General features: G+C 29.5%; 47 protein-coding genes, 5 tRNA genes and 3 other annotated features (1 of these 55 running past the window's edge). Of the genes, 8 read left to right on the top strand and 44 right to left on the bottom strand.

The window, feature by feature from the left end; translation table 11 throughout:
* The 20 genes from B3086_RS16870 to ytxC form a co-directional block, all read right to left on the bottom strand.
* Positions 1 to 1,199, bottom strand: partial view of an endonuclease MutS2 gene (locus B3086_RS16870; protein WP_346848605.1) — the 5' portion only. Its footprint begins 1,168 nt before the window's first position; only the first 1,199 of its 2,367 coding nucleotides appear in the window; the start codon lies at positions 1,197 to 1,199; its stop codon lies off the left edge, out of view.
* Positions 1,200 to 1,216: 17 nt separating this feature from the next.
* Complete coding sequence (locus B3086_RS16865; RefSeq protein WP_346848604.1) at positions 1,217 to 3,583, bottom strand: U32 family peptidase; 2,367 nt, start codon at positions 3,581 to 3,583, stop codon at positions 1,217 to 1,219.
* A 176-nt stretch (positions 3,584 to 3,759) separates the two neighbouring features.
* Complete coding sequence (locus B3086_RS16860) at positions 3,760 to 4,752, bottom strand: glycosyltransferase (RefSeq protein WP_346848603.1); 993 nt, start codon at positions 4,750 to 4,752, stop codon at positions 3,760 to 3,762.
* A 166-nt stretch (positions 4,753 to 4,918) separates the two neighbouring features.
* Positions 4,919 to 5,521: a cell division protein ZapA gene (locus B3086_RS16855; RefSeq protein WP_346848602.1), complete on the bottom strand. Its 603-nt coding sequence runs from the start codon at positions 5,519 to 5,521 to the stop codon at positions 4,919 to 4,921.
* 305 nt (positions 5,522 to 5,826) lie between these two features.
* On the bottom strand, positions 5,827 to 6,498 hold the full coding sequence (locus B3086_RS16850) for an ABC transporter ATP-binding protein (RefSeq protein WP_346848601.1): 672 nt from the start codon (positions 6,496 to 6,498) through the stop codon (positions 5,827 to 5,829).
* 21 nt (positions 6,499 to 6,519) lie between these two features.
* The gene (locus tag B3086_RS16845) at positions 6,520 to 9,051 is read right to left on the bottom strand and encodes an ABC transporter permease (RefSeq protein ID WP_346893968.1); all 2,532 of its coding nucleotides are present in this window, start codon (positions 9,049 to 9,051) and stop codon (positions 6,520 to 6,522) included.
* 91 nt (positions 9,052 to 9,142) lie between these two features.
* Positions 9,143 to 9,277, bottom strand: coding sequence for a hypothetical protein (locus B3086_RS16840; protein ID WP_346893966.1), 135 nt, complete (start codon positions 9,275 to 9,277; stop codon positions 9,143 to 9,145).
* A 54-nt stretch (positions 9,278 to 9,331) separates the two neighbouring features.
* On the bottom strand, positions 9,332 to 9,616 hold the full coding sequence (locus tag B3086_RS16835) for a hypothetical protein (protein WP_346848598.1): 285 nt from the start codon (positions 9,614 to 9,616) through the stop codon (positions 9,332 to 9,334).
* An 11-nt stretch (positions 9,617 to 9,627) separates the two neighbouring features.
* Complete coding sequence (locus B3086_RS16830; protein WP_346848597.1) at positions 9,628 to 11,763, bottom strand: radical SAM peptide maturase, CXXX-repeat target family; 2,136 nt, start codon at positions 11,761 to 11,763, stop codon at positions 9,628 to 9,630.
* A gap of 19 nt (positions 11,764 to 11,782) precedes the next feature.
* Positions 11,783 to 13,438 carry an ABC transporter ATP-binding protein gene (locus B3086_RS16825; protein WP_346848700.1) on the bottom strand — a complete coding sequence of 552 codons (1,656 nt, stop codon included), beginning with the start codon at positions 13,436 to 13,438 and terminating at the stop codon, positions 11,783 to 11,785.
* Between the two features lie 303 nt (positions 13,439 to 13,741).
* Positions 13,742 to 15,016, bottom strand: coding sequence for a helix-turn-helix transcriptional regulator (locus B3086_RS16820; RefSeq protein ID WP_346848596.1), 1,275 nt, complete (start codon positions 15,014 to 15,016; stop codon positions 13,742 to 13,744).
* 220 nt (positions 15,017 to 15,236) lie between these two features.
* The gene (gene pheT / locus B3086_RS16815) at positions 15,237 to 17,615 is read right to left on the bottom strand and encodes a phenylalanine--tRNA ligase subunit beta (RefSeq protein WP_346893964.1); all 2,379 of its coding nucleotides are present in this window, start codon (positions 17,613 to 17,615) and stop codon (positions 15,237 to 15,239) included.
* A gap of 18 nt (positions 17,616 to 17,633) precedes the next feature.
* Positions 17,634 to 18,653 (bottom strand): phenylalanine--tRNA ligase subunit alpha, encoded by a 1,020-nt coding sequence (gene pheS, locus B3086_RS16810; RefSeq protein ID WP_035134359.1) that lies wholly within the window; start codon positions 18,651 to 18,653, stop codon positions 17,634 to 17,636.
* A gap of 169 nt (positions 18,654 to 18,822) precedes the next feature.
* Positions 18,823 to 19,037: a binding site (T-box leader), on the bottom strand.
* A gap of 103 nt (positions 19,038 to 19,140) precedes the next feature.
* A complete protein-coding gene (locus tag B3086_RS16805) occupies positions 19,141 to 19,932 on the bottom strand; it encodes an RNA methyltransferase (protein ID WP_346877765.1) in 792 nt (263 codons plus the stop codon).
* A gap of 12 nt (positions 19,933 to 19,944) precedes the next feature.
* Complete coding sequence (locus B3086_RS16800) at positions 19,945 to 20,604, bottom strand: TrkA family potassium uptake protein (RefSeq protein WP_346848593.1); 660 nt, start codon at positions 20,602 to 20,604, stop codon at positions 19,945 to 19,947.
* Positions 20,605 to 20,618: 14 nt separating this feature from the next.
* Positions 20,619 to 21,986 (bottom strand): TrkH family potassium uptake protein, encoded by a 1,368-nt coding sequence (locus B3086_RS16795; protein WP_346848592.1) that lies wholly within the window; start codon positions 21,984 to 21,986, stop codon positions 20,619 to 20,621.
* A 258-nt stretch (positions 21,987 to 22,244) separates the two neighbouring features.
* On the bottom strand, positions 22,245 to 22,598 hold the full coding sequence (gene rplT / locus B3086_RS16790) for a 50S ribosomal protein L20 (RefSeq protein ID WP_035135825.1): 354 nt from the start codon (positions 22,596 to 22,598) through the stop codon (positions 22,245 to 22,247).
* Positions 22,599 to 22,625: 27 nt separating this feature from the next.
* Entirely contained in the window at positions 22,626 to 22,823 is a 198-nt protein-coding gene (gene rpmI / locus B3086_RS16785; RefSeq protein ID WP_035135823.1) for a 50S ribosomal protein L35, read from the bottom strand.
* Between the two features lie 19 nt (positions 22,824 to 22,842).
* Positions 22,843 to 23,370, bottom strand: coding sequence for a translation initiation factor IF-3 (infC, locus tag B3086_RS16780; RefSeq protein WP_035135821.1), 528 nt, complete (start codon positions 23,368 to 23,370; stop codon positions 22,843 to 22,845).
* A 33-nt stretch (positions 23,371 to 23,403) separates the two neighbouring features.
* Positions 23,404 to 23,515 (bottom strand) — a sequence feature (ribosomal protein L20 leader region).
* A 36-nt stretch (positions 23,516 to 23,551) separates the two neighbouring features.
* Positions 23,552 to 24,478 (bottom strand): putative sporulation protein YtxC, encoded by a 927-nt coding sequence (gene ytxC / locus B3086_RS16775; RefSeq protein WP_346893962.1) that lies wholly within the window; start codon positions 24,476 to 24,478, stop codon positions 23,552 to 23,554.
* 188 nt (positions 24,479 to 24,666) lie between these two features.
* On the opposite strand from ytxC, the gene B3086_RS16770 reads away from it, so the two are divergent.
* The gene (locus tag B3086_RS16770) at positions 24,667 to 25,374 is read left to right on the top strand and encodes a DUF6873 family GME fold protein (RefSeq protein ID WP_346848590.1); all 708 of its coding nucleotides are present in this window, start codon (positions 24,667 to 24,669) and stop codon (positions 25,372 to 25,374) included.
* A 125-nt stretch (positions 25,375 to 25,499) separates the two neighbouring features.
* Here B3086_RS16770 and B3086_RS16765 read toward each other — a convergent pair.
* The 8 genes from B3086_RS16765 to B3086_RS16730 form a co-directional block, all read right to left on the bottom strand.
* Positions 25,500 to 25,573 (bottom strand) — tRNA-Cys (locus B3086_RS16765).
* 4 nt (positions 25,574 to 25,577) lie between these two features.
* A tRNA-Gly gene (locus tag B3086_RS16760) sits at positions 25,578 to 25,652 on the bottom strand.
* A gap of 7 nt (positions 25,653 to 25,659) precedes the next feature.
* Positions 25,660 to 25,735: transfer RNA gene (locus B3086_RS16755), tRNA-Phe, on the bottom strand.
* Positions 25,736 to 25,757: 22 nt separating this feature from the next.
* A tRNA-Asp gene (locus tag B3086_RS16750) sits at positions 25,758 to 25,834 on the bottom strand.
* Between the two features lie 3 nt (positions 25,835 to 25,837).
* Positions 25,838 to 25,913 (bottom strand) — tRNA-Val (locus B3086_RS16745).
* Between the two features lie 141 nt (positions 25,914 to 26,054).
* Positions 26,055 to 26,936, bottom strand: coding sequence for an Hsp33 family molecular chaperone HslO (gene hslO, locus B3086_RS16740; protein WP_346848589.1), 882 nt, complete (start codon positions 26,934 to 26,936; stop codon positions 26,055 to 26,057).
* A gap of 4 nt (positions 26,937 to 26,940) precedes the next feature.
* The gene (locus B3086_RS16735) at positions 26,941 to 27,687 is read right to left on the bottom strand and encodes a class I SAM-dependent methyltransferase (RefSeq protein ID WP_346848588.1); all 747 of its coding nucleotides are present in this window, start codon (positions 27,685 to 27,687) and stop codon (positions 26,941 to 26,943) included.
* Positions 27,688 to 27,906: 219 nt separating this feature from the next.
* A complete protein-coding gene (locus tag B3086_RS16730; protein WP_346848587.1) occupies positions 27,907 to 28,149 on the bottom strand; it encodes a small, acid-soluble spore protein, alpha/beta type in 243 nt (80 codons plus the stop codon).
* Between the two features lie 565 nt (positions 28,150 to 28,714).
* Here B3086_RS16730 and B3086_RS16725 point away from each other — a divergent pair.
* Positions 28,715 to 30,400, top strand: a complete 1,686-nt coding sequence (locus B3086_RS16725; RefSeq protein ID WP_346893960.1) for a peptide ABC transporter substrate-binding protein — start codon at positions 28,715 to 28,717, stop codon at positions 30,398 to 30,400.
* Between the two features lie 144 nt (positions 30,401 to 30,544).
* Here B3086_RS16725 and B3086_RS16720 read toward each other — a convergent pair whose 3' ends face one another.
* The 6 genes from B3086_RS16720 to B3086_RS16695 form a co-directional block, all read right to left on the bottom strand.
* Positions 30,545 to 32,242, bottom strand: a complete 1,698-nt coding sequence (locus B3086_RS16720) for a peptide ABC transporter substrate-binding protein (protein WP_346848585.1) — start codon at positions 32,240 to 32,242, stop codon at positions 30,545 to 30,547.
* A gap of 532 nt (positions 32,243 to 32,774) precedes the next feature.
* A complete protein-coding gene (locus tag B3086_RS16715; protein WP_346893958.1) occupies positions 32,775 to 34,460 on the bottom strand; it encodes a peptide ABC transporter substrate-binding protein in 1,686 nt (561 codons plus the stop codon).
* A 671-nt stretch (positions 34,461 to 35,131) separates the two neighbouring features.
* Positions 35,132 to 36,100 carry an oligopeptide/dipeptide ABC transporter ATP-binding protein gene (locus tag B3086_RS16710; RefSeq protein WP_150846023.1) on the bottom strand — a complete coding sequence of 323 codons (969 nt, stop codon included), beginning with the start codon at positions 36,098 to 36,100 and terminating at the stop codon, positions 35,132 to 35,134.
* A gap of 1 nt (position 36,101) precedes the next feature.
* Entirely contained in the window at positions 36,102 to 37,124 is a 1,023-nt protein-coding gene (locus tag B3086_RS16705) for an ABC transporter ATP-binding protein (RefSeq protein ID WP_346848583.1), read from the bottom strand.
* Positions 37,125 to 37,138: 14 nt separating this feature from the next.
* Positions 37,139 to 38,059: an ABC transporter permease gene (locus B3086_RS16700; RefSeq protein ID WP_346848582.1), complete on the bottom strand. Its 921-nt coding sequence runs from the start codon at positions 38,057 to 38,059 to the stop codon at positions 37,139 to 37,141.
* Positions 38,060 to 38,070: 11 nt separating this feature from the next.
* Positions 38,071 to 39,003, bottom strand: coding sequence for an ABC transporter permease (locus B3086_RS16695; RefSeq protein ID WP_346848581.1), 933 nt, complete (start codon positions 39,001 to 39,003; stop codon positions 38,071 to 38,073).
* Between the two features lie 1,060 nt (positions 39,004 to 40,063).
* On the opposite strand from B3086_RS16695, the gene B3086_RS16690 reads away from it, so the two are divergent.
* Genes B3086_RS16690 through dapB form a run of 3 tightly spaced genes read left to right on the top strand, consistent with a single transcriptional unit; the run spans position 40,064 to position 42,731 of the window.
* On the top strand, positions 40,064 to 41,065 hold the full coding sequence (locus B3086_RS16690; RefSeq protein WP_346848580.1) for an aspartate-semialdehyde dehydrogenase: 1,002 nt from the start codon (positions 40,064 to 40,066) through the stop codon (positions 41,063 to 41,065).
* Positions 41,066 to 41,090: 25 nt separating this feature from the next.
* On the top strand, positions 41,091 to 41,969 hold the full coding sequence (dapA, locus tag B3086_RS16685) for a 4-hydroxy-tetrahydrodipicolinate synthase (RefSeq protein WP_346848579.1): 879 nt from the start codon (positions 41,091 to 41,093) through the stop codon (positions 41,967 to 41,969).
* 12 nt (positions 41,970 to 41,981) lie between these two features.
* Positions 41,982 to 42,731, top strand: a complete 750-nt coding sequence (gene dapB / locus B3086_RS16680; RefSeq protein ID WP_346848578.1) for a 4-hydroxy-tetrahydrodipicolinate reductase — start codon at positions 41,982 to 41,984, stop codon at positions 42,729 to 42,731.
* Between the two features lie 92 nt (positions 42,732 to 42,823).
* Here the strand turns inward: dapB and B3086_RS16675 are convergent, their stop codons facing one another.
* Together B3086_RS16675 and B3086_RS16670 are read right to left on the bottom strand one after the other, a co-directional pair.
* On the bottom strand, positions 42,824 to 43,972 hold the full coding sequence (locus B3086_RS16675; RefSeq protein ID WP_346848577.1) for a pyridoxal phosphate-dependent aminotransferase: 1,149 nt from the start codon (positions 43,970 to 43,972) through the stop codon (positions 42,824 to 42,826).
* Between the two features lie 19 nt (positions 43,973 to 43,991).
* Entirely contained in the window at positions 43,992 to 44,531 is a 540-nt protein-coding gene (locus tag B3086_RS16670; RefSeq protein ID WP_035133066.1) for a cob(I)yrinic acid a,c-diamide adenosyltransferase, read from the bottom strand.
* A 223-nt stretch (positions 44,532 to 44,754) separates the two neighbouring features.
* Here B3086_RS16670 and dapD point away from each other — a divergent pair, with 223 nt between their 5' ends.
* Positions 44,755 to 45,465: a 2,3,4,5-tetrahydropyridine-2,6-dicarboxylate N-acetyltransferase gene (gene dapD / locus B3086_RS16665; RefSeq protein ID WP_150846032.1), complete on the top strand. Its 711-nt coding sequence runs from the start codon at positions 44,755 to 44,757 to the stop codon at positions 45,463 to 45,465.
* A 69-nt stretch (positions 45,466 to 45,534) separates the two neighbouring features.
* On the opposite strand, the gene B3086_RS16660 is transcribed toward dapD, so the two are convergent.
* Positions 45,535 to 46,269, bottom strand: coding sequence for a single-stranded DNA-binding protein (locus tag B3086_RS16660; protein ID WP_150846033.1), 735 nt, complete (start codon positions 46,267 to 46,269; stop codon positions 45,535 to 45,537).
* 223 nt (positions 46,270 to 46,492) lie between these two features.
* Entirely contained in the window at positions 46,493 to 47,257 is a 765-nt protein-coding gene (gene pdaB / locus B3086_RS16655) for a polysaccharide deacetylase family sporulation protein PdaB (protein ID WP_346848576.1), read from the bottom strand.
* Positions 47,258 to 47,421: 164 nt separating this feature from the next.
* On the opposite strand from pdaB, the gene B3086_RS16650 reads away from it, so the two are divergent.
* Positions 47,422 to 47,946 (top strand): DUF4364 family protein, encoded by a 525-nt coding sequence (locus B3086_RS16650; protein ID WP_035133078.1) that lies wholly within the window; start codon positions 47,422 to 47,424, stop codon positions 47,944 to 47,946.
* Between the two features lie 49 nt (positions 47,947 to 47,995).
* Here B3086_RS16650 and B3086_RS16645 read toward each other — a convergent pair whose 3' ends face one another.
* The 3 genes from B3086_RS16645 to B3086_RS16635 all read right to left on the bottom strand — a co-directional run bounded on the left by B3086_RS16645 (position 47,996) and on the right by B3086_RS16635 (position 53,123).
* A complete protein-coding gene (locus B3086_RS16645; protein ID WP_346848575.1) occupies positions 47,996 to 48,880 on the bottom strand; it encodes a YncE family protein in 885 nt (294 codons plus the stop codon).
* An 87-nt stretch (positions 48,881 to 48,967) separates the two neighbouring features.
* Positions 48,968 to 50,272: a folylpolyglutamate synthase/dihydrofolate synthase family protein gene (locus B3086_RS16640; RefSeq protein ID WP_346848574.1), complete on the bottom strand. Its 1,305-nt coding sequence runs from the start codon at positions 50,270 to 50,272 to the stop codon at positions 48,968 to 48,970.
* Between the two features lie 208 nt (positions 50,273 to 50,480).
* A complete protein-coding gene (locus B3086_RS16635) occupies positions 50,481 to 53,123 on the bottom strand; it encodes a valine--tRNA ligase (RefSeq protein ID WP_346893956.1) in 2,643 nt (880 codons plus the stop codon).
* Positions 53,124 to 53,322: 199 nt separating this feature from the next.
* Positions 53,323 to 53,540 (bottom strand) — a binding site (T-box leader).
* A 164-nt stretch (positions 53,541 to 53,704) separates the two neighbouring features.
* Here B3086_RS16635 and B3086_RS16630 point away from each other — a divergent pair.
* Positions 53,705 to 54,064: a tetratricopeptide repeat protein gene (locus B3086_RS16630; protein WP_035133086.1), complete on the top strand. Its 360-nt coding sequence runs from the start codon at positions 53,705 to 53,707 to the stop codon at positions 54,062 to 54,064.
* 115 nt (positions 54,065 to 54,179) lie between these two features.
* Here the strand turns inward: B3086_RS16630 and B3086_RS16625 are convergent, their stop codons facing one another.
* The 3 genes from B3086_RS16625 to B3086_RS16615 are packed head-to-tail and all read right to left on the bottom strand — an operon-like array spanning position 54,180 to position 57,557.
* Positions 54,180 to 55,367 carry a transglutaminase-like domain-containing protein gene (locus B3086_RS16625; protein WP_346848572.1) on the bottom strand — a complete coding sequence of 396 codons (1,188 nt, stop codon included), beginning with the start codon at positions 55,365 to 55,367 and terminating at the stop codon, positions 54,180 to 54,182.
* Positions 55,368 to 55,408: 41 nt separating this feature from the next.
* The gene (gene recX, locus B3086_RS16620) at positions 55,409 to 56,272 is read right to left on the bottom strand and encodes a recombination regulator RecX (RefSeq protein WP_346893954.1); all 864 of its coding nucleotides are present in this window, start codon (positions 56,270 to 56,272) and stop codon (positions 55,409 to 55,411) included.
* 37 nt (positions 56,273 to 56,309) lie between these two features.
* Positions 56,310 to 57,557, bottom strand: a complete 1,248-nt coding sequence (locus tag B3086_RS16615) for a pitrilysin family protein (RefSeq protein WP_346893952.1) — start codon at positions 57,555 to 57,557, stop codon at positions 56,310 to 56,312.
* Between the last annotated feature and the right edge of the window lie 114 nt (positions 57,558 to 57,671).

Raw genomic sequence — 57,671 nt, 5'->3', positions numbered from 1 at the left:
ATAATATTTACTATATTAGTCATATGAGATGAGAAAGTAGATAAACTTTGTTCTATACTTTGTTCATCACCAATATCAGCAAATATATTTGAGAATACACTAACAGCTGAACCTGCTCTTGCAGGAATCATCATTCCACTCATAGCCATAAGCTCTATTAAACCTACAGTTTTTAGTGTTACAGTTTTACCTCCTGTATTAGGACCTGTAATAACTAAAGAAGTAAACTCTCTACCAAGATAAATAGTGCTTGGTACTACTACCTTTTGGTCTATTAAAGGATGCCTAGCCTCTATTAAATCTATAATTCCTTTATCATTTACCTCTGGACATATACAATTTAATTCATTGGCATATTTAGCTTTTGCAAATATAAAATCTAATTCCCATATAATACTTCCATTATTCTCTATAACATCAATGTTACCTGCAATTTTTAAAGTAAGTTCCTTAAGAATTCTATTTATTTCTGCCTTTTCTTTATTTCTAAGTTCTCTTATTTCATTATTAAGATCTACTAGTCCCATAGGCTCTATAAATAATGTAGCACCTGTACCACTCTGGTCATGGATCAAACCCTTAACCTGTTCTTTATACTCAGATCTTACAGGAAGTACATATCTATCTCCTCTTACAGTATAAAGACTTTCTTGAAGATATTTAGAGTAGGTCCTAACCATGCTATTAACTCTGTCTTTAATGGAAGAACTTTTATCTTTTAGTTTCTTTCTAATTATAAATAAAGTTTCACTAGCTCTATCTGCAATTTCATCCTCTCCAATAATAGCTCTAAAGATTTCATCTTCAATATTCTTAAAGGGAACTATACCTGCTATTATATCTTCCAAAACTCTATAAGTTGTTTCATCGTCCTTACTCTGTACATATTCCTTAAAATTTCTAGAACTTTTAAGCATATTACCAATTCTAAGTAATTCTACTGGCATAAGTGTGGAATTTTTCTTAGCTCTTAAAAGCGCTTCCCTAACATCATATATTCCTTCAAAGGGTGGTGCACTTTTTGTAGTTAATAAAATTAATGCTTCCTTAGTCTCCTCTAAATGCTCTTTGATTTCATAGAGATTGTTATATGGTTTCAGATTATCAATTAAATCTTTCCCCGCTTTTGTAACTGTATACTTTTTTAATATTTCCTTGATTTTATAATACTCAAGTACTTTAAAGGTCTTTTCATTCATTTCTTATCCCCTACTTTCTATTCAATTCCCCTCTTATAATGTCCTTTTGTAGTTTTCCCTAAATCTACATCTTCATCTTTAAATATATATTTCATCACCTTTAAAACCTGATTATAATCTTCATCTATAAAGTCAACTCTATAATTGTTAATATTATTTTTCCTTAATTCCTTAATGAATGGAACTATATTTACAGGTAATGTATTATATATATGGCTTCTACAATATTTATCCGTAGTAACCAGAAACTCTTCATTCATCCTATCTCTTAATACAAACTTATCCTTGTCACATCTGAAATTACAGTTTGAAGTAGAGCTCTTATCACCAAAGGTACTGCCAATTACACAGTATTCACTTACCATAAGTTCATACTTACCATAAACTACTACTTGCACTGGAGTTTTAATATTTTTAGCTATAGAAAACATTTCTTTATTGTTAAGTTCTACACTTAAAGCTGATATATCTGTATACCTATTATAAAAATCATAGCTTTCACTATTTAAAATATTTAACTTATAATCTCCAATTATGTTAAGTCTGTTTTTAAACACATTTATTATACCTAAATTAGCTGTAATTAACCCCTTAATTTTAGAAATATTCTTTTCTATAGCTTCAGTAACTAAATTAAATTCACTTTTTATTATATTAGGAACAATCATATATAAATTTTCATAATCTACTTCTTCTAAATTAAAACCTCCACCCTTTTTAAATAAATCTACTCCTATAGCTGGATCTATATCTGGATTTTCATCTATAAAACTTAATACACTTTTTAATTGTTCTAGAGTTTTAACGCATATTAGATACTCATCATTAAATATATCTTTAGCTTCTTTAGAATTCCTATTAAATTCTTTATAAGCCTTTTCTTCCACATGCCGTTTATCACGAATTTTAATATACTTCATTATATCTTCAATAAGCTCACGTCTTACACTATTTATAGATGATACCCTTAAAAATCCTTCTTCAAAGGTTTCAAATTCAATGTTTTCTAGTTTAAAAGGAGTATCCCCTAACTTATTGAGATTTTTAATTATGGCTTCCTTATCCATAGGCTTATTAGCTGCAACCTCTACATTTTCTCCATAGACTTCAAATTCTTTTTCCTGATAAACCGTAGATAAATAAAATCTTTCTCCTGGAGCAAATCTAACCTTTATAGTTAAGGGTAACTTTACACCATAAATATCTTCATAATTTTTTTGAAGTTTAGTTAAAAGTTCAGTATCTGAAGTTACATATACTTTATCTCCAACCTTATATTTAGTAGGCATAAGCTTCACTTTTTCGCCTTTAGAGGCTTCTTTAACCTTTTCTTTCCCCTTTAAAATATTTGTGATTGTAAATCCACTATTATCAGTTCTAACTCCATCCTGGGCTTTTATATCCTTTTGAAGCTGTATGGTTAAATCTTTTTCAACGGTGCCTAAAAATACACCTGTATTTTTGGGGCAATTATATGCCATCATGTCTCTTCCAATGTTTCCTCTAAGATATGCCTTTGAAAACCCTTCTCTATTAAATAATTGATTTAATATGGCCTTTTTAGGTGCTATCTCAAAACATTTGTTGTGATACACACTATCTATAGCTTCTCTATAGGTAGTTACAACACCACTTACATATTCAGGCTTTTTCATTCTACCTTCTATCTTTAATGATGAAGTCCCACTTTCAATTAAACTTTTAATTTCATCTATAGTACAAGTATCCTTTGGACTTAATAAATACCCTTCTCTATTTTCTCCACTAAATTTTTTTATTATAGTATAAGGTAATCTACAGGGCTGTGCACATCTTCCTCTATTTCCGCTTCTTCCTCCTATGATACTACTCATAAGGCATTGTCCAGAATAACTTATACATAATGCTCCATGGACAAATATTTCTGTTTCTATATCTAAGTCCTTTGAAATATATCTTATTTCATCTAGACTTAACTCCCTTGATAAAACTATTCTTTGAAAGCCCTCATTCTTTAAAAATATAGCCCCTTCTCCATTATGTATAGTCATTTGTGTGGATGCATGAATTTCAAAATCTGGTATAGCTTCTTTTATAATTTTAAATAATCCCATATCTTGAGTTATAATAGCATCTACACCAATTTCATATAGAAACTTCCCATACTCTAAAGCTTCACCTAACTCATCTTCTTTTATCACAGTATTAAAGGCTATATATACTTTAACATTATATAAATGACAATAATTCACTACTTCTATTAATTCTTCTTCATTAAAATTATTTGCATAGGCTCTAGCAGAAAACTTACTCCCGCCCATATATATAGCATCTGCACCACCTTGAACAGCAGCATAGATACTTTCTTTACTTCCACCTGGCGCTAATAATTCTATTTTATCCATATGTTCTCAACTCCTATCAATAAGAAATGTCTTTATTCTATATTAAAAAAGTCATACTTATTTTATTAGTACTTATTTTTTACTTCTCATGGATTATTATATCACAATTCTCTTTGTTACAAACTGTAAAAAATAATAGGAGCTAATACCTTTTTATTGGTTAGCCCCTATACATCTTAATTCATCAATTTTAAATATCCCTCATATATGCCTTCTAACATATTCTTCAAGTTATAATTATATCTTATATATTCTTTTAGTTTATTATTTTTTCTTTCTGCCCTACTTTTCTCTACTGCTAATTTTATACTATTATGATTATAAGGATCACAATATATTGCCATATCCTTAAAATATTCCTTTGAAGCCCCTTCCTCCGTAACCACTATGTTACATCCATAAGCTGCTGCCTTAAGGGATGATAAACTTGTAACTTCTGAAAAACTAGCTAATACGTGAGCACTAGAAAAGGTGTATGCATTATACAAATCATAGTCATTCATAAATCCTAAATAATGTGTAGTCGGATAAGCTAAACATTCTTTTAAGTAACGCTCCTCTGATGCCGTTCCAACTAAAACTAAGTCTACTCCTATTTCATTACATATCTTACTTAATTCTAATTGGTTTTTCACTTCACAAATTCTTCCTACACACAATATATAATTATCTAAATTATATCTCTCCTTAAAATTATATAACGGAACCTCATCATAATTTATATCTACTCCATTATAAACAACTTTAATATCTCCCTTTGTAGTGAAATCCTTGGTTATTAAAGACTTTTCGTATATACTATTGCAAAATATGATTTTACTCTTCTTCAAAATTAATTCCTTATAAGCTTTGCAATTATTCCATAGATTTTTTCGTTCCATATTATTACTATATTCGAAAAACTTCTCCATATTAAAATACATCGGTGATACTACTATACTACATTTACTATTACTAGCCAATTTAAAATGTTTATAAGCATCAAATATATTTTTAATATCAAATAGATGTACTATATCATAATCATCATAATTAGCCTCCTCATTGGCTCCACATATATCTACATTAACCCCTTTCTCTTTTAAAAAAGTGTATATTTTAAATATTATAGTAGTATCTCCTGAACTTAAATTTATATAATTACTTCTAGCACATAGCAAAACTTTCATGTATAATCCCCCTAAGAATTATGGTTTTACCTAATACCTATGCCCATAAAATTTTAATTATCACAATATTAAAGAATAAAATTATATTTAATTCATAAATATAGCTAATTATCCTAAAATAAAAAATAGGCGATAATATATAAATATAATATTATCACCTAAACTTTTACTTTTTTCTTACATTAACTTGTCCATTTTTCATAAGCTGAAGGTTTTTATCCTCAATCTCATGACTAAGTTGCTCTAGCTGTCTTACTCTAGCTATTTGGTCATATCTTAAATTATTATTTTCAGATAGAAGCTTTTTATTAAAGGTCATTTGTTTTTTATTATCCTTTTTTAACTCTTGAACAACTTGATCCATAAGTTCTAATTGCTCTTTAAGATATGTAACCTCATCCTTTAGCTTTCCTATCTCTTCATCTTTATCCGAAGTGTTAACTTTTCTTAAGTCTTCATTTTCTTTTTTTGCAGCCTGTAAATCTCTTTTTAGTCCTTCTACTTCGGAAATAAGATTTTTTTGTTCCTTTGCAATCATTTTATAATTTTCATTTGCCCTTTCGCAGGCCTCTTTATTTTTAAAAACCTCATCTCCTAAATTAATTGCTGCAAGAATAGTAGCATCAGGACGACTTATTTTAGAATTCTTAAACATTAGACTATTTATTTTATTATCTACATATTGAGCAACCATTTGTAGATACTCATCATTTTCTTCTCCTCTAAGGTTATATTCCATTCCATTTATCTTAACTGTTATAATGCTCACATAAACACCCTCTTAATTATAAATTTACATCTGCATAAACTTATAATCATTTTAACATATATTAGCTATTTATTAAATAAGGTATTTAATAAATATTCCAAATACTTGTCAACAATATGTTTCATAAAACTTAATTAAATATAAATATAATATATTATGGTACATATTTTATAATTATATTGTAAAATTTTACCATATTATCAAGCCACAGTTTTTATAAAAATTATTCTTTTCTAACTACCAAAGTATTGCAAATAAAAAATGTTACACAACTATTTCTTTATATTAGTTATGTAACATTCTTCTTATTTACCCTCTATAATCATTCCATCAGTAATAGTAATAATTCTATCTGCCATTTGTGCTATACTACCATCGTGAGTAATCATGATTAGTGTTTGATTATACTTTTCTATGGTTGATTTTAGTAGTTGCAATACTTCTTTACTATTTTTACTGTCTAAATTTCCTGTAGGTTCATCTGCAAATATTATGGACGGTTTATTAGCTAGTGCTCTAGCAATGGATACCCTTTGCTGCTGCCCTCCAGATAGTTCACCTGGAAGATGTTTTCTTCTTTCTTTTATATCAAGAACATCCATAATTTCATCAATATACCCTTCATCTACCTTTTTACCATCCATTAATACTGGAAGTTTTATATTTTCCTCTGCTGAAAGTATAGGAATTAAATTAAAAGCTTGAAATATAAATCCTACGTTCTGTCTTCTATATCTAGATAACTCATTTTCACTTAACTCATAAATATCTTGTTCATTAATAAATACCTTTCCTGCTGAAGGCTTATCTAATCCTGCAAGAAGATGTAGTAATGTACTTTTTCCTGAGCCACTAGGTCCTACTATGGCTACAAATTCTCCTTCTTTAATCTCTAAATCCGTAGGTTTTAACGCCTTTACTGCAGTTTCATTCATTCCATAGGTTTTAGCTAGACCACTGGTTATTAACATACTCATATTAATTCCTCCATTACTCTTCTACTCTACATCCCTAATACTCTCAACAATACTTGATTTAAATAATATTTTTGACGGTAATATAGATGATAGTAGTGTGATTATGATTGTAATTATTATAATTATAGTCATTTGGCCTATTGGTATATGCCAGCTTATAATCTGACCTAGCCAAAGCTCTGAATTTTTAGTTATAATTGCTGAAATTCCCAAAGTTAGCAGTACTGAAATTGCAGAAGATACTATTCCATAAATGGCCCCTTCCCACATTATGATCTTCTTCACCTGCTTTCCACTAAGGCCCATAGCTCTTAGGAATCCAAACTCTTTCTTCCTCATAATTGCGCTCATATTCATGATATTAATAAGATTTATTATGCTTACTATGGCTACAACAATAACTATACTGTACATGGCAAATATAATTTGAGCATTATTTACCTTTACTTTTTCTAGTTCTTCTCTGTAAGATAATAATGTAGCTCCCTTATCACCATCTACAACTGCTCTTAACTCTTCTTCAACTTCTTCATAGTCATATCCCTCCTTAACATTCCCTTCCCAATATTGATATTTAGTCATTTCCATATGTTTCTTCATGGCAGAGTCAGGTAGAATTATTGCTGATGAGTGTACTGTTGTGCTTGGAGTACCTAAAGGTAATCCTTTTATTGCATCTTCACTAACTATAGCTCCAACTTTAAACTCTGGATAAGTTCCACCTAAAAATTCTCCATTATCATTTAACTTAGTAAATGAAGGTTGTACAACATCTCCCACAGATAAATTAGTGTAGTTCAATCCATCTATATTTTGTACAAGAATTAATATATCTTCATTTTTCATCTTGTCTATATCTATCTCACCAGCAATGACATTTTTCTTTAAAGCTTCTAACTCCTCATCACTACGTCCTAAAATTGTAACTTCTATTAAATATCTATCCCTAGATATACACTGTGATATATACTGTACAGACTTTCCTAATTCTTCATAGGTTCTTAATCCTTCTTCTGTATAATTTTCTTTTTCAATATCCATAGTTGTGCCTCTTCTCTTAAGCTTTAAGGTTACATCCAATCCTTCCACAGAAGAAACCTTTTCTAGCGATAATCCACTTTTAGAATCAACTTTAAAATCTACCTTGAAGCTATCTTTAAAGATTGCCACAGGATTTGTAGAACCTACCACATAATTTACTGTCATAAACATGGTTATAGTTATAATTAAAGATAAACATGTAGATAAAAATCTTTTTTTATTTCTAATTATATTTATAAACGCCAAATTGATTTCAAAAGATACCTTTTTTAAAATAGATTTATCTAAGCTTCCTCTCATATTACTACTCTTTAAACTAGTATTTGCTCCTCCAGTTATAGCCTCTGTGGGTGATATAACCGAAGCTTTTCTAGCTGGAAAATAAGTTCCTATAAATGCAGTTAAAAGTCCCACTACAATTGCTACTAAGATAATTTTAGTATCCATTGTTCTCACTGTACCTAAATTCTCTATTCCAGTGACTATTTTTATAATATACCTAGTTATCCAGTTTCCTAATAAAATTCCTATAGGAATAAATACAATTGTTATAAGCATACCCTCAATTAAAATCATGGCTTTTATTTTCCATGGAGGACATCCCATTGCCCTAAGCATACCAAATTCTTTAGTTCTCTCTGATACACTAACATTAAATATGTTATAAACTATTACACTAGAAATTACTATTAATATTAATGAAACAAAAAACATTATATTATCATATTTTTCATATTCACTTTTTAATTGTAACTTAGGTTCGTTAGCAAAAAATCCTCCGGTAGAATATCTTGATTCAGTTAACTTTTTTACAGCATCCTCAACAGAGTAAGATGGCTTTATCATTATATATCCGTCAGCTTCTACACTTTGCATAGTAAGCTTTTTCTCTTTTAATATCTTTTCTCCAAATTCAGGTGTAATATATGCATTCCCTTCCTTTGGATAGAACCAGTTTCTATAGGTAAAATCATAAGTCCCTGTAAGTACGAACTCTGTTTCACCCTTCTCATAATAAAATTCTGTACCTCTGCCTCTGTGAACTATGGTATAAGGAATGATTATCTTATCTCCTATTTCATACTTTTTAGGAAACAAATCTAAAATCCACTTTTCTATAGCTATTTCATTATCCTTTTCTGGATATCTACCTTCTATCAATTCTAGATTTAATATATCTGTAGCATTTTCTTTAAATGCCGAAATTTGAAGACTATTATCTGTATTCGGCACATCATATCTGCCAATTGGCCAAACCGTAGTAACTTCTTTTACAACCTCTTCTTTTGCAACTCTATCAAAATCCACATAACCTAAAGTTCCTAAATAGATATCATGTATTCCTCCTGAATCATCCTTCATCTTCTGATATAGCGATTCCTTTAAAGCTTCTGATATAGTGCCTAATGATACTATTAGTGCCATAGATACTATAATACCTAAAGCTACAAAGATAATTCTTTTTTTCCCCTTTTTAATATATCGTGGAATAATCCCCCAAAAACTTTTCATATTTCACCTCCAAAATAAGAAAATAAATCTTTTAATATTAATATATAAAAGATTTATTTCCCTAAATTAAAATATTATTTTTGATAAAATGCTATCTTTGAACTTTTATAAGTTTACCATAACAAGAATCTCCACATGCATTCATACAAGTATAATCTTCACAAACTATAATTGTATGGATTGCCTTTTTAGCATTTTTATTCTTTTTTGAAACTAAATGTTCCATGATTTCACCCCCCTTAAATTTAATATATATAATAACATAAATATGTTATTCACTTTATATATATTTTAGAATAATCTCTCCTGTATAAACATCCACATATATATCCTCGCTATTCTTAATAACTAGTTCATATCTCCTCTCAATCTCATTCCACCACTGTGATATTTCTTTATCTATTACTTTTATATCTTCTTCGACTTTATCCAGTAAATCTTTTCTGCTATTATTATTTAAAATTAGCTTTAACTCCTCAAGAGAATTTTTTCTTTCTGTGTACACTTCAAAATCTTTTATGTCATTTGCATCAAGAATTGAAATTATCTTATCTTTTTCTTCCATTTAAACACCTCTTACATAACCTTAAAATATTCTATAGGATCTTTGTACATATTACTCTTTATATAATTGGAAATATGTTTTATATTAATTAAATTATTATTAATTAGTAGTTGTTGAAGCATACAAGACTTTTCTTTTTCTAGATTTGATATTAAACATTGTATTCTAGGTGACATATTAATTTCTTCAGTCATTAACTCATTAATAAACTTACAGTTTTTACAATGATAGCTATCACACTTTCCACACATAATTAAATTTTTAGATTTAAACTCTTCATTAAGATTTTTTAAAATTCCATCCTCTATACTTCCCATGTACTTATTCTCGTCATTAAAATACGCTGCTGGACACATGTAAACCTTGCCATTAGGTGCTAATGCATAGGTATATACGCCTGAACTACATCTATTATGTTCTTGTAATTCAAAGATATCTGTTAACACATTTATATCTATCACTTCACTATTCTTATAGATTTCTACTATAATTTTTATTAGTTTATCTAATTCATGAGAATATTTCTCTACATCTTTTTCATTCCAGTATGGAATATCTTTTATAATTAAGTTGATTCGAGAATAGTTTTCTTTAATTTTTCCTATAAAATTTGATAGTTCATGTAACTTTTCTTTGTATACATTAACAATGCAAGCATCATTGTAATCTTCACCTATAAGTTCTTCTGACATATTCAATACAGATATTCCATTTATACCTTCTATATCACTTGTACCCTTCATAATAGTTAATGAGCTGTGTCCATCATATTTAAACTTATTGTTATTATCTTCAAGTATTACTGGCATAAAATTATTATCTTCGCAAAAACTCAGTCCCTTATTAAAAATTTCTTCACTCATCACATGATCTCCACCACTGTTTTCATATAGACAATGAGATGTAGCTTTATCGGATGTTATAAATAGCATATACTTTTCCGGTGTATTTATTTTCTTTCTTTCCTCTTCAATTTCTCTTCTTGGTGATTTCATACCTGTAACTTTTTCAAACTTATCCCAATAATATTCATTTGCTCTAACATTAGCCTTATGCATTTCACATATATACGTAGCTTTTTTATATATGGTTCCATAACAATCATAATTAAAGCCTGTACATCCTGTACATCCTGTAGCTACTTCACATTCTAAACATTTGTCTTCACTTTCCTTTAAAGTATTTAATTCCAAAAATGGCCTTACCTTATCTAAATCCATCCCTTTATTAATATCCCCTACTTTTCTACCTTTTCTATTATTCATAGAAAGGTCCAAAAATCTAACACATGGATAAAAGTTGCCATCACAATCTATTGCAAGCATTCTGCCTGCTCCACAGCTATTACTTTTAAGTTCATTTTCTAAAAGTGGAAATCCCTTATTAGGATCAAAGAATGACACAGTATATTTATCCCAAATCTTATTTTCTAATATATAATCTCCTAAAGCTTTGAGTTGTTCTTCAAATATAAGCGGATCTTCTTCATCCCAAACTTCTTCAAATACCACATTAGCAGCAACTTGTGATATTCCTAAATCCCATAGATTTATAATACTATCTTTTAAATATTTTATATCTCCATGGGCAAAAGTTGCCTTTGTAGCCGCTTCTGGAAATTGTTCTAACCATAAGGGTACATTTTTAACTACATCATCATATGATCCAGTTCCATCTAATTTTACTCTTTGTAAATCATGTTTTTCTTTATTTCCATCAACACTTAATCCAATAGATACATGCTTACGATTCTTTTTAATATATTCTTGCACTTTAGGGTGATCATATAATATACCATTACTTGAAAAACTTAATCTATATTTATTAAACCAAGGATGATTTAATTCATAAGTTCTTACTTTTATATAATCTGTTATTTTATCAATCAAATCCATTTCTAAGAAAGGCTCCCCACCTATGAAGTTCCAGATTACTCCAAGTTCATTAAAAGTTTTTCTATCTTCTAATATATAATCAATAGCCTTTTTAGCAGTTTCAAAGGACATTTTTTTTACATTGTTTTTTCCTGTCATATAGCAATATTTACATCTAAGATTACATTCCTCAGTTACTGAAAATGTAATATCCTTTATTCTTCTGTCCCCCCATACTACAGGTAGTTTTCCCATTGAAATATTATTGTCCATAATTAATACTCCCCTTTTTCTAGTTTTCTCTTCCCTTTAAATATAAATTTTTATATAAAGACTCGTAACTCATTAACTCCTTATGTGATCCCGATTCAATTATTTGACCCTGATTTATAAGAAAAATACTTTTTGCATTAAATATACCTTTTAATCTATGCGTAATTACTATTACTATATGATCTATTGATATATAATTAATTAATTCATTTATAGATTCCTCTGTATCATTATCTAATGCGGATGTTATTTCATCTAAAAGTAATATTGATGTTCTTCTTAATAATGCCCTTGCTATGGCAATTCTTTGTTTCTGACCTACAGATAAACCAACTCCACCTTCTGAAACTACAGTATCATAATTATTAGGAAGACTCATTATAAATTTATGTATATTGCAAATAGAACATACATGTTCAATCTCATTCATATCACTACAAGAGTTTCCTAATAATAAATTGTCCTTAATTGATAAATTAAACAAATATGGTTCCTGTCTCACTACTGAAACATTATTTCGTAGTGAAACATCACTCATCTCTCTAATGTTAACTTCATTGATTAATATTTCTCCATCATAATTATCATAAAATCTTAATAACAAATTAAATATTGTACTTTTACCACTTCCACTTTCACCAACTATTACATATTTTCCAAATCCATTAAATGATACATTTAAATTACTGATAACATTTTTATCAGTATAGCTAAATGAAACATTCTTTAATTCAATCTTTTTTTCTTCTTTATGAATATCTTTATTACCAAATATATTCGTATTAAAATTTAAATTATTATTTAAATCATATATTCTTTTTAATGACACAATAAGTTTTTGAATAACAGCATTAACCTTAGTTAAGCTAGAAAGAGAGTTTGAAAACAAAATTGAGTATGATAAGAATGTTATGAATTCCTCAATACCAATTTTCCCTAAACTAATTAAAACTATTGCAATGAAAATAAATATTATCATATCTAGATAATTTACAGCTTGTACAAGCATATTACCTTTTATAGTTATATATTGGGACTTTATTGCTTGGTTAGTTGCTTTATCTAAAATTGATCCTAATCTATTCTCCATCTTATCTCTAATGCCTAAAGATACAATTTCTCTTATACCTGTAAAACACTGTGCCTCAACTCCATAGCATTGATCATTAAATTGTTTATAAAGTGAAATTTCCTTCTTAACTTTTTTTCCACTCCACTTAAAAATTCCTAAAGTTATAGGAAATGTTGCAGCAATTATTAAGAATAAATAGACATTTAAACTAATCATTGAAACGCCAATAAAAGTTACTACAAATAATGAATCTAGTAGTGATATAGAATAATTAGCAAATACATTTGATATATCTTCGATGTCGTTATTCATTCGTGATAATAATTCTCCTGTTTCTGTATTGTCGAATACCTGGATAGGAAAGTTAAGTATTTTAGAAAACAAATCACTTCTTATATCTTTACATACATTACAATCTACTTTAGTTAATATTCTAAATTTAAATGCTTCTGTCAATACTTGTCCTAAATATATAAATACTAATAGTAAAAGCATATTTATAGCTAAGTTATATTCAGATCGGAATAACAGGTTTATAATTTTAGCTTTTATTTTAGGTTCTATTGAAACTAGCAATGTAACTATAGTCATAAGAATAATCATCAAAGCTATTTTTCATGTATATGGTTTTACATAATTGAATGCCCATCTAATAACTTTTTTATCTTCTTTAGATAAAGTTTTCATATATACTCCTTTAGCTGATTTTCATTATACGTTCATAATTATTATATTTCTATAAACCATTAAAATCATTATTTTAATGATTTATAGTTTACTAACGCCTCATTACTAACACTAAATTGATAATTATATTTATTATTCTTTTAATAAATATCCCCTTTTACATTTATCAAAGTTAAAGTGCTAAATATAAATATTAAGAAAAACATACTAATAACTTCTTCATAATGTTCCATTCTTAATTTCTCTTATAGTATCTAATAAACTTTTATTTATATTTTTATTAGTTATCAATCCAACTAAAATATCATTAAGTAACTCTTTATGATTATCATACATATGTTTATTACGATTTAAAATTATTAAATATTGATTTGTATAATTTGAATTTAGTAACTCATCATGATAATCTTGTACTATATTTTCATATATCTTTGTTAGCCATAAAATATTATTATCATTAATACATAATTTGATCGCAGTATTATAATGTTTAACAGCAGCTTTAACATCAAATTTAATAAAATAGTTTTTTATTTTTATTAAGTATGCTATATATAAACTAGCATCCTCACTTTTAAGCCTATCGCCATTTATTTTATTTAAATAGAAGTTAGAACGCTCTTCATCTTCAACTAATTCATACAATGTAATTAAGTTAATTATTACACTTGAATTATCTGGAAACTCTTTGTGTAATTTTATATAACTATTTATAGACTTCTCTATATTACCAACTTCATAATTCACATTAGCTTCCAGTATGCTGCTATCTATAATAAGTTTTGACTCTACATATTCTAATTTTTTTATACTTTCTATATATTCTAACGAAACTTTATAATTATTAATCTCCTTATTAATCAAAGCTACCCCGTAATATACCCGTGACTCAATATCTTGAATGTTCCTAATTTCATAATTACTCCTTTTATAAACTAGCTTAATTAATATTTCTGCTTCCGTATAACTTTTTAAGCCTAATGCCCAATTGCATAGGCATACATGATCCCACCCAATTTTATTTAAAATATCTATGTAGGAATATTCTTCCAAGCATCCTATATCTTTTGCTTTGGTATAGAAATCAAGAGATTTTTGAAATTCATTTTGATTTCCAAAAATTTCACCTTGTAGTTTATAATAATCCTGTAAAATATTTTTAAGATTATACTGTAAACATATAGTTTCAAAATTTTCTGTATCTATTTTTTCTTTTTTTCTTAGTTCAATCTCACATAAATATCTTGCATAATCTTCATCCTCCATTACTAATTCTTTAGGATATACATTTAAGCTAATATTTTTATGTTTAGCTATGTAATTTAAATGATTACTTATTATTTCAGCTGTTCTATAAGTTATTTTTCTTCTTTTGGTTTCTATAAATTTAATTTGTTGTAATGATAAACTCTCTGTTACCAATTCCTTTTGACTAATATTTAACATATTTCTATAATATTTCAATCTATTTGTAACCTTAAAATTGCTTATCATTTGTTCCTCCTTTATTTTAACATGATTTCATATAAAAAATAGTCTTTATACAAAATTATATATAATAATACATATATAACCATAATTGTACATTAATGAGTTTACAAATTCAACATTTATAGACTATATTTTGTTTAAAATTGTAAACTATTCACTTCATAGAAAACTCCATAAAAAAATAAGTAGATGTAAATTTACACCTACTTATTTTAATTAATAATTATCTTAATTCTGCACCTAGCTTATGCTCTAAGCTTCTTAAAATCTTATCATGGACCTTATTTACTTCAGTATCAGTTAAAGTTTTATCTGCATGTCTATAGGTTATAGCATAGGCTATACTCTTCTTACCTTCTGGAATTTGACTTCCTTTATAAACATCGAATAGCTTAGCACTTTCTAAGATGCCGCCACCTTGTTTTTTAATAGTGTCTTCTATCTCTTGTACTAGAACTCTATCATCTACTAAAACTGCAATATCTCTTGTTACTGCTGGGAATTTAGGAAGTGCTTTATATTTTTTGTCTATCTTAGCACATTCCATTAATATATCTAAATTTAATTCAGCAACAAAACATCTTGTATCTATACCATAATTTTCACTTACATCTGGATGAATTTCACCTAAAACTCCAGAAATTTTATTTCTAAGTTTTAATGCAGCAGTTTTTCCTGGATGGAAGCTAGGATTCTCACTTTCTCTAATAAAAATTCCATTATCTATTCCTAAAGCATTTAGTACATTTTCTACCACACCTTTAAGTTCTAAATAATCTCCCGCTCCATACATTCCTAAGGTTAAAATATTTCTTTCTTCTGGCAACTTCTCTTCATCAGTATTTTTTATATATACTTTACCTATTTCAAAAAGCATTGCACTTTCATTACTCTTTACATAGTTTCTAGCTAAAGATTCCATCATTGATGCAAGAGTAGTAGTTCTCATAACCTTGAAATCTTCTCCTAGAGGATTTCTAATTTCAACTACATTTCTAAGTTCACTATCTTGTGGAATTAAAAGTTTATCAAAAATTTTATTGCTTACAAAGGAATAACTTATAGATTGATTTATTCCACTGGCTACTAAAGCTTCTATTATTTTATCTTCTAGCTTATGCTTATCTGATTTTCCAGACTTTATAGCCTCACAATGAGGAAGGGTAGATTCAAAATTATTATATCCATGAATTCTAGCAATTTCCTCTGCTATCTCCTCTTTTATATTTAGATCACTTCTAAATGTTGGACAATTAACAACTAAAACATCACCTTTAATTTCAGTATTTAAATCTAATCCATCTAAATATCTTTTCATATCTTCTTTTGATATATTACTACCTAAGAATCTATTAACCCAGTTACTATCTACTTCTAAGGTATGAGGTTCTATAACTTCATTATATATATCTATAACCCCAGTCATAACCTTACCTGCACCTAATTCTTCCACTAGGGCACATACTCTATCAATAGCTAACTTACATAGGTTTGGATCTAAATCCTTCTCAAATTTAGTTGAAGCTTCTGTTCTAAGTCCTAACTTTTTAGATGTATTTCTTATATTAAGACCATTAAAATTTGCACTTTCTAGGACTATCATAGAAGTATCTTCTTTAACCTCTGAGTTTAATCCTCCCATAACTCCTGCAAGTCCTATAGTTTTATCCCCATCCTTTATACAAAGCATAGAGCTATCTATAGTTCTTTCCTCTTCGTCTAAAGTAACAAATTTTTCTCCATCTTTTCCAGTATCAACTACTATAGTATTAGATACTATATCTCTAGCATCAAAGGCATGTAATGGTTGACCTAACTCTAACATAACAAAGTTTGTTATATCTACAATATTATTAATAGGTCTTACATCAGCTTCTAATAATCTCTCTTGCATCCACTGTGGTGATGGTTCTATCTTTATATTGCTAATTCCTTTAGCCATATATCTTCTACATAGTGGACTCTTAATTTCTACTTTATAACTATCAGTTATATTAGTTTTATCTTCTTCACTATATTTAAGATTTGGCATTTTATAAGTTAACCCTAGAGTCGCTGCTGTTTCTCTTGCCATTCCAATTATACTAAAGCAATCTGCTCTATTAGAAGTTATTTCAAAGTCAATAATAGCACTTTCAAGAGGTATTACAGACTTGATATCTACTCCAATAGATGTATCTTTAGGTAATATCATAAGTCCATGTACTGGCTCATCTCCAGCAATTCCAAGCTCTTCTTCTGAGCAGAACATACCGTTTGATACTACTCCTCTTAATTTACCTTTTTTTATTTTAAGTCCGCCATGCAGCGTTGCTCCGTGTAGTGCTACTGGAATAATATCCTGCTCCTTCATATTTGTAGCAGCAGTTACTATTTGTATTTCTTCCTCTTTGTTAATATCCACTGCACATACAACTAGTTTTTCTGCATCTGGATGTCTTTCTATCTTTGTTATCTTTCCTGTAACTACATTAGAAATTTCATCTCCTGTAAGTATAACCTCTTCAACATGAGACCCTGAAAGATTTAATGCATCTGCAAGTTCTACAGGGGAAACATTTATATCAACATAGTCTTTTAACCATTTAACTGGATACTTCATAATCTTCCTCCTTATATATTAAAACTGATTTAAAAATCTCATATCACTTTCATATAATAATCTAATATCTTCAATACCGTATTTTAACATTACAATTCTATCTAATCCAAATCCGAAAGCAAAACCGCTATATTTTTCTGGATCAATTCCGCAATTTCTAAGTACTTGTGGATGCACCATACCACAGCCTACAATTTCTATCCATCCACTACCTTTACAAACTTTACATCCCTTACCTCCGCATACAAAGCAAGTTGCATCCATCTCTGCTGATGGTTCTGTAAATGGGAAGTGGTGCGGTCTAAATTTAACTTTCATGTCATCTCCAAACATCTTTTGGATAAACATTTCTAGTGTTCCCTTTAAGTCTCCAAAGGTAATATTTTCTGCCACTACTAATCCCTCAATTTGATAGAATATTGGTGAGTGAGTTGCATCTACAGCATCTGAACGATATACCTTTCCTGGTGCAATCATCTTTATTGGTGGCTTTTGATTTTCCATAGTTCTTATCTGGATTGGAGATGTCTGAGTTCTTAATACTATATTATCATTTATGTAGAAAGTATCTTGTTCTCCTCTCGCTGGATGATCCTTGGGTATATTTAAAGCTTCAAAATTGTAATGATCAAACTCTACTTCTGGTCCTTCTTCTATAGAAAAACCCATAGATAAAAATATATCATTTACTTGATCAAGAGTTAAACTTAATGGATGTTTTTTCCCCATAGTTTGTTTCTTTCCTGGCATAGAAATGTCTATTACTTCACTATTTAATTTTTCAGTCTTTTCTGCACTTCTAATAGCTACTACCTTTGTATCAATGGCACTTTCTATTTCTTCTCTTACTTCATTAGCAATTTTACCTACCACCGGTCTTTCTTCTGCTGATAGTTTTCCCATACCTCTTAAGATTGCAGTAAGCTCTCCTTTTTTCCCTAGATACTTTACTCTAATATTTTCAAGTTCAGCTTTATCTGTTACTTGACTTAGTTGTTCTAGGGCAATTTTTTTAATTTGTTCTAATTGTTCTTTCATATTCTAAGCTCCTTTCTAAAATTCATGAGTTCATTTAAAATTATGGATTAAAACTTTCTTTGGAAAAAATTTCCATTTCATAATTAATGAAATTTCTACTTAATTCAAGTATAAATAATAGTTTCTGAAATTAAGTTTTTGCTTTATAGACATAAAAAAACCGTCCCTAAAAAGGGACGGAAAATCCGCGGTACCACCCTAATTGAGTTTTATTAAAACTCCTCTTAGTAAATCTATCGACCATAGCCGCTAATTACTACTATTACTTCATAATTAGTACTCAGAAGTGAACTTCGATATAATCCTATAAGAACAGCTTTCAGTCTTTGGCTCTTCATCCCTTATATAAAAATATATATCTACTCTCTTCGTCATTGTATAAATATTTTATTTTACTAAACCAGTTTGGATACTATTTCACTTAAATAACATTTAAATCCTAACTTGATAGAAACATTATACATATAATATATAAAAATTTCAAGTATTAATACTTTTTATTTAACTTTTGTCTTACACCTTCATATATCATAATAGATGCAGCTATAGCAACATTTAAGGATTCTGTATTTCCTAGCATAGGAATTTTAACCTTAAAGGTAGCTAAATTCATAACTTCATCACTAATGCCATTACCTTCATTACCTACAGCTATTATTGCATTATCTACTAGATTAACTTCATAAAAGTTTTTTTCTGTGTCAAGGGAACTACATACTAAATTATACCCTTCACTAATTAATCTTTTTGTGAAAACTAAATTTTCATCATGGATTATAGGAATATTAAATATGGAACCCATAGTAGCTCTTAAGGTTTTTTCATTGTATAAGTCTACTGTATCTTTACTTAAAATAACTCCCCTACAACCAGCACTATGAGCTGTTCTTATTATAGTTCCTAAATTGCCTGGATCTTGTATCTTGTCAGCTAAAATATACAGTCCTTCTTCTTTATTAAAATTTTCCTCTTTCATTTGAAGTACAGCTAAAACTCCTTGAGAATTTTCTGTACCTGAAATATTTTTAAATAGACTGTCATTTATAATAAATAATTTTTCTTCATATTTATTAATATAAAAAGAAAATTTTTCTTTAAATTTATCAACTGAGCTTTCCTTTATAAAAAGTTTATCTATAATAAAATCTGATTTAAAACCTTCTTCTAGAAATCTAAATCCTTCTACAATAAACTTCTTATTTTCAACTCTATATTTTTTTTCTTTTAATTTTTTAATTTCTTTTAATGTATTATTATCCTTACTTTTTATAACCTGCACTTATAAATCTCCTTATCTAACTAAACTTTCAATTCCGTTTAGCTCAGCAGTTCCTCCTATGGCTACTATTATATCGCCTTCCTGTATAACCTCATCTGCAGATGGAGATACCTCTATGTTATCATCTCTTTTAATAGCTACCACATTTACACTGTACCTCACTCTTAAATCTAGCTCTTTTAGAGAGTGACCTTCCCATTCCTTTGGGGTAACAATTTCTGCAATGCTAAAGTCTGGTGATAACTCTATATAATCAAGTATGTTAGAAGAACAAAGGTTATGAGCAACTCTAATTCCCATATCTCTCTCTGGGAATATAACTCTATTGGCACCTATTTTATACAAAACTTTTGCATGCAATGCATTATTAGCCTTAGTTATAATATGCTTAACATTCATTTCTTTAACTAAAAGAGTAGATAGAATATTAGCTTGAATATCAGAACCAATACTAATTATAGCCACATCAAAATTACCAATTCCAAGGGCTCTTAGGCTAACCTCATCATTTGCATCTACTTGAACAGCATGAGTAACTCTTTCTGCAATGTTTTGAACAGCTTCTTCATCTATATCTACAGCTAATACATCATTACCAAGTGCATATAAAGTCTCTGCTACTGAAGTTCCAAATCTACCTAAACCAATAACTATAAATTGTTTTTTACTCATTAATATATCCCCCTTTATCCAACTAAGATTTTATCTTCTGGATACTTAATAGAATTTCCTCTTTTACTTTTTCTTATAGAAATTGCTACAACTAATGTAAGTGGCCCAACTCTACCCGCATACATAGTTAGTGCTACTATAGCCTTGCCTATAGCAGTAAGCTCTTGAGTTAATCCTAATGTTAACCCAACAGTTCCAAAGGCTGAAGTAGCTTCAAATAAATAATGTTCAAACGGAGCACCTGATGCTCTTTCTGTAATAGATAATAATATGGTTGTAGTAAACACTAACGCCAGTGCTATTACTACTACTGCTAAAGCCTTATATACAGTTTCTTTATTTATTTTTCTTTTAAATAACTCTGTATCTTCTCTTCCATTTATAACTGATAGTATTGTCATAAAAAGCACGCCCGCGGTAGAAGTTTTTATTCCCCCAGCCGTTGATCCTGGTGAACCACCAATAAACATCAACATTATGGATAAAAATGTAGATGCCATAGTCATCTTTGTCAAATCTATAGAATTAAATCCTGCTGTTCTTGGTGAAACCGATGCAAAGAATGCTGACAGCACTTTTTCTTTAATCCCCATAGGTTTTAAAGTATCTGGATTAGAAAGTTCAAATACAAGAAACATTATAAATCCAAACAAAATCAATCCTGCACTTACAGCTATTACTAGTTTAGTCTGAAGTGTTAATCTTTTAGTACGTTTATAATTAAATATATCATTCCATGCATAGAAACCTAGTCCACCAATTACTATTAAAGAAGATATAGTAAGTATTATCAAAGCATTATCACTATAGGCAGTTAAGCTACCGTAATTTCCCATAAGATCAAATCCAGCATTACAAAATGCAGAAACTGCATGAAATATACTATAATATATACCTTTAATAATTCCAAACTCAGGTATAAATTCAAAGGAAAGCAGTAAAGCTCCTATAAATTCTATTGAAAAAGTAAAAACTAATATATATCTAGCTAATTTTACTATTCCCTGAAGAGATGTTGAATTTAATGATTCCCTTATAATTAATCTTTCTTTTAAAGTTATTTTTTTACCAATAATTAATGATAAAAGTGTAGCAAAAGACATAAATCCAAGACCACCAATTTGTATTAAAATAAGTATTACTGTTTTTCCAAAATAACTCCAATAAGTACCAGTATCTACAGTAACTAATCCTGTCACACAAACTGCAGAAGTTGATGTGAAAATACAATCTATAAATGGAGTTCCTACACCTTTTATAGTAGCAATAGGTAAGCTTAATAATAGGGCACCTGTAAATATTATAGTTGCAAATCCCATAGCTATTATTTGAACTGGAGTAAAGTTTTTACGCCTTAGAACATCCCTTAATCTTAACTGCATAAATAACACCTCAAACTTTTAAAAAAATTTATCACGATTATATATTTATATATAGTTTCCCCATTTCCTTATTAAAATATATATAGTATAAAAATGTAGCCATGGCTACATTTCTATACTATATATATCCATTTATTTATTATCTTTATTTCTTATATAAAAATAATAAATAATTATGTACATTAAAATTTAGTCTAACAAAATCCAGAGACATGACATAGTCATCCTCTGGCTTTTATTTTTTATATTTAATTAATCTTATAGATGCTTCTTAGCAACTTCTACTAATTCAGCAAATGCTTTTGGATCGTTGATTGCTATTTCAGAAAGCATTTTTCTGTTTATTTCAACTCCAGCAAGCTTCATTCCATTCATGAATTTTGAATAAGAAAGATCATTCATTCTAGCAGCTGCATTTATTCTAGCTATCCATAGTTTTCTGAAATCTCTTTTCTTTAATTTTCTTCCAACATAAGCATTTCTTAATGCTCTTATTACTGATTCATTAGCTGTTTTAAATAACTTGCTTTTTCCACCGTAGTATCCTTTTGCAAGTTTTAATACTTTTTTATGTTTTTTACGACTATTCATCGCTCTTTTTACTCTTGCCATTATATTTACCTCCTAGATAACTTCCTACTATAAGTATGGTAGTAATTTCTTCATTATTTTTTCTTGAGTAGTTGAAACGTATCCTGTTTTTCTAAGATTTCTCTTAGTCTTTCTGCTCTTCTTAGTTAATATATGGCGTCTAAAAGCTTTAGATCTTTTTAACTTACCTGTTCCTGTCTTTTTAAATCTCTTTGCTGCACCTCTATGTGTTTTCATTTTTGGCATTGTAAAGTCCTCCTCTCGGTTATGCTCTTTTTGGAGCTAATATCATTATCATATTTCTTCCTTCTTGTCTAGCTGGCTTTTCAATAACATAAACATCGCCTAATTTTTCTACAAAAAGGTTTAATATCTTGTGTCCTACTTGCGAGTTTTCAATTTCTCTTCCTCTAAATCTCACAGTAACTTTAACTTTGTCTTCATCTAATAAGAACTTTCTAGCATTATTAGCTTTTATCTCAATATCGTGATCTTCTATGCTAGCACTTAGTCTAATCTCTTTAAGAGTAGTGATTTTTTGTTTCTTTTTAGCTTCTTTTTCCTTCTTTTGTTGCTCATAAACAAACTTACCAAAATCCATGATTTTGCATACCATAGGTTTTGCATTTGGAGATACTACAACTAAATCTAATTCCTTTTGTAATGCAATTTCTAATGCTTCTTTTGTAGAAATTACTCCTAGTGCTTCCCCGTCTGAGTTAATAACTCTAACTTCTTTGTCTCTTATCTCTTCATTCATCATGAAATCTTTATTTTTACTGATAACATTCACCTCCGGCTTTTAAACCACATATTTTTATCTTATATAAAATAAAAAGGACAGCAAACGCCGTCCTGTTATTACAATCATTGTAAACCAAAATTTTACCTTACTAGCAGTACTGTAAGGTGAGAAACGGCAGTTTCTACTTGTTAATTAGTTATTTACTTTTTCACTAACATAGTTAATCTTACTACACCTTTATATTATTGTCAATAGGCATTTCTATAATTTCTTTAAACATTAAACATTCATTACAACCACTACAATGATAAATTCTATTCTCAAAAACTTTCTCTAGAGTATTAATTAGCTCCTTATTTTTACATCTATTAGCAGAATGTATTACTATTTTTTTCGGGCACATAGTTATTAGTCCACTTATAACTAAATCATCTTGACTAACGTCTACTATATTTTTATTTTCGCAAATTTCATTCAAAAGGGTTTCCATAATATTATTTCCAAATTCATCTCTGAGTATATATGAATCTCCTCTTTTTCCAATATACAAATCTACCTTTTCAGCCTTACTTTCTTGTATCTCAACAAAATACTTTAAAAGACTAATAAATTCATTATACTCCTTTTCTATCATATAACTTTCTACCACTTTTTCTATTATCGCATATATCTGTGGCATTAATTCCTTGGATCTAAAGTCCATAAACCCTTTAATATTTAATACGTTACCTTCTTCTATACAATTAATAATTCTATCTAAAATACTATTTTTCTTATTCATATAATATATCACAGTATCATCTATAGGTACTTCTTCTTTTAAAATTTTATATATATCCTTTTTTACAATACTTATATCGTTATAGTTAAGAAAGTTATATGTTTCATTCAGATGTTTATTAACCCTTTTTTCTAAAAATTCATTAATAATTACACCATATAAAATATTAGCTGTATAATAGTTAAATAATTTCTTAACTTCATCCTCAGTGTAATCACCATCTTCCCAATATATATGTATACATTCATCTAATTCATCATTTTCAATTTTCAAATTCATACTTTTCTTTTTTTCTCTTAAATACTCACTCATACTCTTAACTTGATTTAATACATAATCCTTATAACTATTATTTACAATGGTCAACAGTAGCATTCAATCACCCCACTTCATGTTAAGAATTTTATAGATACAGAACTTTACTTTAATATATTATGTATATTATGTGTTTTTATTTTTTACTATATACAATTTATTAAATCCAATTTATTCTACAAATAATATAACATATATGATATATTATTTTTAAGTTAGTAACAACTAACCTTAAGGTGGTGATATTTTTGAAATATGCTTTTGTAGACTTTAGAATTTCTTTTGAGGAATTATTTGCTTTAGAAAATTTAAATTGTAAAGTTATCCTTTGCGAACCATGCAATTCATTATATCCAGCTATATGTGGTCATCCTGATATTCTTATGCATTTCATTGACAATAATAATGCCATCATTCATAAGGATGCATCTTCTACCTTTGAAGAAACTCTAAAATCTCTAAATCTAACAGTATTGAGAAGCACTAGCACTTTAACTGATAAATATCCTAATGATATTATCCTTAATGCTGTAAATACTCCTGATTTTTTTATGCATAATATAAGGTATACTGATAAAACTTTATTAGAAAATATTAATCATAAGACATTAATAAATATAAATCAAGGTTATACTAAATGCTCTACTGTAGTATTATCTAATAAGGCCTTTATAACTTCTGATATATGCATTTACAAAGAATTAAATAACTGTGGATATGATGTACTCTTAATTCCACCAGGTGACATTCTTTTACCTCATTTGAATTATGGCTTTATTGGAGGAACTTGTGGTATGGTAGATTCTAAAACTATAGTTTTTTATGGAGACCTAGATTTATATCCTCACGGGAATTTAATAAAAAGATTTTTAGATAAGCATGGCATAACACCTATTTCTTTAGCCAACTCTCAATTAATTGATAGAGGTAGTATATACTTTTTAGATATTCAGTAACTCATCTATACAAAATACTACAATATGAATTTTTAATACTTAATTTTAATGCCTCTCTCTAAGAAGCACATTTATATAATGCACAAAAAAAATAAAAAAGCAAGTAAATAAATTACTTGCTTTTTTGGAGGCGCCACCCAGATTTGAACTGGGGATAAAGGCTTTGCAGGCCTCTGCCTTACCACTTGGCTATAGCGCCATATTGGAGCGGAAGACGAGATTCGAACTCGCGACGTTCACCTTGGCAAGGTGACGCTCTACCACTGAGCCACTCCCGCGTAATAATGGTGGCTCGAGCAGGAATCGAACCAGCGACACGAGGATTTTCAGTCCTCTGCTCTACCGACTGAGCTATCGAGCCAGACACAAATTTTAGAATTTATTGGCGACCCAGAAGGGACTCGAACCCTCGACCTCCGGCGTGACAGGCCGGCACTCTAACCAACTGAGCCACTGGGCCATATGGTGGTCGCAACAGGGATCGAACCTGTGACCCCCTGCTTGTAAGGCAGGTGCTCTCCCAGCTGAGCTATGCGACCAAAATTTAAATTTGTGACACCATTATTAAAAATAATCTTTGCTAAGCTTAAAAATCAATAAATCTTCCAAGTCTTAACAAAGACTATTATATTAAATTTTTAGTTTATTGTCAATATGGTTTTTAGAATTTATTATAGAAATTAGTCAATAGCTTCTAATATTTTTTTAATATCTTCTGGTTTAAAATTATAGGTTTTATTACAGAAATGGCACAATATTTCTTCTGTCTTGCCCTCATCATATATCTCTTGTAAATCATCTTTACCAATACTAATCAGTACTCTTTCAACTCTTTCTCTTGAACAGTCGCATTTATACGCTGGTACTAAAGCATCATATATTTTCAAATCCATATCTTCAAATATAAATTCTAATATTTCTTCTATAGTCATTCCCTTCTCTATCATAGCTGTTACTGATGGAACTTCTTCCAATCTATAAGTTATAATATCTGCTAAGAATTCTGATGCACCTGGCATCATTTGTATAATAAATCCCCCAGCAGCTTTTATAGATAAATCCGTATCTACCAATACTCCTAAAGCAACAGCAGATGGTGTTTGCTCAGATACCGTAAAGTAATACGCTATATCATCGCCTACTTCTCCTGTATATATAGGCACTTGACCTACATAAGGTTCTTTAAGCCCCATATCCTTAATTACTTTTAGATATCCATTTTTACCTATAGCACCACCAACTTCTAATTTACCTTTTTCATTTAAAGGTAAATCCACTTTTGGGTTTCCTATATATCCTTTAACACTTCCATCATGATGGGCAGTAACAGTAACACCTTTTGCTTCTCCACCACCATCTATTTGAATAGTTAAACTATCAGTATCATTTTTTAGCATAGCACCCATTAAAACCCCACCAGTTAACATTCTCCCTACTGCTGCTGAAGCTGTTGGCATACATTCATGAGTTTTAGTTGCTTCATTCACTAATTCAGTAGTAATAGCTGCAATTATTCTTACTTGACCATCCTTTGCAGTGGCTCTAATTAATTTATCTTTCATTACTCTAACATCCTTTCTTACTCAAAACATAGGTTATTCTTTGTGTATTCTCGCCTATGGCAACTTCTTCATAGCAATTAAGTTTTTTTTCTATGACAAGGTTTGCTTCTTTTATAAATTTTTCTATTTTACTCTCACTATAGGCTCTCTCTCTGTGATGTTCATCAAATCTATGATACACTTGTCCTTCTTTAACAAAAAAGGTTAAGTACATATCAACAATATCCTCTTGTAATTGATTTTCCCAAATATATACCACATCTTCTCTGTCATAGTTAAAGCTATTATTTCCTAATATATTTTTTATTTTGTACTCTGTATTAATGTCAAAAATAAAAACGCCATCATCCTTTAAGTGTTTATTAACTGACACAAAATATAATTGAAGTTTTTCATCCTCAATTATATAATTAGTAGAATCCAATCCACAGGTTATCAGATCAAACTGCTTTTTAAGATTAAAAGTACATATATCTTGGCACATAACCTTAGCTTTAATTCCTTCTGCCTTTAATTTTTCATCAGCAATAGATAACATATACTCTGATAAATCTATAGCCGTTGTAAATATGAAGTTTTTCCCAATTAACTTGGTAAAATTCCCTGTACCACAAGCTAAATCTAAATACTCTCTTCTTCCAACATTATATTCCTTGCAAATCTCAATAATTTTATCTGCCCAACCTCTATAATTGATATCTTCATTAATAAGTTCATCGTATATATCAGCAAAATCATTATAACAGTCCATAGGTTCACCATCTTTTCTATATAATCACCTATTTATTTTACATTACTTTTTTTATTTTGTCTAAGAATTCTTCCATGACCATGTAACAAATCTCATATCTATATGTTTATTCATGAACTAAGCTATAATTATATTTCTTCACTAAATTAATATAATTTATCTTAATTATTCTAACAAAGTCTTAGTTAAACTTGATTATTATTAGTATATTATATAAAACTAAAAAAACTCATCATTCTTGGGAATATTTAGACCCTTCTTCTTTTTGGTCATCATACCTCCAATTCTCCCCGTTTCTTCTGCAGTTAAACTACTCCATCCAAATTCATTTACTTTTTCAGCCAAACCTAATTCTTCTACTATATCATATTTTATTTGCTCTCTTAAAGCCTCCTGTGGAGTTAATTCTTTATTAGCTTTTAATTTAGATTTTATTACTTTTTTTATAGGAGTCTTACCCACAAGCTTCCACCTCCGCGTTATTAAAATATAGTTTTAATGTAATAACTATATTTTCTACCATAGACTTTTTTTTATTCATTTCCTTTATAAATTCTACATCAGTTATTCATCCATCCCCTATGTATTATCAAAATAAATAATTAATCTCATTACATATTTTCACTTAAATAAATATATTTACATATAGTAGTTTTTTATGTATAATTATATATTATAACAATTAAATCTAATTATTATTTTAATATGAAATATTCACTATATTATTTCATATAATTTCATATGAATTAATATTTTTTTCAATATCATTAATTATCTATCATCATTATTGTGAACTCTATTTCATTTTTCACTTATTAGCTTCACAAACTTTTATATTTGTGAAATATATATTTATAACTTTACCAAACCTTATTCAAATTAAATATAACCATTTTTAGTTTAACTTACATTACTTTTGCAAAATTTTTAATAATATCTCATCTTCGTTGATATGACATAATTCTTTAATTAGAGAATTATATTAGCATTGCTAATATTTTCATATTATAAATAGGGGGAAATATTTATGAAAAGCAAAAATATCTTAGCTTGTATTCTTACTTTATCCATAGCATCAACTATAATACTTGGATGTGGTAGATCAAGCAGTTCAGAGAACTCCGAGAAAACTAAAGAAGGCACTATTGATGAAAATCAATATATTAATGTACTGTTAGGTGCAGAACCACAAAGTCTAGACCCTTCAAAAACTTATGATGTCTATTCATCATACATCCATACTAATACTATGGAGGCTTTAACTAGATTAGGCGTAGATGAAGATGGTAATGACTTAGTTAAAGAAGGAATATCTAATAAATGGACTCAATCCGAAAATGGCTTAACTTGGACATTTAAATTGAGAGATGCTAAATGGAGTGATGGGCAACCTGTTACTGCAGATCAGTTTGTGTATGGTATCACTAGAACATTAGATCCAAATGTTGCTTCTCCAATGGGATATTTGCTTTATCCAATAAAAAATGCCGCTAAATTCAATGCTGGTAAAGCAAAAGCTGAAGAAGTTGGTGTAAAAGCCATTGATGATCACACTTTAGAAATCACATTAGAATCACCTTGTGCATATTTCTTAAACATGACTTACTTGAAAATAATGGAACCTCAAAGAAAAGACTTAATAGAAAAACATGCAGATAAATATGGCTCAGATGCAGACACTTTAATCTTCACTGGTCCATTTAAAATCTCTGAATGGGTACACAACAACAAAATTGAATTAGTAAAAAACCCCGAATATTGGGATGCTGAAAATGTAAAACTTGATAAAGCTACAATGAAAATAATTAAAGAAGAATCTGCTAGAATGAATGAAATATTTAATGGTTCTTTAGATTTAGCTAATGTAAGTTCCAAGGATTGGATTAACAAATTAAATGAAACCGGAAATTTTACAGTCAAAAAAGGTTACGATACTTCAATATGCTATAATTTTTTTAACCAAGAAAACAGATACTTCAAAAATGCAAAAATAAGAAAAGCTTTTCTCATAGCTGAAGACCGTGAAGGTGCAGTTTCAGCATTGTATAGAAACTTAGCAGAACCTTGTACAGCTTGGGTTCCACCATCAGTTAAAGTAGGTGAGGAAGAGTTTAGAAGTGCTACTGATTTTAATCCGGTAACCGAGCTAACAAAAGAAAATCCAGACCCTAAAAAATTACTTATAGAGGGTTTAAAGGAAGAAGGTTTAGATCCAGATCCTTCAAAGCATACTATTAAACTTCTTCAATCTGGCACTAGTTCTTACAGTAAAGAAATGGCAGAATTTTCTCAGGAGAATTATAATAAAACATTAGGAGTTAACATTGATGTAGATTATGTGGAATGGGCAATTTTCTGCGATAGGACAGATAACATGGATTATGAATTAGCAGGAATGTCAGTTACTGCCGATTATAATGATCCACTAACTTATTTTGATATGTTCCTTCATGATACTGCTTCCGTTAAAACTGGATGGAAGAACGATAAATATGAAGAGTTAATACAAAAAGCTAGAACCACTTCAGATCAAGAAGCAAGAAAGAAGTTATTCCAAGAAGCAGAAAAAATTTTTATTTATGAAGATGCAGTGTGTAGTCCAACTACGTGGAGATTCAAAAATACTTATATTTATAATTATGTTAAAAATTATACTTCTCCAACCTTTGGATCTTTAGATTTAAAAGAAGTGTATACAGAAGGTAGACCATAATATAGAATTATAAAATAAAACTGTGTTTATATTACTTAAAGAACCTAATTAAACACAGTTTTTTATTGTATTTGTTAAAAACTACAGAAAAGGCTATCTCAAAGAAATGAGATAGCCTTTTTAAAATTATAATACTATTTTATATTATTTTCTACCTGAAGTGTAAGTGTATTTTAAATCAACTGTTCCAAATAATGGAGCACTGTAACTCTTAATATACTTTCTTACATATGTGTTTTTAAATCTCCAAGACTCTGGACTTATAACAGCATCTTCATATAATAAAATTCTTTCTGCTTGTTTAAATAATTCGGTTCTTTCTGCTGGGTCTACAGTTTTTGCTGCATCAGCTATAAGCTTATCGTATTTAGGATTTGACCATCCTGTCATTACAACGTTAGCTCCAGTTACCCAGAAATCAAGGAATGTGTTAGGGTCATTGTAGTCACCGCCCCATGCCATAGCTGCTACTTGATAATCAAAGTTATCAGTTCTTTCTTGGAATTGTGCCCACTCAACATAATCAACTTTTACTTTTACACCAAGTTTATCTTCATAAACACGTTGTTGGAATTCAGCCCATACCTTATTTTCAGCTGAAGTACCTGATTCTAAGTAGTTAATAGTTATTTTAGATGGATCATCTCCAAGTCCTAACTCTTTCATTCCTTCAATTAATAGAGCCTTTGGATCTGGATTTTCATCTATAAGATCCTTAACTGGAGTATCACTTACTTTATCTCTGTAATCTTCTCCACCTATTTGTACTTTAGGAGGTACAAAAGACATAGCTGGCTCTCCTAGACCTTTTCTTAAAGTCTTAATTTTATTTTCTCTATCTTCAGCTACCATAAATGCTTTTCTTACTTTAGCATTACTAAATAACTTATCTTTATGGTTGAAGAAAGTATAAGTAGTAGAACCATCATATCCTTTTTTAGCCTCATACTCACCAGTTTTATCAAATTTTTCTATCCATTCTGGTTTAGAAACTGCTGCCATATCTAATGAACCATTAAGTAATTCATTCATTTGAGCAGACTCTTCTTTAATTATCTTCATTGTAGCTTTATCAAGTTTTACATTTTCAGCATCCCAATATTCTGGATTTTTAGTAAATTCAATCTTATTGTTGTGTACCCATTCAGAGATTATGAATGGTCCACTATATACCATTGTATTTGCTTCAGATCCATATTTATCGCCATGTTCTTTTATTATATCCTCTCTTTGTGGTTGCATTACTTTAAAGTATGTTAAATCTAAGAAGTATGAACATGGTGAATTTAATGTAAATTCAATTGTTTTATCATCTACAGCCTTAACACCTAAATCTTCTGCTTTAGCTTTACCTGCGTTAAATTCTGAAGCATTTTTGATTGGGTATAATAAGAATGCATATGGTGATGCAGTATTTTGATCTAAAGTTCTAGTGATACCATAAACGAAGTCTTTTGCAGTAATTGCTTTTCCATCACTCCATTTAGCATCTCTTAACTTAAATGTCCAAACAGATTTGTCATCGTTAGGTTTCCAGCTTTCAGCTATACCTTCTATGATTTTATCTTTTCCAGCTTCATCTTGAATAATTCTTGTTAATGCCTCTTGGCTGTTTGCAAGAACTTGTGATGAATACAAATCACTTGATTTTGATTGATCAATTGTCTTTGGTTCAGCCCTCAATAATAAGTTAAGATACTGTTCTTTATCCATATCTCCAGAAGCAGCAGTCTCTCCACCTTTGCCCTCATCTTTTTTGTCATCTTTACCACAACCTACTAAAGCAACAGAAGTTACCATAGATACAGCTAGTAAAGCAGCTAATATTTTTTTGCTTTTCATGAATAATCCCCCTTCATTAATCATCAATATAATAGATATAATGTCATATCCATCTGATTTAAATTTATTATATATTAACACTTTCACTATTGCAATACCCATTATCTGAATATTTATAAGATTACCTCAATTCGACTTATTATCTTATATAAGTGCAAATATCTTATGAAATATTAATGCAACCTCTCATTTTGATTAATTATATTAATATTTTTTTAATTAAAATTTATTTATTAATTTATTTTACTTTTTTTCGTTTGTTTATTTTTCTTTTTTCTTCTTTTTTCTCTATTAATCGGGTTTTATTTGCATTTAAATTCGAAATTTGTAATACGAATTTTATCATTTAATCACTACATATATTATATATATTATAGTATTTTAGATAATATTGACTTCTTTTCCCTAACTTTATAATGCATTAAATTAGAATTTTCTTATAAAGCCCACTTTTATAGGCAAAAACATCAAAGCATCTAAAAAAAGTGAAGCATTCGTTATTTGCTTCACTTTTTCTCATTTCATTATAATATTATTTTCTTCCAGTAGTATAAGTATATTTTAAGTCTATTGTTCCAAATAATGGAGCAGTGTAGTTTTTAACATACTTTCTTACATAAGTATTTTTAAATCTCCAAGCTTCTGGACTTACAACACCATCTTCATATAATAGTATTCTTTCAGCTTCTTTGAAAAGTTCAGCTCTTTCATTCGGATCATCACTTTTTCCTGCTTTAGCTATAAGTTCATCGTACTTAGGATTTGACCAACCTGTTGGTACAACTCCAGCTGTTGATGTCCATAAATCTAAATATGTGTTAGGGTCATTATAGTCTCCAGTCCATGCCATACCTGCAACTTGATAATCAAAATTATCAGTTCTTTCTTGGAATTGTGCCCATTCAACAAAATCAACTTTAACATTAATTCCAAGTTTTTTTGTATAAACTTGTTGTTGGAATTCAGCATATTCTTTAGCTACCGCATCAGTACCTGATTGTAAGTAACTAATGGTTATTTTAGATGGATCTTCTCCAAGCCCTAGTTCCTTCATACCTTCTATTAATAATGCTTTTGGATCTGTATTTTCATCCATTAATTTTTGAACTGGTAATTCATTTACTTTTGTTCTATATTCTTCTCCACCTATTTGTACAGACTTTGGTACAAAACCTAGAGCAGGTTCGCCAAGACCTTTTCTTAAAGTCTTAATTTTATTTTCTCTATCTTCTGCTACTATAAATGCTTTTCTTACCTTAGCATTACTGAATAATTTATCTTTAAGGTTAAAGAAAGTATATGTAGTCGAACCATCATATCCTTTTTTAGCTTCATATTCACCAGCAGAATCAAACTTTTCTATCCATTCTGGTTTAACTACTGTAGCCATATCTAATGAACCATTAAGTAATTCATTCATTCTAGCAGACTCTTCTTTTATTATTTTCATTGTAACTTTATCAAGTTTTACATTTTCAGCATCCCAATATTCAGGATTCTTAACAAATTCTACTTTATTATTATGTACCCATTCAGATATCATAAATGGTCCACAATATACCATACTGTTAGCTTCTGAACCATATTTATCACCGTGTTCTTTTACTATATCTTCTCTTTGTGGTTGCATTACTTTAAAGTATGTTAAATCAAGAAAGTATGCACATGGTGATGCTAATGTAAACTCAACAGTTTTTTCGTCTAGAGCTTTAACTCCTAAATCTTCTGCCTTAGCTTTACCAGAGTTGAATTCTACAGCGTTAGCAATAGGATATAATAGGAAAGCATATGGTGATGCAGTATTTTGATCTAGAGTTCTAGTAATACCATATACAAACTGTTCTGCAGTAACTGGTTTACCATCACTCCATTTAGCATCTCTTAATTTAAATGTCCAAGTTAATTTATCATCTGAAGTTTCCCAGCTTTCAGCTATACCCTTTTCAATTTTATCTTTACCATTTTCATCTTGTACAATTCTTGTTAATGATTCTTGACAGTTTGCAAGAATTTGTGAAGAATATGAATCACTTGATTTAGATTGGTCAATTGTTTTTGGTTCAGATTGTAAAAGCATATTTAAATATTGTTCAGCATCTGCTTCTCCATTAGCAGCAGTTCCTGCACCCTTTTCTTCGCCTTTACCACACCCAACTAATGCCGCTGATGTTACCATAGATAATGCTAATAATGATGCTAGTATTTTTTTACTCTTCATAAGTAATCCCCCTTAAAATAATTTGGTTTAGTTCAAAAATTAAAAATTTTCTTTCTAACCTCGGCTCATCTTTGCGTTATTCATTGTGCATATTTCTACACATTTCCTCATAACTTTTATTTATATTTATAGTACACTCTTTTTACGACAATGTCAATGTTGACCACTTCCACTTAAGACATTATAATTTTAATTTTATTCAATTATACGAATTATTACCTATATTTTTTACGTAAAATTCCCTATATTTCAACAAAGTATTATAAATTCACGAATGGCAATTGATTCTATTACCATTGGTACACCCTATCTTCAAGGTTTCATATTTTTCTTTGTCGTAATTTGTAGTTTTTTTCATAAATTAATCATTAAAAGAAGATATATGAATTTCGTTTTTTAATAAAATTCTTTTTTCTGTATTTTCTTTAAATAAAACTCAATTAAATTCAATATGATATTTACTACTAAACACCCATATATGACCTCCTTTTATAATATTATTAAAAGATATACGAATTTATATACCTGGTAATAAAACTCAATAAATGAATAAAATTGATAGTCATTGGATAAAGTCTTTGTTTGAAATTACAATGATTAAAAACAAAATTTGACTAAGCTTTTAAATAAAAAAATAAGAGTGCTTAAGCACTCTTATTTTTTTATTTAAATTATAGTATATGACATGCAGCAAAGTGATTTGGCTCAATTTCTCTAAACTCAGGAGTTTTTTCACTACATATAGGCTTTGCATATCTACATCTAGGTGCAAATCTACAACCTGGTTTAGGATTTATTGGACTTGGCACTTCTCCTTCTAAAGGTATTCTTGCTTTTTTCTTAGTTGCATCAGGATCAGGAATTGGAATCGCTGATAATAACGCTTGAGTATATGGATGTAAAGGCTTATCATATAAATCTTTACTACTAGCAAGTTCTACCATAGTTCCTAAATACATAACTCCAACTCTATCAGATATGTGTTTAACCATTGATAGGTCATGGGCTATGAATAAATATGTTAATCCTAATTCATTTTGCAATTTTATCAGCAAGTTAACAACTTGCGCTTGAATAGATACATCTAGAGCAGATATAGGCTCATCACAAACTATGAAGTCTGGTTCTATAGCAAGAGCTCTTGCTATCCCTATTCTCTGTCTTTGTCCACCCGAAAACTCATGAGGGAATCTAGATGCGTGCTCTTTATTTAGTCCTACTAATTGTAGTAATTCATAAATTCTAGCCTGTCTTTCATTACCTTTGTGAAGGTTATGAATATCTATTCCTTCCCCAATAATATCTCCAACAGTCATTCTTGGATTTAGCGATGCATAAGGGTCTTGGAATATTATTTGAGCTCTTCTAGTAAACTCTTTTTTCTGTTTTTTATCATATTTACTAATATCGTCTCCATCAAATAATATTTCACCACCAGTCGCTCCATAAAGTCCCATTACAGTTCTTCCACACGTTGTTTTTCCACAACCTGATTCTCCAACAAGACCTAATGTTTCACCTTTAAATATATTAAAACTAACATCGTCTACCGCCTTAAGTGTAGCATTCCTACCAACCTCGAAATATTTCTTAAGATTCTTTACTTCAATTAAAACTTCTTTTTTATTTGATTCAGCCATCTTATTCACCTCTTCTTAACGCTTCTGGAACTTCAACCTTAGGTGCCATTGGGTGTTTTAACCAACACAACACTTGGTGATCGTTCTCTACATTAGTTACTTCTGGCATTTCCTCTAAACATATTTGCATACAATATTCACATCTTGCAGCAAAAGGACATCCAACTGGTGGTTTAACTAAGTCTGGCGGAGTACCGTTTAAAGCGTAAAGCGTATCCTTATTTTTTGTCTCAAGTCTTGGAACTGATTGAAGCAATGCCCATGTATAAGGGTGTTGAGGATTTGCAAATATTTCTTCTACAGTACCTCTTTCGATAACTTGTCCCGCATACATTACTTGAATTCTATCCGCAGTATCCGCTACTACTCCAAGATCGTGAGTAATAAGTATAACTGCAGTTCCTAGTTTCTTTTGAAGATCTCCTATAAGATCCATTATTTGAGCTTGTATTGTAACATCTAGAGCAGTAGTTGGCTCGTCCGCAATAAGTATCTTAGGATTACATGCAAGAGCTATAGCTATCATAGCTCTTTGTCTCATACCACCTGAGAATTCATGCGGATATTGATGAGCTCTCTTATCAGCATTTGGTATATTAACAAGATCAAGCATTTTTATTGCTTCTTTCATAGCTTCAGCTTTATTCATACCTCTATGAATTATTAAACTCTCAGCAATTTGCTTACCAACTGTCATTGTAGGATTTAATGAAGTCATAGGATCTTGGAATATCATAGATATATCTGATCCCCTTAATTTTCTTAATTCCTTCTCGTTCATATCTAAAATATTTTTACCCTCAAAAATGATTTTAGAATCTTTTTTAATTTCTGCTGGCATTGGTTCTGGTAACAGCCTCATTATAGCCTTTGATGTAACTGTTTTTCCACAACCTGATTCTCCAACTATAGCTAAAGTTTCACCCTTATCAAGATGGAAATCTACACCTCTTACTGCTTTTACTTCACCCGCATAGGTATGAAATGAAACTTGTAAATTTTCTATATCTAAAATTCTTTCCATTTGCCATTCCCCCCTTATTGACGTAATTTAGGATCTAGTGCGTCTCTTAAACCATCACCTAATAAATTAAAAGATAACATTGTTAACGAAATCGCTAAGGCAGGGAAAATTAATTGATAAGCGTAGAACATTATAGTCTGTTGTCCTGCTGCTGCAAGAGCTCCCCAACTTGTCATTGGTGATTGAACACCTATTCCTAAGAAACTTAAGAAAGCTTCTGCAAATATAAATGATGGTATATCGAATGTTATAGCAACAATCATAACACCTAAAGTATTTGGTACTAAGTGTTTTGCTATTACTCTTGAAGCATTTGCTCCCAGTGCTTTTGCAGCAAGTACGTATTCTTGTTCTTTAATTTGTAAAAGTTGTCCCCTTACAAGTCTAGCCATATAACACCATCCTGTAATGGTCATAGCTATAATAAGTGGTATCATACTACCACCATCCATAATAACCCTGATAAGTATAACTAAAACTAGGTATGGAATACTTACTAAAATTTCTAGTATTCTCATCATGATATCATCAGCAATTCCACCAAGATATCCAGCTATACCACCGTAGATTGTTCCTACAACAGTGTCGATAACAGCTCCAATTAACCCTATAGCGATAGATATTCTACCACCTATCCAAACTCTTGTAAACAAATCTCTACCTAAACTATCTGTTCCAAACCAATATGTTGCGTTTGGTTTTAAGTTTAACATATCATTATTTGTAGCTTGATATTCAAAATTACTTATCATAGGTCCTATTATTGTCATCAATGTAATTATTCCTAATAACACCAACGAAAGCATCGCAACTTTATTCTTTTTAAGTCTTCTCCATGCATCTTGCCAGTAGGTCATACTAGGTCTAAGTATTCCCTCTGAATCTAGGTTATCACAACCTATAATTTGAAATTTTTCTTTTGAAAATTCTGCCATACTTATCCCTCCTAACGCTTTCCGCTTGATACTCTTATTCTTGGGTCAACTAATCCATAGATTATATCAACTAAGAATAATGCAACTATAAATAATGCTGATACAAATATTGATTGTCCCATTATCATAGTATAATCTCTATCAGTAATTGCTGATACGAAATATTGTCCAAGTCCCGGTATTGAAAATATACTTTCAACTACGAAGGAACCTGTAAATATACCAGCAACTTGTGGTCCTAGAAGGGTAATAGCTGGTAAAATAGCATTCCTTATAACATGTTTAAATACTAAACTAACATTAGAAACCCCTTTAGCCTTAGCTGTTATTATATAATCTTGTCCAATAACATCCAAACAGTTAGCTCTCATATATCTTGCATATGTAGCTATAGGAGCTAAACTTAATGCTATGGTAGGTAATATAGTATGCTTAAACTCGCCCCACCCTGTTGTTGGCAACCATGTTAATTTAACTGTGAAGAAGAATTGTAGTAGTGATGCTACAACAAAACTTGGTACAGATATACCAACTATGGCTATGAACATTACTAAATAATCTGGCCATTTTCCTCTTTTAAATGCAGCTACAATACCTAATAAGATACCTATTGTAACTCCCAGTATAAGACCTTGTCCTCCAATTCGTGCTGAAATAGGTGCATGTTTCATAATAGTCTCTGTAATATCTCTTCCCGGAGATGCTAGAGATTGTCCTAAATCTCCTTTGACAGCATTCTTAACGAATAATCCATATTGAGTTAAAAGTGGCTTATTTAATCCATATTTAGCATAGTAGTTAGCTTTTATTTGCTCTGGAAGCTTTCTTGCTGCAACCGCAAGTGGATCTCCAGGCATAGCATGGATAAGCATAAATGTTATTGATGATGCAATGAATAATGTCAATAACATATATCCAAATCTTTTTAGAGTAAATTTAAACATCGTCATCCCTCCATTTTTAAGTAAAAATATGCAATAAAATCCCCATCTACTGCATTTCCCCCAACATTAACCTTTTTCTACCTTAAGCACAATGAGACATTATTAGAAATTACATCTCTCCTATAGACTCCTATAAATGAAATGTAAATATTTAAGACACCGCTAAGCTTATTAATGATATCGTATACAAAGTCGTTGTTTTATAATTTGCAACATTATGTATTATGATATTATAAAACTTTAGCACTTTTTTATTCTTTTTTTGCCTCATATCAACTTTTAAAATGTAATGCATTATTTCCCCTTACTAACACCTCCCACACTAATAATAAAATCTAGTAAGGCTTCATTCCTTTAACATTACTAAAACACACTTAAGATGCTATTGTGAAATTAGCAAAAATGATTTATTTAAATAGTTAGTTCCTTTCAAATATTTTGACAATTGCCACAATATCAAAGCCACTTACTTTTCAAAAGCAACACTAAGAAATTAACTCTCAGTATTTTAATCATTCATACATATTTCATAGTTAATATGTGGTTATGTATTTTAGTAGTTATAATTGTTAAAAGTATGAAAATAAAAATAATAATAAATTCATTTTTTATAATATTAACACAGGGTTCTGTAAGTTGTCAAACTATTTTAATACATAATTTGTTCTTAAGATTACAAATTGCAACAAAATATTAGATAATATTTTAAATTCATATTATTAAATCTTCTATACACCTTCATATTTTTACATATTTAAACAAATGCATCTTTTTATTTAAAATATTATCTTGCGGATTTTTAATATGATTCATTTATATCTAAAATCTTATTATCTACTCTTTAAATTGACCTAACACTTCCTTACTTTCATCTTCCCCTTAACAATCTGGGCTTAATAATATCTACATACATTGTATTATGCTTTTACTTCCGTTGACATCTTTGGTATATATCTCTGCTATAATAAAAATTTTATATATAAATTTAATAAAGTTATATAACTTTATCTACTTAAGTTATATAATGTATTATAAATATAAGTTAAGTGAGGTGGTATTTTTGAAATACAATGTTGCTATAGTCGGGGCTACTGGAATGGTGGGAAGACAATTCATAAATATTTTAGCTGAAAGAAATTTTCCCATAGAGGATTTATATCTTTTTTCATCTGCCAGGTCTGCTGGAACTACTATACACTTTAATGGAAAAGATATATTGGTAGAAGAACTTAAGAAAGAAAATATAATTAACAAAAAAATTGATTTAGCTCTTTTTTCAGCTGGTGGAGATGTCAGCTTAGAATTTGCTCCTATATTCGCAGAACACAATACCGTGGTTATAGATAATAGTAGTGCATGGAGAATGGATCCTAGAGTTCCTCTGGTAGTTCCTGAGGTTAATGGTGAAGATATTAAATGGCATAATGGTATTATTGCTAATCCTAACTGTTCTACTATTCAAGCAATGGTTGCTCTTAAACCTCTTGATATTAAATATGGAATAAAAAGAGTTGTATACTCAACTTATCAAGCTGTATCCGGTGCTGGAGTTCAAGGGTTTAATGATCTAAAGGATGGAGTATCTAATGTTCCTCCTAAGAAATTTCAATATCCTATAGCCTATAATGTAATACCTCAAATTGATGTATTCTTAGATAATGGTTATACAAAGGAAGAAATGAAGATGATAAATGAAACCCATAAAATTCTTCATAATGATCAAATTAAAGTTACTGCTACCACAGTAAGGGTACCTGTATTCCATGGTCATAGCGAAAGTATTAACGTAGAATTTGAAAATACTTTTGAATTGGATGATATTTTCGACTTATTTAAAACTTTACCTGGAATTACTGTAATGGATGATATAAAAAATAATATTTATCCTATGCCTGTAGATATAGAAGGTCAGGATGACGTTTATATTGGAAGAATCAGACGTGATTTTAGTGTTGATAATGGTGTTAACCTATGGGTTGTTGCTGATAATATTAGAAAAGGTGCTGCCCTTAATGCAGTACAAATTGCAGAAGTTTTTATAAAAGAAAATTTAATAAAATAAATATAATGATTTAAGAGGTGTATATATGAGTATTTTTAAAGGTTCTGGTGTTGCAATTGTAACTCCATTTAGCAAAGACGGTGTAGACTTTCCTAAATTAAAAGAATTATTAGAATGGCATATTGAAAATGGAACTGACGCTATCATAGTATGTGGTACAACTGGAGAAGCATCTACTATGACAGAGGCTGAGAGAAAAGAAACTATAAAATTCACTGTAGATACAGTTAATAAGAGAATCCCTGTTATAGCTGGTACTGGTAGTAATAACACCATGGCTTCTGTTAAAATGAGCATCTACGCTGAGTCTGTTGGTGTAGATGGACTTTTAGTAATTAACCCTTACTACAATAAGACTTCAGTAAAAGGCTTAATTGCTCATTTTAAAACTATTGCTGAAGCTGTTAATACTCCTATAGTAGTATATAATGTACCATCTAGAACTGGCATGAATATTTCACCAAAGGCTCTCCATGAACTTTGTCAGCTAGATAATATTGTTGCTGTAAAGGAAGCTAGTGGAAATATAAGCCAAATTGCAGAAATAAAATATCTCTGTGGAGATAAATTAGATATATATTCTGGGAATGATAATGAAATTATACCAACTCTTGCTATAGGCGGACTTGGTATAATATCAGTTATTGCAAATATTGTACCTAAAGATGTTCATAATATATGTGAATTATTCTTTAATGGAGAAATAAAAGCAGCTCAAGAGTTATTTTTAAAAACAATCCCTTTAACTAATGCATGTTTCTGTGAAACAAACCCTATTCCTATAAAAACTGCCTTAAATCTTATGGGTAGAAGTGTTGGAAACTTAAGACTTCCATTAGTTGATATGGATGATAATAATTTAGAGACTTTGAAAGAAGCTCTAAAAAACTACTACTTATTATAAAGGAGACTATACATGGTAAAGATTTTATTAGTTGGATGTAACGGAAAAATGGGTCATATGATTTCAAAGGTAGCTTCTACTTCTGAAACACTAAATATTCAAGCTGGAGTAGATATGAATACAGAATCTAATTTTAATTACTCTATTTATGATTCCATAGATAAAGTAACAGAAGAAGTAGATGTAATTCTGGACTTCTCAAGACCTTCAAGTTTAGACTCTATATCAAAATATGCTTTAGCTCACTCATTACCAGTAGTATTTTGCACTACTGGCTATACGGAAGAACAAATAGTTCATATTAAAAATCTACAAAATTCAATTCCTGTGTTCTATTCCGCTAATATGTCTATAGGAATTAATATAATAAATAATTTATTAAAATCTATTAGCAATAAACTATATACAGATTTTGATATTGAGATAATAGAAAAACATCACAATCAAAAGGTAGATGCTCCAAGTGGTACTGCACTACTTCTTGCAAATACTATAAAGGACTCTATAGAAGAAGAAACAACCTTCAACTATGGTAGAGAAGGAATCTCTAAAAGAGAACACAAGGAAATAGGAATTCATGCAATCCGTGGTGGAAATATTATAGGTGACCATGAAGTTATATTTGCTGGTATGGGTGAAGTAATTGAAATTAAACACTCTGCTATTTCAAGAGAAGTATTCGCTGTAGGCGCTTTAAAGGCTTGTGAGTATGTTCATAACAAACCAAAAGGCATATATTCTATGGACGATGTAGTTAAATAGTAAATCAAATTTAGTTCAAATAAAAAGTGTTATGAAATCTATATTTTCATAACACTTTTATTTAATATTTACTTATCTTTTATATTTAACCCTTAGTTAAGCTTTATCTGATTTAACCACTGTTCCATTAAATCTAAAGATAATTTTAAATTTTCCATGCTGTAGCAATAAGAAATTCTAACATACCCTTCTCCACCTTTTCCAAATGCAGTTCCTGGTACTACGGCTACCTTAGTATCCTCAAGTAGCTTATCACAAAAATCTTCACTACTAAATCCAAAGGATTTTATACACGGAAATATATAAAATGCTCCCTGTGGTCTTATAACTTCAAGCCCCATAGAAACTAGTCTATCATAGACATAATCCCTTCTTATCTTTAATTCTGATTTTATATGTTCCATATGGTACATAGACTTCTTAAGTCCTTCTAAAGCTCCATATTGACCAATAGACGGTGCACATGACACATTGTATTGATGAACCTTTATTATGCTATTTAATATCCATTCCGCTGCACATACATATCCTATTCTAATTCCTGTCATGGAAAACATTTTTGAAAATCCACCTATAAGTATAAGTTTATCTTTTAACTTTCCATACTGTGATATAGAGTTAAATTCTCCAAATACAATAGAGCTATAAATTTCATCACTTACAATTAATATATCTTTATCTTTTAATATATTAAATAATCTATCACATTGATCCTTGGTCAAAAGTTGTCCTGTAGGATTTGATGGATAAGATACTACCATCACCTTAGGACACTCTTTCTCTATAACTCTCTCCAATTGCTCCATATCTAAAGATAAATCTTCCTTAATATTATAATTTATTACCTCTCCACCAAGAATCTTAACACAATTTTCATAGGCAGGATATGCAATGGAAGGTATTAGAACTTTATCTCCTGGATTTAATATTCCAGTAAAAGTAGATAATAATCCTTCACTTCCTCCTACAGTTACACATATTTCTTTACTGGAGAAACTTATATTTAAAGAATTTAGATACTTAGAAATTTCTTCTCTTAACTCTTCTATCCCAGCATTAGGTGTATAAGTAGTCCTATCTTCATCAAGGGACTTTTTCATAGCCTCTTTTATTTCCCCAGGTATTTTAAAATCTGGCTCACCTAGAGTTAGTGATATAGCACCTTCTATCTTAGCGACCTTATTATAAAATTTCCTTATTCCTGATATTTCTATATTGTCTATATTACTTGACAACCTCATAATTTATACCTTATACTCCTTAGAATTCTATTCCTCTTCTTGCTGGAACCCCTTCATTAAAGTAGTGTTTAAGATCTTTCATTTCAGTAACTAAATTAGCTCTTTGCATTATTGATTCTGGCACATTTCTACCTGTCATTATAAGTTCTACATCATCTGGTTTTTTATCTATCAATTCTATTAATTGTTCTTCTGTAATTAACCCATTAGATAAAGTTCCCATTATTTCATCCATTATCAATATATCACAATTTCCTTCTTCCAACTGTTTTATACAAAACTTATACGCTTCTTGAATATCCTCTTTTAGCTCTAACTTTTCTTGATCATTTAATGTCCAAAAAAATCCTCTAGGTCTTTCAAATCTATGAATAGTAAAATATGGAGCCATAAGTTTAGCTGACTCTAATTCTCCTGTTGCATCACTTTTTAAAAACTGAACCATACATACTCTATATTTATTTCCAGCAGCTCTAGTTGCAAGCCCCACCGCTGCTGTAGTTTTTCCTTTTCCGTTTCCAGTATATATTTGAATATATCCTTTGTTTAAGTTTCCCATATATTTACCTCCTAGGTCTACTTTTTTAATTTTATTATATCATTTACAAATAAAATATTCCATTATATATGATTTTTATGATATAACTATAGATATACTATATTGATAAATTAAATATACTAAGTATTATATTCAAAAATATCTTATTTATTTATAATTATTGTTGAGTTTTTAGGATAATATATAAATGAATATATATTACTTGTCGAAAGGAGTTAGAGGTATGGAATATAACTTTACTGATCCATATGAAATTGCTAGATTTATAAAGGAGTCAAAGAAATCAACCCCTGTGAAAGCTTATGTTAAAGGTGATCTAAAGGATTGTAACTTTGAAAATGTAGACTGTTTTGGCGAAGGCAGCTTTTATGTTTTATTTGGCGATAGCGCTGATATAAATAATTTTTTAGATGCAAATAAAGAAAAAATACATAACTACAGGCTTGAATCTGATAGAAGAAACTCAGCTATACCTATGCTTGATACAAGAAGTATAAATGCTAGAATTGAGCCAGGTGCAATAATCCGTGATAGAGTTTCTATTGGAAATAATGCTGTTATTATGATGGGTGCTGTTATCAACATAGGTGCTGAAATCGGTGATGAAACCATGGTAGATATGAATGCTGTTGTAGGTGCTAGAGGAAAGCTTGGTAAAGGGGTCCACCTTGGAGCTGGAGCAGTAGTTGCTGGAGTTTTAGAACCACCTAGCAAGTCTCCATGTGAAATTGGTGACCATGTACTTATAGGAGCTAATGCAGTAATCTTAGAAGGTGTAAAAATAGGAAATCATTCAGTAGTAGCTGCTGGTGCTATCGTTACAACAGATGTACCTGAAAATGTAGTTGTAGCTGGCTCTCCAGCTAAAATAATTAAACATGTAGATGATAAAACTAAGAGTAAAACTGAAATCTTAGCTGATTTAAGAAAATAATAAATTATAAAATAACAACCCAAAAGCTATCATGAANNTTCATGATAGCTTTTGGGTTGATTTATCTCATTAAATAACTTCTTTCTCTTCATTATCATTTAAATTTGTTTCTTGTATATTGTTACTCTCATCTGTAGATGGATCATTGTCCACTTTTCCTATAATAGTTACATTATCTCTATTTTCGTCAGTAACTCTTTCCATTTTAGAGATTGAAACTTCATAGGCAATTTTTTTAACTACTTCTGTATCTGAAACTTTCTTTTGATATTCCCTACTTTGTAATCTTCCCCAAATTCTAATGTTATCCCCTACTTCTAAACTCTTACAAAATCTAGAGTTCCTTCCCCAAGCGATAGTAGGAATGTAATCTGATTTATTGTACAATCTATTAACAGCTAATAACATATCTGCTATTTCTCTGCCAAATGGTGTTGTTCTGTAAACGGGTGCCTTGCAAATATATCCATCTAAGAAAATTTGATTTGGATTTTTTCCTCTTTCCTCAAGTTGGCGAATATCTCTTGCAAATACAGTTAATATAAGTCTATTGGCACCATCTACAAACTTGTTATAGGATCTAAGCTGTCCATCTATTACAAGCTCACTTCCAATACTTACATCAATTCCTGCAATTAATCTTTCTGATACTGTAATTACTAATATGTCAGAAGTATCACTAAGTCTTGAAACCTCAAATTCAAAATTGTAAAATCCCTCTCCATACATTTCATGGCTAAACTCTAAATCTGAGATAACTTTTCCCTCTAAGTAAATTTTGTTATTAAAAATATTATTATCCATGGTAACCCCTCTTTCCCTTGGTTTTTTAGTAAAATTTACTATAATTTATATTCATAAAAAATAAAAATATAACTATTTATAGTAAAAATCAAATATTTTTCTTATAGTTCTATTTACATTACCCCCGTGAATTAATTATAGAATAATTGTCTAAATTTTACAACATTTAATTTTCAAAAATTCACATTTTTTAGTCTTATAATTAAAATATGCAATAATTTTGTCAGTTTTCATTTAGTATTTGTTTCCCTGAATGATCTAGATAATAATTATCACTATATATTAAGTTAGACACTGTAATAAATTCATAACCCATAGCTTGGTATTTTTCAATTATTTTCGGCAAATTTTCTGTGGTGTACTTTCCATCATTATGAAATAGTAGTATAGAGCCTTCCCTTGCCTTTGATACTATTCTTTCATATTCTATATCTGCTCCATTAGCCTTCCAGTCAACACTATCAACATCCCACTGTATTGCCTTTAACCCTGTACTTTGTATAGCTTCTACTGAATCATCATTATATGAGCCTGATGGAAATCTAAACGTTTTAGGCATTTCTCCAGTCAAATTTAATATTTTAGCATTAGCTATTTCTAAATCCTTAATTATACTCTCCTTTGTCAGATTGGTATAATCAGGATGTTTATTAGAATGATTTCCTATTTCATGTCCTCTCTTTGAAATTTCTATTACTTTGTCTGGATAATCATCACACCATAATCCGATAATATAAAATGTGGCCTTTACATTATATTTATCGAGAACATCTAGAATTTCATTAGTTTTATCATCACCCCAATTAACATCAAAGGTTATAGCCATTTTCTTTTCTTTTGTGTCTACTGAATAAATAGGTACCTTTCTATCTGTTGGAATAAAGGTCTCCTTATAAAATACACGTCCCATAATACTTATACACACTATTAATATTAACAATGCTAAATAAGTTGTTATTTTTATCTTAATTCTATTAGATCTATCCATATTCCTCCTTTACTTATAAACATACTTTCTATAAAATTATATTCATAATCAGTTATTATATGCTATACTATATCATGTAAACTTAATTCATATTTAATAAATATGTGTTATAATTTAATATAATAAATATGTATAAAAGTACATGGTTTAAAGGAGGTTACTTTATGTTTGATAATTCTTTGAACTTAGCAGAAAACAAGCTTCTACTGTTGCATATAATAGATAAAGTTGATTTACCTATATCAAACATACAACTTACAGAAATTGTCCTTGAAAATAATTTTATAAATTATTTTACACTGCAAGAATATATAGATGATTTAATCTCGTCTCAACTAATAAATAAAATTAATTATAAAGATAAAGATAGATTAGTAATATCAAGTAAAGGTAAAGAAGTCCTATCTTTATTTAAAAATAGATTATCTAAGGATAGTTTAAGTAAATTAAATTCTTATATAGATGGGAAAATGAATCTAATAAAAAAAGAGGCTACAATTTCAGCTGATTACACCATTGAAAATTCCAATAGTTATGTAGTTAGCCTAGGTGCTTCTGAAAATAATATCCCTCTCATGGAAATTAAGGTAACAGTGGCATCAAATAAACAAGCCAGAGAGTTATGTTCCAAATGGAAAGCTAACCCCTCTGACTTATACACTAAGATTATTAAAGTTTTAACTGAGTAATTTTTATTAAGCTCATTATAAATCTACCCTTAGTATTTTCATAAATATTTTAATCTATAATCATCCCTGTAGGCTGGCCCTTTAATGGGATGATTAATTTTTCATGATTATCATTTTTATTAATCCTCATTATCAAATCATTGTAGCTATCTCCTACGTAAATATACCTTTCATCGCAAATTATTCCTCTAGGCATACCACCAATTCTTATACTCTTTACATTTATAAAATTTACAATATCAATAATGGATATAGTTCCATCACCATAGTTAGATACATAGCAATACTTTTCATCGCAATACATATCAAAAGGACAATTTCCCACTGATAATCTATGTATTACTTTATGATTTCTGCTTGATATAACACTTACACACCCCTTATCCAAACTACCTGCACTACTTTCACAAACAAGAATATAATCCCCATTTAAAGTAAATAACGCTTTTGTTGGTGCTTGCCCTACCTTTATGTTTTTAATGTCACTACCATATAACGAATCAAATACTGTAATTGTATCGTCACCATTATTGGCTACAACTATTTCATTGCTGTGATTACAACAGTCAATACTATGTGGAGAGTCTCCACAAGGAATAATCTCTATTATTTCTTTTTTATTCAAATCAAAAGTTACAACATTATTTGAGTCTCCGCAAATAATATATAAATGATTTCCCAAGGCACAAATATCTCTACAGTTTCTTCCTAAATAATAGCTATAGGATTTTAAATCCTTCAAATTAACTATAGACACTGAACCATCGTAACAATTTGAAGTGAATAATTGATCCCCTTGTATACATAATCCATGAGGACCTACTTTATTTTCATTAACTCCTTCTAACTTTATAACATCTTCTAATGCAAACTTCTCTATACCAATTTTGTTAATGCTATCTTGAGTTGTATTACAAATATATAAGTACCTCATTGGAATCCCTCCTCACATTATACTATGAAGGAACCTTCCATTATGCTACGAAAAATTTGTTACACCATAAATATATTATATTTAAAATTAATTATGATTTCTTATTATCTTCCTCATATCTCCCACCATATAAAGAGAACCAGATATGACTAGTAAAGTATCCTCATCACAATAGGAAAGTGCTTTAACGTATGCTTCTTCATAATCCATAATAGCTTCACACTCTTTATTGCAAATATTAATCTTCTCCTTTAAATCTTCACATAGCTCAGCTCTCTCACTATGAGGAGTTACAGCTATAATTTTTTCTGCTTTAGGACATATTATACTTATCATTTCATCTACTTGCTTATCTGCTAAAATTCCTATTATTAACACTAGTTTTCTATACTTAAAATAAATATCTATACTTTCAGTTAACTTCCTTATACCATCAATATTATGAGCACCATCAATTACCACTAAAGGATTTATTCTCATAATTTCTAATCTACCTGGCCATTTAACTTGAGATAAACCATTTGTTATACTTTCCTTTGTAATATTAACTCCAAGATCTATTAAAGCTTCACAAACATTTATAACAACATTACAATTTTGAACCTGATAAGTTCCTAAAAGAGATAATTTAACATTATAACTGTCTCTTTCTGTTATAATGTTTAAATTTTGAACCACTGTATTTCCCTTATACTCTCCTACTTTAACTAAAGATGCATTTTCTCTTTTCACTTTTATAAGTGGTGAATTTTTTTCTTTACAAATGTTCTCTATGACTTTAGTGACTTTATCTTCCTGTGGATATAAAACTACTGGAGTATTATTTTTAATAATTCCACCCTTTTCATAAGCAATTTCCTCTAAGGTATTTCCTAAAATATTCATATGATCATAGCTTACAGATCCAACTATAGATAAAATTGGTTCTATAACATTAGTAGAGTCTAGTCTTCCTCCAAGTCCTACCTCTACAACAACAAAATCAGCCTTCATTTTATGAAAATATAAAAATCCTGCACAAGTTATTATCTCAAACTCAGTAGGGTTACCATAACCTAAAGTAGTTACTTCTTTAACGGCCATTGAAACTTCTGTAACTATCCTAGCTAAATCTTCCTTGGGAATATTCTTATTATTTATCTGAATACGCTCTTCAAACTCTTCAATATAAGGAGATATATAGCATCCTACTTTGTACCCACTATGTATTAATATCTTTGTAATCATAGCTGTGGTTGAACCTTTACCATTAGTTCCTGCCACATGAATAGCTTTAATCTTCTTATGTGGATCTCCAAGGAGTTCTAGTATCTTTTCTGTTCTTTCCAAGCCTAGTTTACTTCCAAACTTAGCAGTATCCTTTATATAGTTAATAGCTTCAGTATAATTCATAATACCCCTCCTGAATTCTAATTTCATAACCTATTTTACCTCATTACATATCCATACTCAACTATATCACACTAGTAATTATCAATATTAAAAAGGATATCTGAAAAGTATAAGACTATAAATAAAATATATAGTCTATACACTTTTAGATATCCTTCTATTTATTAATATTAAAATTTATTTTTATATAAACATTCTTAAATGTTTTTTATTGTAACTTTTCTATACTCTCTAATACGGAATTATACATTTCTCTGTACTTTTCACCCTTAGTTTTTTCCTCTTCAACAACCTCAGCTGGAGCTTTAGAAACAAATCTTTCATTAGCAAGTTTTTTCTCTACTCTTTCAATTTCTCCTTGTAATTTAGCTTTTTCTTTGTTTAATCTTTCAAGTTCTTTCTCTACATCTACTAACTCTAAAAGTGGCATGTAAATCTCTGCGCCCTTTGAAACTACAGATACTATATTTTCTGGTGCTTCTTCTTTAGCGTTTAAGATTATAACTTCACTAGCAGATGCTAATTTTTCAAAGTAAACTTTTCCTTCTTTAAAAGCTTCTGCTGCTTCAGTTGCATATATATATGTTTTAGCCTTTCTTGAAGGTGGTACATTCATTTCTGTTCTTGCATTTCTTGTATTTCTTATGGCATCTATAATATAATTCATATATTCTTCTGCTTTGAAATCTTCTAAATCAGCTTCAAACTCTGGCCATTTAGCAATTGTAATAGATTCACTTTCTTTAGTTAAGTGAGTATAAATCTCTTCTGTGATATATGGCATTACTGGATGAAGTAATTTTAATCCTGAAACTAAAACTTTATTAAGAACATTTAAAGCTATTCCTTTAACTTCTTCATTATCACTATATAGAGATGGTTTAGCAATTTCTATATACCAATCACAGAATTCAGTCCACATAAAGTCATGAACCTTCTGAAGTGCAATACCGATTTCATATTTTTCTATATTCTCTGTAACTTCTTTAACTATATTGTTAAGTCTTGATAATATCCATCTGTCGGCTACAGAATAGTTTTTACAATCTTTATATTTCTCTATAAGAACTTCATCATTGTACATCATAACAAATCTTGATGCATTCCAAATCTTATTAGCAAAGTTTCTTGCTGCCTCAACTCTTGATTCATAGAATCTTATATCACTTCCTGGAGCATTACCAGTAACAATGGAAAATCTTAGAGCATCTGCTCCATAATTTTCTATAACTTCTAGTGGATCAACACCGTTATCTAAAGACTTAGACATCTTTCTGCCTTGATCATCTCTAACCATACCATGGAAAAATACTGTTTTAAATGGTACTTCATCCATGTTGTACAAACCTGAGAATATCATTCTTGCAACCCAGAAGAATATAATATCTCCACCAGTAACCAATGTACTTGTTGGATAAAAATATTTTAAATCCTCTGTATCACCAGGCCAACCTAATGTTGAGAATGGCCATAGGGCTGAACTAAACCAAGTATCTAAAACGTCTTTATCTTGCTCTAGATTTGTAGATCTACACTTACTGCAATGAGTTGGAGCTTCTGTATCAACTATTATCTCTCCACAATCTTTACAGTACCAAACTGGAATTCTATGTCCCCACCATAATTGTCTTGAAATACACCAATCTTGAATATTTTCCATCCAGTTATAGTAGATTTTTTCAAATCTTTCTGGAATGAATTTTATATCTTTTTCTTTTACGGCCTTAATTGCTGGTGCTGCAAGAGTATCCATTTTTACATACCATTGCTTAGAAAGCATTGGCTCAATAGTACATCCACATCTATCATGAGTTCCTACATTGTGACTATGCTCTTTAATCTTAACTAAATATCCGTGTTCTTCCAAATCTTTTATAATAAGCTTTCGAGCTTCATATCTCTCAAGTCCTGAATACTTTCCATAACCTTCAGATATAGTTCCATTTTCCTCCAAAACTACAACTTCATCTAAGTTATGCCTCTTACCTACTTGATAATCATTAGGGTCATGAGCTGGAGTTATCTTAACACAACCTGTTCCAAATTCCATATCTACATAGTCATCGGCAACAACTTGAATTTCTCTATTCACTAATGGTAACCTAAGTTTCTTACCAACTAGGTGAGCATATCTTTCATCCTTAGGATTAACTGCTACTGCAGTATCTCCAAGTAAAGTTTCTGGCCTTGTTGTAGCAATTTCAACTACTTCATCAATACCTATTACAGGGTAATTTATGTGCCAGAAATGTCCTCCTTGCTCTTCATATTCAATCTCCGCATCTGAGATAGCAGTCATACATTTAGGACACCAGTTTGTAATTCTATTTCCTTGATATATAAGACCATCTTTGTATAATTTAACAAAAACTTCTCTAACAGCCTTACTTAAATTTTCATCCATAGTAAAAGCTTCTCTTGTAAAATCAGCAGAACAACCCATTTTTTTAAGTTGAGTTTTAATTCTATCTCTATATTCCTCTGTCCATTCCCAAACCTTTTCTAAAAATGCCTCTCTACCAATTTCCTTCTTTTTAATTCCTTTTGCAAGTAAAGCTTTTTCAACTCTTACTTCAGTAGCTATACTTGCATGGTCTTCTCCCGGAAGCCATAATGTGCTATACCCTTGCATTCTCTTAGTTCTTATAAGTATATCTTGAAGAGTGTTATCTAAAGCATGACCAAGGTGCAGTTGTCCTGTGATATTCGGTGGTGGCATTATTACTGTATATGGCTTTTTATTTTTATCTACTTGTGGAGTAAAAAATCCACTTTCTTCCCACCACTTATATAGTCTTTCTTCAAACTCTTTAGGATCATAATTCTTTGCTATATTGTTATTTTCATCCATTGTTATTACCTGCCCTTCTATATGTTTTTATTTTTTACTTTTGATTACTTGTTCTAACAATTACAGTTCTTAGTAGCTATAATGTACAAAACCTTAACTAAACTATTACACAGAAATTAGCATTACATTTATTAATATACTTAATACTAGGGTAATTTAATAGATTAGTATAAAATTAATAAAAAAAAGCGCTATCACCCCAAAGGACGACAGCGCGCGTTACCACCTTTATTTCTCAAAATTACTTTTAAGACTCTCTTAATTTTAACGATGAGGAACCACCGTCTCTAGCTACTTAATTTCGCTAAAGCAACTCCGAAGCTACCTTCAAAATACTTCCTATAGAAAACCTTTCAGCCCATGGATTTTCCTCTCTTAATATTTCATATTCTTACTCCTCTTCATCACAGTCAATTTATTATGTATTATATATATTTCTCTTTTATAATATTATATACAATACAACTCTTTTGTCAATACAAATTTCAAAATATAATTTACATAAATTTATAAATGTTATAGTATATTTTAGAACAAAATGGAAAATATTAAGATAAAGTACTAATTAGGAGGTCTTTTCCTTGAATTATTTTGCACAAGGTAATGATTTATATAAACTTAAGGACTATAAAAATGCTATTGATATGTATAAAAAATCTGCAGAGTTAAAGGAATATGAAGCACCTTCATTTTATAATTCTGCTGTATGTTTTATTAAACTAAAAAACTATAAGGCTGCAATACCTCTTATTCATAGAGCTTTGAATCTACGAAAAGAAAGTAAATATTATTTCAACCTTGCTTATTGTCATGTAATGATGGATGAAAATAAAAAGGCCCTAAATTATTTTAATACTGCATGGTCCATAGATAATACGGATACTGAATGTGAAAAGGCCATAAGTTTCATACTTTCTAAATATAAAAAAACAAGCATATAAGCTTGTTTTTTTATATTTAACTATTATTTTAATTTCATAATACAAACTTTATAATATAAAAGTTATATAAATCTAATATAAAAGACTAATTAAAACTTAAGTTTTAATTAAATTTTTACTTCCATTCTCCTGCGATTTTTCTATTTCTATGCTCTGAATTAAAGGTATCATTATCAAAATAATTCCCTGCATTATAAAAAGTTGAATCCACATTTACCCATTTATCCATTTCCTTTATATACACTTCATTCCATGAGTGACTAACCCAAGACATTCCATTATAACCTTCTCCTACAATTAGTCTTACTGGTATATCATTTGCTTTACACATTGCAACATATAAACATGCATAGTCAAAGCAAACACCTTTTCCTGTATTAAAAGTATTTATGGCTCCAGAATTAATCTCTGTAGGTATGGGATTATTCATAACTTCTGTAGCCTTATCATCATCATAAATTATAGCATTCCCTATCCATTCATATAAAGATCTTGCTTTATCATAATCGTTATCATACTTACTAGTTATACTTAACGCAGTATTATCTATGATCTCATTAGATCTTATTCCCTCATCTAATGTTACTCCATTATAAAAAACTACCCCTTGAAGATATCCATTTACATCATCTACTATATTATTTTTCTCATCTACTACTTTAAATGAATTCTCTAATATATTGGGGAAACTTTTAGCTATCTCAGAATCCGTAACAGGCTCTATAATCTTTTTATTAATATAACTATATATGGTAGATGAATTTAATTTATTATCTAGCTTTGGATTATTTAAAAAAATTGATGCATAGCTAAGTAGTGCTGATAATATTATCATATAACATATAGCCTTAGGAATTTGAAACATTCCTCCTAATAAAGCTCTAGTACCTCTGCCTGTATTTCTAATACTGGTATCAATGGCATCTGAAGCTGGATATAAAGTAGTCCTGCTAATAAATTCTATAAGGGCTTTAAATATCTGATAAATAATTAAGAATGTAAACAATAGTATAATCCCATTAAATAGCTTAGATTTAGTAATAAGATAAGCAAAGGATGGAGAAATCTTTGAGGATATATATTCAACTAATCCATACTTATCTAATGCAAACACATTTTTTACCACCACAGTAGTTAGTATTATTGAACAAACCATTGCCATAGAAGTTAATACACCCTTAATTGTAACCACCATGCTTTTACTTTTCAATTTAAATACAATGCCCATTATTACAGGATATACAAATGCTATAACCAATACTAATGAAACAATATTTATATTATACTCCTCTAAAAATTCCATTCTATCCCTCCTTTTCTCTCCTGTTAGATTTTCTTCTAGATTTAATAATAGGGATCTTCACCTTTAATAATCTTGTTTAATACAGTTTTGATATCGCTGTAATTATAACCCTTTCTTAAAAGGAAATCCTGTAATTTTTTCTTTATTTTAATTGCATCCTCTTCTGACTTGCTAAGGCGTTCATATCTTTTCTCTGCAATACTGAGAAGTTCATCCCATTGATTTTCCTTAACCTGATTATAACCATCTGACCTAAAGACCTCTATATTTTCTTTTTCCTTGATTTCTAATTTATTTACTACTGATTTAATAGTATCAAAATTATATCCCTTAGATATTAAAAAAGTATTAAGTTTACTTTTTATTTTTACTATATTGCCTTCATTTTTACATAGCACTTTAAGTTTTTTTTCTGCTAGCTTTAAAGCCACTGTTTCTTCATCCTTAGAAGAAATTTCATTTAGTATGTTATTTATCATTTCCTCAGATATACCCTTTTTTATAAGTTTATATCTAATGTTTCCTTTGCCTTCTATTCTAATATTTTGTGTTACAAAAGCTTTTGCATAATATTCGTCATCAATAAATTTATATGCCTTTAGAAATTCCAAAACTCTGTCTATGACACTATCTTCATATTCTTTCCTTTGTAGAAATTCTCTCACTTGAAACTCACTCTTTAGAGCTCTCTCAATATACTTTAAAGCCTTTGTCTTTGCTGTAAGAAAATTATCTTCACCTATAACTTTCTTTAGGTCTTCAATATTAATTTCTTTTCCCTTAGATAAATTATGATAATATACTAACTCACTGCTACATCCAAAGGCAAATTCACCATTTATAAATATATTTACTCTGTTATCCTTTTTCTTTTGGGCTTCAATCTTAGTAATTATTTTACTCACTGTTCTTCCTTCCCATCATCTATAGAAATTTTATACCTTACTCCCTATCACATAGAAGCACATGAATTGTAGGCTTATTTAGTACCTTCTTAGCTACTTCATATAAATCTTGAGCTACTATATAATTCAAATTCTCCATATCTTCATTAAATTGATATAAATTATCCTCTTCCATAGCCTGATGTACTACATAATTTCCTAAATCTGTTGAATCCTCTAAAGTAGAAGCTATAGCAGTCTTAAACACCTTTTTCATTAAATTTATAGTATTACCATCAAATACAATTATTTCCTCTTTAATTTTTTCTATACAATTATTTATGGTTTCTATAGTTGCATCAACATCCTCTGGTGCTACTGCTGCATAGATATATAAAGTTTTCAAGTTGTTTGTTAAGTCAAGACTTGTATAAATATCATAAGCAAGTCCCCTATCTTCTCTAAGTTCTCTAAATAATATAGAATTAGAACTCTCTCCAAACTTGTGATTTAATATTCTTAAAGCTAACTCTTCCTTCTTAGTTAGATCATTAAATGTATATAAATATATTATTGTACTCTGCTCCATATTATCTCTATGCGTAATCTTAATTTTGTCTTTATTTTTTTCAAAATTTAAAATAGGCTTACTTACTTTTTTTCTTTTCCACTGACTAAAATATTTTTTAACTAACTCTATTACATATTCATGTTCATAAGATGATACCGCTGTTATCACTGTATTATTAGAAACATAGTGATTATTATAATATCTTATCAAATCTTCTCTACTAATTGACTTTACAATCTCTTCTTTTCCTATTACATCAACTTTTAATGGACTATGAGTAAATGCCATATCATTTATTTTTTGAAAAGATAAATCTTCTACATCATCCTTACCACTTCTTAATTCTGCTAATATTACTCCTCTTTCCTTCTCAATGTGTTCCTCTAAAAAAGTAGGATGTTGAAGTAAGTCACTAATCAATTCTAAACTTACATCTAATTCTTCGTTTAAAGTAGTAGTATTAAAAACAGTGGACATATAATCTGTATAAGCATTATACTCTCCACCTAAATTTTCTAAATCACTATTTAATTTTTCATTATCTCTATTTACAGTTCCCTTAAAAAGCATATGCTCTATAAAATGAGATATACCACGTTCTTGATTTTCTTCACAAACAGCTCCAACCATAACTCCGATATTTAAAGAAGCTATTTGGGTTTCTTTTTTTATAGTTATTAACCTAAGTCCATTTTCCAAATATGTTTCCATTGTATCAAATAAAAATTTTTTCATATATTCTCCTTAATTTAAAATATCTATATATAATTATACCTATAATTCTAATTATATCTACACATAATATAATATATGATTTTCTATAAATGTAATAGAGTTTTATATTTCCAC

Source organism: Clostridium sp. UBA871 (assembly GCF_002295255.1).
GTDB classification, from domain to species: Bacteria; Bacillota; Clostridia; order Clostridiales; family Clostridiaceae; genus Clostridium_J; species Clostridium_J sulfidigenes.
The sequence above is the reverse complement of the archived record's forward strand: the minus strand, read 5'-3'. Positions and strand labels throughout refer to the sequence as shown.

Bases quoted from the DNA above. Each gene is read 5' to 3' on its own strand.
- B3086_RS16865 (WP_346848604.1), bottom strand. From the start codon at position 3,583: ATGGATAAAATAGAATTATTAGCGCCAGGTGGAAGTAAAGAAAGTATC.
- B3086_RS16860 (WP_346848603.1), bottom strand. From the start codon at position 4,752: ATGAAAGTTTTGCTATGTGCTAGAAGTAATTATATAAATTTAAGTTCA.
- B3086_RS16850 (WP_346848601.1), bottom strand. From the start codon at position 6,498: ATGAGTATGTTAATAACCAGTGGTCTAGCTAAAACCTATGGAATGAAT.
- B3086_RS16845 (WP_346893968.1), bottom strand. From the start codon at position 9,051: ATGAAAAGTTTTTGGGGGATTATTCCACGATATATTAAAAAGGGGAAA.
- B3086_RS16840 (WP_346893966.1), bottom strand. From the start codon at position 9,277: ATGGAACATTTAGTTTCAAAAAAGAATAAAAATGCTAAAAAGGCAATC.
- B3086_RS16835 (WP_346848598.1), bottom strand. From the start codon at position 9,616: ATGGAAGAAAAAGATAAGATAATTTCAATTCTTGATGCAAATGACATA.
- B3086_RS16830 (WP_346848597.1), bottom strand. From the start codon at position 11,763: ATGGACAATAATATTTCAATGGGAAAACTACCTGTAGTATGGGGGGAC.
- B3086_RS16825 (WP_346848700.1), bottom strand. From the start codon at position 13,438: ATGATTATTCTTATGACTATAGTTACATTGCTAGTTTCAATAGAACCT.
- B3086_RS16820 (WP_346848596.1), bottom strand. From the start codon at position 15,016: ATGATAAGCAATTTTAAGGTTACAAATAGATTGAAATATTATAGAAAT.
- pheT (WP_346893964.1), bottom strand. From the start codon at position 17,615: ATGAAGTATCCAGTTAAATGGTTAAAAGACTATGTTGATATAAATGTT.
- pheS (WP_035134359.1), bottom strand. From the start codon at position 18,653: ATGAAAGAACAATTAGAACAAATTAAAAAAATTGCCCTAGAACAACTA.
- B3086_RS16800 (WP_346848593.1), bottom strand. From the start codon at position 20,604: ATGAGTAAAAAACAATTTATAGTTATTGGTTTAGGTAGATTTGGAACT.
- B3086_RS16795 (WP_346848592.1), bottom strand. From the start codon at position 21,986: ATGCAGTTAAGATTAAGGGATGTTCTAAGGCGTAAAAACTTTACTCCA.
- rplT (WP_035135825.1), bottom strand. From the start codon at position 22,598: ATGGCAAGAGTAAAAAGAGCGATGAATAGTCGTAAAAAACATAAAAAA.
- rpmI (WP_035135823.1), bottom strand. From the start codon at position 22,823: ATGCCAAAAATGAAAACACATAGAGGTGCAGCAAAGAGATTTAAAAAG.
- ytxC (WP_346893962.1), bottom strand. From the start codon at position 24,478: ATGCTACTGTTGACCATTGTAAATAATAGTTATAAGGATTATGTATTA.
- hslO (WP_346848589.1), bottom strand. From the start codon at position 26,936: ATGAAAGATAAATTAATTAGAGCCACTGCAAAGGATGGTCAAGTAAGA.
- B3086_RS16735 (WP_346848588.1), bottom strand. From the start codon at position 27,687: ATGGACTGTTATAATGATTTTGCTGATATATACGATGAACTTATTAAT.
- B3086_RS16725 (WP_346893960.1), top strand. From the start codon at position 28,715: ATGAAAAGCAAAAATATCTTAGCTTGTATTCTTACTTTATCCATAGCA.
- B3086_RS16720 (WP_346848585.1), bottom strand. From the start codon at position 32,242: ATGAAAAGCAAAAAAATATTAGCTGCTTTACTAGCTGTATCTATGGTA.
- B3086_RS16715 (WP_346893958.1), bottom strand. From the start codon at position 34,460: ATGAAGAGTAAAAAAATACTAGCATCATTATTAGCATTATCTATGGTA.
- B3086_RS16710 (WP_150846023.1), bottom strand. From the start codon at position 36,100: ATGGCTGAATCAAATAAAAAAGAAGTTTTAATTGAAGTAAAGAATCTT.
- B3086_RS16705 (WP_346848583.1), bottom strand. From the start codon at position 37,124: ATGGAAAGAATTTTAGATATAGAAAATTTACAAGTTTCATTTCATACC.
- B3086_RS16700 (WP_346848582.1), bottom strand. From the start codon at position 38,059: ATGGCAGAATTTTCAAAAGAAAAATTTCAAATTATAGGTTGTGATAAC.
- B3086_RS16695 (WP_346848581.1), bottom strand. From the start codon at position 39,003: ATGTTTAAATTTACTCTAAAAAGATTTGGATATATGTTATTGACATTA.
- dapA (WP_346848579.1), top strand. From the start codon at position 41,091: ATGAGTATTTTTAAAGGTTCTGGTGTTGCAATTGTAACTCCATTTAGC.
- dapB (WP_346848578.1), top strand. From the start codon at position 41,982: ATGGTAAAGATTTTATTAGTTGGATGTAACGGAAAAATGGGTCATATG.
- B3086_RS16675 (WP_346848577.1), bottom strand. From the start codon at position 43,972: ATGAGGTTGTCAAGTAATATAGACAATATAGAAATATCAGGAATAAGG.
- B3086_RS16670 (WP_035133066.1), bottom strand. From the start codon at position 44,531: ATGGGAAACTTAAACAAAGGATATATTCAAATATATACTGGAAACGGA.
- dapD (WP_150846032.1), top strand. From the start codon at position 44,755: ATGGAATATAACTTTACTGATCCATATGAAATTGCTAGATTTATAAAG.
- B3086_RS16660 (WP_150846033.1), bottom strand. From the start codon at position 46,269: ATGGATAATAATATTTTTAATAACAAAATTTACTTAGAGGGAAAAGTT.
- pdaB (WP_346848576.1), bottom strand. From the start codon at position 47,257: ATGGATAGATCTAATAGAATTAAGATAAAAATAACAACTTATTTAGCA.
- B3086_RS16650 (WP_035133078.1), top strand. From the start codon at position 47,422: ATGTTTGATAATTCTTTGAACTTAGCAGAAAACAAGCTTCTACTGTTG.
- B3086_RS16645 (WP_346848575.1), bottom strand. From the start codon at position 48,880: ATGAGGTACTTATATATTTGTAATACAACTCAAGATAGCATTAACAAA.
- B3086_RS16640 (WP_346848574.1), bottom strand. From the start codon at position 50,272: ATGAATTATACTGAAGCTATTAACTATATAAAGGATACTGCTAAGTTT.
- B3086_RS16635 (WP_346893956.1), bottom strand. From the start codon at position 53,123: ATGGATGAAAATAACAATATAGCAAAGAATTATGATCCTAAAGAGTTT.
- B3086_RS16625 (WP_346848572.1), bottom strand. From the start codon at position 55,367: ATGGAATTTTTAGAGGAGTATAATATAAATATTGTTTCATTAGTATTG.
- B3086_RS16615 (WP_346893952.1), bottom strand. From the start codon at position 57,557: ATGAAAAAATTTTTATTTGATACAATGGAAACATATTTGGAAAATGGA.